Genomic DNA, 57,671 nt, shown 5'->3' on the forward strand with positions numbered 1-57,671 from the left:
GGCGGCTTCCGTGGTGGCGAGCGCCGTGAGGGCTTCGCCGGTGGCGAGCGCCGCGAAGGTGGCTTCCGTGGCGGCGAGCGCCGCGAGGGCGGCTTCCGCGGTGGCGACCGTGAGGGTGGCGGTTTCCGTGGCGGTGAGCGCCGCGAGGGCTTCCGTCGTGACGAGCGGCCCGCCGGCCCCCGTCGCGACGAGCGCGAGGGTGGCTTCCGCGGCGGTCGGGAGCGTACCGAGCGGGACGGGGAGCGCCGGGGCTACGGCCGCGACGACCGTCGCGAGGAGGGCGCGTACCGCGAGCGGCAGGACGAGCGCGCCGAGGGGCGTACGGGTGCGGCGCCGGTGCTGCCGGACGACGTGGTCGCCAGCGACCTCGACTCGGCCGTCCGGGCCGAGCTGCTCTCGCTCGCCAAGCCGGTGGCGGAGACCGTCGCCCGGCACCTGGTCGCGACCGGGCTGCTGATCGACGACAACCCGCCCGAGGCCCTGGCGCACGCCATGGCCGCCCGCCGGCTCGCCTCGCGGATCGCCGCGGTGCGGGAGGCCGTCGGGCTGGCCGCGTACCACGCGGGGGAGTGGCAGACGGCCATCGCTGAGCTGCGCACCTACCACCGGATGACCGGGCTGCAGAGCCACCTGGCGGTGCTGGCCGACTGCGAGCGGGCGCTGGGCCGCCCGGAGCGGGCCATCGACCTGTTCCGCGGGGCGGACCGGGACAAGCTCGACCAGGCCGTCGCCATCGAGCTGCTGATCGTGGCCGCCGGGGCGCGGGGCGACCTCGGGCAGAAGGACGCGGCCGTGGCCATGCTCCAGGTGCCCGAGCTGACCGCCGAGTCGACCGAGCCGTGGGCGGCGCGGCTGCGCTACGCGTACGCCGACGCGCTGCTGGCGGTGGGCCGGCGCGAGGAGGGACGGGAGTGGTTCTCCCGGGCCGCCGACGTGGACGCCGAGGGCGAGACCGACGCCGCCGAGCGGCTGCTGGAGCTGGACGGCGTCGTCATCGAAGGTGACGACGAGGAGGACGAGGAGCTGGCCGCCGGCCCCGGCGCCCCGGGCGCCGTGTCGGCCCGTCCCGACGCCGACCTGACCGGCGGCTCCGACGAGGACGACGACGAAGACGACGACCGCGACGACGAAGACGACGACGACCTCGACGAGAACGAGGACGACTACGACGACGAGGACGACGACTACGACGACGAGGACGACGACCAGGACGGCGACGCGGACCAGGGCGACGAGGGCCACGAGGACGACGACCTCGAGGGCGACGCTCGGCTGCGCGCCGACGCCGACACGGCCGACGCCATGGCCGTCGACTCCGCTGACGCGGCGCCGGCCGGCGAGGGTGCCGGGTACCGGGACCGGGACGCGGCGGACCTGGGCGACGACGAGTTGACCGACGCGGAGGCGCGCTCGCTCGCGGCCGACACCCGCGCCGCCGCTGTCGACGCCACCGGCGAGGACGCCCGGGGCGGGGACGCGACGGGCGAGGGGCCGGCGGAGTCGGAGCGCCGGTGACCGGGAGCGCCGGGGACGCGGGTTCCGGTCCGGATCGCGGGGAACGCGACCGGGCCGGAACGGGCGGCCGGCTGGTCGACGGGTACACCCTGGTCGTCTTCGACCTGGACGGGGTGATCTACCTGATCGACCGGCCGATCCCCGGCGCGGTCGAGGCGGTCGCCCGGCTGCACGCCGAGGGGCGGGCGGTCGCGTACGCGACGAACAACGCCTCGCGCCGCTCCAGCGAGGTGGCCGACCTGCTGACCGGCATGGGTGTGCCGGCCGGGCCGGAGGAGGTGCTCACCTCCGCGGCCGCCACCGCCGAGCTGTTGCGTGACCGGCTGCCCGCCGGCGCGCCGGTGCTGGTGGTCGGCGCCGAGGCGCTGCGCGCCGAGCTGCGTGCCGTGGGCCTGCGCCCGGTGTCGACGGTCGACGAGCAGCCGGCGGCCGTGGCCCAGGGGTACGGCCCGCAGGTCGGCTGGTCCGACCTGGCCGAGGCGTCCCTGGCGGTTCGGGCGGGCGCGCCCTGGTACGCCACCAACACCGACCGGACCCTGCCCAGCCCGCGGGGCCCGCTGCCGGGCAACGGCTCGCTGGTGGCGGTGCTCCGCACGGCGCTGGGGCGGGATCCCGACGTAATTGTGGGCAAGCCGGAGCCGGCGCTGTTCGCCACCGCCGCGCGCCGGGCCGGCACGGGGCGGACCCTGGCGGTCGGCGACCGGCTGGACACCGACATCGAAGGCGCGCGCCGGGCCGGCCTGGACAGCCTGCTGGTGCTCACCGGGGTCAGCGACGTGGCCGAGCTGCTGGCCGCGCCCGAGTCGCGCCGGCCCGCGTATGTCTCCTTCGACCTGGCCGGGCTCTTCGACCCGGCGGCCGTGGTGCGGGTGCCGGGCGCGGCGGACGCCGGCGGCTGGTCGGCGACGGTGACCGACCGGGGGCTCGCCCTCGACGGCGCGGGACGCCCGCTGGACGCCCTCGCGGCGCTCTGCGCGGTGGCCTGGTCGACGGCGGCCCGCCCGCGGGTGCGGCCGGTGTCGGCGGCGGCGGAGAAGGCCCTGGCCGCGCTCGGCCTGGCGGACTGACCGCCCTGGTCAGAGCAGCTTGCGCAGCTTCATCAGGTCGAACGGGTTGGCCTTGACGGACACCCGTCGGGAGCCCACCGCCGTCATGATGTCGAGCTGACCCCGCACCAGGGCGATCAGGTCGTCGCTGCTGATGCTCAGCGCGATCTTCGCCTTCGGGTCGTCGCCGTCGGCCAGGTCGACGAGCCGGCCGCCCTCGAGCCGCCCGTGGAACGCGGTGTCCAGGTCGGTGACGCGGCAGGCGAGGGTGCGGTCGAGGTCGATCCGGTCCTGCACGTCGGCGTGCCGGTCCAGCCGGGCGGCCAGGTCCTGCAACGCCTGCCGGCACTCGTCCACGCTGGCCACATCGTCTCCTCGTCACGCGCCACGCCGTTCCCGGCACCGTACCGCAATGGGGCGTCCGGGGCGCCCGGTAGCGTGGCACCTGCACACCCCGCTCCGCGGAAGGAATCAGGCATGCAGGACGCGTGGCGCGCCTACCTCGAGCTGGCCATGGGCCTGACGGAGGCGCCTCGGAAGAAGGCCCAGGACGCGGTGAAGCGCGTGGTCGGCCAGGGCGGCGCGACCGCCGCCCAGCTCCAGACGCTCGCCGAGGAGCTGGTCTCGACCGGCCTGGCGAACCGGGAGGCGCTGACCAAGCTGGTCCGCTTCGAGGTGGACCGCGCGCTGGGCGCGGTCGGGCTGGCCACGGCCGACGAGGTCGCCGAGCTGACCCGCCGGGTGCACGACCTGGAGCGGCAGTTGCGCGAGGCGAAGGTCACCGGCGCGCCGGAGGCCGCCGCCGCGCCCGCGCCGGCCGGCCCCGGCCCGGCCGCCGAGACGGCGGGAGCCGGCGAGGTGACGCCCTCCGGGGACCTGGCCGCCGAGGAGCCGCCCGCGACCACACCCGGCGCGGAGGCACCGGTCTCGGCGCCTCCCGCGCCCGCACGCACCAAGGCGGTCGCGAAGAGGCCCGTGGCGAAGAAGGCGATCGCCAAGAAGCCGGCGGCCACCGTCGCGCGCACCCCGGCCGAGGAGTCGCCGGCCGCGCCGGCCCGCCCGGCGAAGAAGGCCGCCGGCCGTAAGCCGACCGGCGGTGCCGGCTCGTGACCGCGCCCTTCCGTCCCGGTCCGCCACCCGGCCCGCGCCCCGGACCGCCGCCGGCCGGTCCCCGGCCCGGCCCGGCCCCGGGCGTGCGGCCGGCGCCGGTCGAGGAGATCGGCGAGGCGCGGCACCCGGCGGTGGACGCCGCCGTGCAAGCCATGATCAACGCCGAGCCGCTCTCCCCGACGGACCAGATCGCCCAGTACGAGGCGGCGTACGAGACGCTGCGCGAGACCCTGGCCAGCATCGACCAGGCCTGAACCGAGGCGGAGAAGAACCACCGATGGCACGTCGTATCCGGCTGGATGCCGAACTCGTCCGCCGCGGCCTGGCCCGCTCCCGGGAGCAGGCTGCCGGGCTGGTGGAGGCCGGTCGCGTCCAGCTCCGCGGGGTGCCGGCCCGCAAGGCCGCCGCGATGGTCGACCCGGCCGACCCGCTGCTGGTCACCGGCGAGGACCCGGCCGCGGAGTACGTCTCCCGGGGCGGCCACAAGCTGGCCGGGGCGCTCGCCGCGTTCACCCCCGGCGGGCTGACCGTGGCGGGCCGGCGCTGCCTGGACGCGGGCGCCTCCACCGGCGGCTTCACCGACGTGCTGCTGCGCGCCGACGCCGCCGAGGTGGTGGCGGTCGACGTCGGCTACGGGCAGCTGGCCTGGTCGCTGCGGAACGACGACCGGGTGCACGTCTTCGAGCGCACCAACGTGCGTACCCTCACGCCGGAGGCGATCGGCGGCCCGGTCGACCTGACGGTGGCCGACCTGTCGTTCATCTCGCTGCGGCTGGTGCTGCCCGCGCTGGCCGGCTGCACGCGGCCCGACGGCGACCTGGCGCTGATGGTCAAGCCGCAGTTCGAGGTCGGCAAGGAGCGGGTCGGCGCCGGCGGGGTGGTCCGTGACCCGGAGTTGCGCGCCGAGGCCGTGCTGGACGTGGCCGCCGCGGCCGCGCGGCTCGGGCTGGGCCTGGCCGGCGTGGCCGCCAGCCCGCTGCCCGGGCCGAGCGGCAACGTGGAGTTCTTCGTATGGTTACGCCGGGACGCGCCCGCCGCGGACCCCGACCGGGTACGCGCGGTGGTCGCCGCCGGCCCGCAGGGATTTCCGGCCCCCGCGCCGGAGGCCACGACTGAGGAGGTGCCCGGGTGAGCCGGACCGCTCTGCTGGTGACACACACGGGCCGTCGGCGCAGCACCGAGCACGCCCGCGCGGTGGCGGCCGACCTCATCGCCGCCGGCTTCGAGGTGCGGGTGGTCGCCGAGGAGGCCGACGACCTGGACCTGCCCGGCGTGGTGCCGGTCACCGGCCCGGAGGCCGCCGAGGGCGCGGAGATCGTCTTCGCGCTCGGCGGGGACGGCACCTTCCTGCGCGCCGCCGAGCTGGCCCGCCCGGCCAAGGCGCCGCTGCTCGGCATCAACCTCGGCAAGGTCGGCTTCCTCGCCGAGGCGGAGATCGACGACCTGGACCGCGCGGTGCGCGACGTGGTCGGGCGTAACTACACCGTGGACGAGCGGCTCACCCTCGACGTCACCGCCGAGTTCGAGGGCGGCCCGACCATCGAGTCGTGGGCGTTGAACGAGATCAGCGTGGAGAAGGGCGAGCGGGCCCAGATGCTGGAGCTGCTCGTCGACGTGGACGGCCGGCCGCTGTCCCGCTACGGCTGCGACGGCGTGGTCTGCGCGACGCCGACCGGCTCCACCGCGTACGCGTTCTCCGGCGGCGGGCCGGTGGTCTGGCCGGAGGTGGAGGCGCTGCTGCTGGTGCCGATCAGCGCGCACGCGCTGTTCAGCCGCCCGCTCGTCACCGCGCCGACCTCCACCTTCGCGATCACCGTGGACCCGTTCACCACGCTGGCGGTGCTCAGCTGCGACGGCCGGCGGGTCTACGACCTGCCCCCGGGCGCCCGGGTCACCGTGCGCCGGGGCGCGCTGCCGGTGCGCATCGTCCGGTTGCAGGAGCGGCCGTTCACCGACCGGCTGGTGGCCAAGTTCGACCTGCCCGTGCAGGGCTGGCGCGGCAGCCGTCGCTGACCGGCGACTCAGCGAAGACCCGTCGGGCCGACCTCGCGTCGGCCCGTTCGGCGTACCCGGGCCCGGCCGCGAGCGGGTTACGGTAGGAGTCTCCTCCGACGACGGCACGCCCCGCCGGGTCCCGGCATACGCCGGAACCGGGCTGGGCGAGTGGTCCCGCCACTGCGGCGGGGCGCGATCGCCGGGGCCGGCACGCCGTCCGCGGGACGGCGATCGGGGCGCCCGGGCTGCGCCGAGGTGGAGTCCGGGCGGGGCGGTGAGGCCCGTGTCCGCCCGGGCCGCGCAGTCCGGCGGTCGTGGCCCTGACCAGGGGGTGGTCGGGTCCACGACGGTCGGGGTGTCGGAGGAGTCGCGGCCGGCCGCGGCGGGCGGACGGCGAGCCGCGCCCGGCCGGGTTTCGACCCCGGTCGGGTCGGCCGGATCGGCGAGCCGCCGTCGGAGGAAACGGCGGCTCACGAACCGGGCGGCGACGCGCTCGTTCCGGCACCCCGGCCATCGGCCGCCCCGCCCGGCCGCCATCCTGCACCCCGTCCAGCGGCAACCCGCCCGACACCGGGTGGTCCGACCGCGGTCGTGCCGTGTCCACCTGGCGACATGTCGCCGGTGCGGCGTGGCGTACCTAGTGACCAACCGATGATCTCCGTCGCAGACTCCGGTCGGCCGGCCTCACCCCCCCGAGGCCGGCCACCGAGCAGAGGAGCGCATCGCATGCACCGGTCCCCACGCTGGCTGGCCGCCGGCGCGGTCGGCGCGTTGGTGGTCGGACTCGCCGCACCGGCGTCCGCCGACCCGCCCGCACGGCCCGCCGGCCCGAGCCCGGCCGCCACCCCCGCACCGGGCGTCGCGCCCGCCCGCATCACCCTGATCACCGGCGACCAGGTCGATCTGGTCCAGGCCGCGTCCGGCCGGGTCGCCGCCACGGTCCGTCCCGCCCCCGGCCGGGAGCGGGTCACCTTCCACACCGTGTCGGCCGACGGCGGGCTGCGCGTGCTGCCCAGCGACGTCGTCCCGTACCTCTCCGCCGGGTTGCTGGACCCGAACCTGTTCGACGTGGAGGAGCTGGCCGCCGAGGGCTACGGCGACGCCGCGCAGAGCGCGCTGCCGCTGATCGTGCGGTACCAGGAACCGGCCTCCGGTCGCGTCCGGCCGTTGGCCGGCGCCACCGCGGCCCGCCCGCTGGAGAGCATCAACGGGGCCGCCCTGCGGGTCGGCAAGGCCGACCTCGGCGGCCTCTGGACCACGCTGCGCGGCGCGCCGGCGGCCCGGACCGCCGGCGCCACGCCCCGGCTCGGCGCCGGTATCGCCCGGGTCTGGCTCGACGGACGGGTGCACCCGGCGCTCGAGCACAGCGTGCCGCAGATCGGCGCCCCGGCGGCCTGGGCGGCCGGCCGGGACGGCACCGGCGTGCGGGTCGCGGTGCTCGACACCGGCGTCGACGCCACCCACCCCGACCTGGCCGGACGGATCGCCGAGGCGCAGGACTTCACCGGCGGCGGCAGCACCCGCGACGGGCACGGCCACGGCACCCACGTGGCGGCCACCATCGCGGGCAGCGGCGCCGCCTCCGACGGGCTGCGCAAGGGCGTCGCGCCCGGTGCGCGGCTGCTCATCGGCAAGGTGCTCGACGACGGCGGCAGCGGCTACGACTCGGGGATCATCGCGGGCATGGAGTGGGCCGCCCACTCCGGCGCGAAGGTGGTCAGCATGAGCCTCGGCGGCCCGGCCACCGACGGCACCGACCCGATGAGCCAGTCGGTCAACGACCTCACCGCCGAGACCGGCACACTCTTCGTGATCGCCGCCGGCAACGAGGGCGCCGCGGGCACCGTCGGCACGCCGGGCGCGGCCAGCGGGGCGCTCACCGTCGGCGCGGTGGACCGCGACGACAACCTGGCGGACTTCTCCAGCCGCGGGCCCCGGGTGGGCGACAACGGCCTCAAGCCGGAGATCACCGCGCCGGGCGTCGGCATCGTCGCCGCCCGCGCCTCCGGCACGAGCATGGGTACGCCGATGGACGACGCGTACACCGCGGCGTCCGGGACGTCGATGGCCACCCCGCACGTGGCCGGCGCGGCCGCGATCATCGCTCAGGAACACCCGGACTGGACCGCCGGGCAGCTCAAGGACGCCTTGGTCAGCACGACGCGGGCCAATCCCACGCTGACCGTCTTCGAGCAGGGCGGCGGCCGCGTCGACGTGGCGCGCGCGCTGAGCCAGCGGGTGTACGGCTCGGCCACCGCCGACTTCGGCCGGGTGTCGACCGGCGGTGCGGCGGTGGAGCGGACCGTGACGTACACCAACGGCACGGCGTCCCCGCAGACCCTGCGGCTGGCCCTGGAGCTGCGCAACCTGGACAACGACGCGGCCGAGCCGGACGGGGTGTCGCTGCCTGGCACGGAGGTGACCGTGCCGGCCGGTGGCAGCGTGGCCGTCCCGCTGCGCCCGGACCCGGCGAAGCTGGACCGCGGCGTGCACGGCGGGTGGCTGGTGGCGACCGGCGCGGACGGCGTCGCCGTGCGTACCGCCGTGGGCCTGACCCTCAGCGGCCCGCTGCACTCGGTGACCCTCAAGGCGCTGGACCTGCGCGGGCAGCCGGGCGCGGCGCCGGTGGTGACCCTGTTCGGCGAGCACCGGGAGTCCGACCAACTCGGATTCCTTCTCCCCGGCATGGAGTGGCAGGTGCAGGTCGAGGAGGGCCCGTACCTCGTCGAGGCGCTCATCGAGCACGGCGCCCCGCTGGACGAGCAGCTCACCCTGGTCACTGACCCCGAGCTGACCGTCGACCGCGACCTGACCGTGGTGCTCGACCCGCGCAAGGGCACCCCGGTGCGGATCGAGACGCCGAAGCCGACCGAGCAGCGCGACACGATCAGCTTCTACGAGCACCGGGTCTTCGGCAACGGCCGGGAGGTGGACCACGGTGTGATGGCGTTCAGCACGGTCCAGCAGGTGAACGTCACGCCGACCCGGCCGGTGCGCCGGGGCGAGTTCGAGTTCTCCTCCCGCTGGCAGCTGGTCGCGCCCATGGTGGACGCCCAGGTCAGCAACGTCGCCGGTCCGCTGGACATCAACCTGCTGGGCCAGTCGCCGGCGCCGGCCGGCCGGCGGAAGCTGCCGCTGGTCTGGGCGGGTGACGGCACCGCCGCCGAGCTGGCCCGGGCCCGGGGCGCCGCGGCGCTGGTCGCCGGCAGCCCGGACCGCGCCGAGGACGAGCAGATCGCCGCGGCCGCGGCGGCCGGCGCCGCGGCGGTGCTGATCGTCCGGCCGGCGGACTTCAGCGCGTGGACGGTCTGGCGCCCCACCGGGGACCGCCTGCCGCTTCCGTCGCTGGTGGTCGCGTACGACGACGGGCAGCGGATGATCGCCGGGGCGAAGACCGGGCGCGCGACGCTGGACCTCACGCTGACCGTGGACAGCCCCTACCTCTACGACGTGTTCCAGGTGTCGAAGGGGCGGGTCCCGGACCGGATCCGGCACCGGGTGACCGCGGACAACACCGCCGAGGTGACCGCCGGCTACGCCGACACCGGCGGGTTCGACTGGGCCAGCGAGCAGCGCTTCGCCTGGCGCCCGTGGCAGGAGTACTCCTGGAACGACGACCAGCGGATGGTGCGTACCGGCACCGTGCGGCAGGAGTTCGTCAGCGCCGGTGACTCCTGGTGGCAGCAGCGGGTGATGCACCAGCTCGGCTGGTCCGACTGGGGGCCGCTGACCGGCGGGCTCACCGAGCAGCCCCGCCGGTACGCCGCCGACGACCGGGTCAGCGAGACCTGGCACGCCCCGGTGGTCCGGCCGGCCGTGCCGGCGGGCGCGACGGCGCCCACCCGTACCGGCGACACCCTGAACCTGCGGGTGGCCGAGTTCGTCGACGCGGACGGCCACTACGGCGCGGCCGGGTTCAGCGAGGAGCAGGACACCGTGCAGGCCCGGCTGAGCCGGGACGGGCAGCAGATCGTCGACCTCTCCGGCGGCTGGGCGCCCGTGCCGACCACCCCGGGTCCGGCCCGCTACCGGCTGGACGTCACCACCGAGCGCTCCTCGGCCGAGTGGCGGTTCGCCACGCGTACCGAGACGGCCTGGGAGTTCACCTCGGCCCGCCCGGACGGGGACGCCGCCCGGCCGCTGCCGCTGCTCCAGGTCGACTACCGGGTCCCGGCCGACCTGCACGGCGAGGTGGCCGCCGGCCGCCCGCACCGGCTGGAGCTGACGCTGCGCCAGCCGGCCGGACTGCCGGCGCCGACCGGCGGCGAGGTCCGGGTCGAGGTGTCGTTCGACGGCGGGAAGACCTGGCGGGCGGTGCCGGTGCACGGCTCCGGCACCGGGTTCGCCGCCGTGGTGCCCGCGGGACACGGGGCGGTGTCGCTGCGGACGCACGCCCGGGACCGCGCCGGGAACACCGTCGAGCAGACCGTGCTGGACGCGTACGGGCTGCGCTGAGCGGGGCGGGCGGGGCGGCCCGGTGCCGCCCCGCCCGGCTCAGATCCAGCCCCGCCGGGCGACCTGGAAGGCCAGCCCCGGCCGGGTGTCCACGCCGGCGAGCTCCATCAGGTCGGCCAGCCGGCGTTGCACCGTACGCCGGCTCACGCCGAGCTGCGAGGCGATCGACTTGTCCGGCACCCCGGCCACGAAGAGCGACAGCAGCCGGGCCTCGTCGGGATCCGGCCGGTAGCCGTCCCCGTCCTGCCCGACCGGTGGGGCGGACGAGCCCAGCGGCGTCGCCATCAGCCAGTGGCTCTCGAAGAGGGCGAGCAGCGCGTCCAGCAGTTGGCTGCGGCCGATCACCGCGGCGGTCGGTTCGCCGCTGCCCCGCTCCGGCACCAGCGGGCAGACCGCCGTGCGGCCGTCCACGATGGCCAGCCGGACGGGCAGCCGGTCGAGGACCCGCGCCTGCTCACCGGCGCGTACGCCCTGCTCGATGTCCGCCAGGGCGCCCGGTTCGAGGAGCATCTCGCGTTCGTAGATGGCCCGGTAGCGGACCCCGCGGGCCAGCGCGTCGAACTCCTCGACGTTCTCCTGGCCCGACATGGCCAGCGGGTTGGCCCGGCAGAACCAGAGCACCTCGACCCGGGCGCCGTTCTGCAGGTCGCGCAGGCGCTCGCGGAGCGCCCCGCCGCCGGTGACCACCTCGACCAGGTGCCCGACGTCGTGCCGGCGCATCCCGGCCCGGTACTCCTCGGTGAGCTGGGTGACCGCCGCGCGAGCCGACTCCAACGCCTCCTGGCGGCGCAGCAGCGCCTCGCCGAGCGGGACGTCGGGCGCCAGCGGCCGCAGCGGCGCGTCGGGATCCGGCCCGGTCGGCAGCACCAGTCCCTTGCCGCGCAGGGCGTCGAGCTGGGCCAGGATGTCCGCGCGCGGGCGGCCCAGCCGCTCGGCCAGCTCCCCGACCCGCGCGGTCGTGAGCTGCACCAGGCAGCGGTAGAGCTGCTCCTCGTCCGGGGTCAGGCCGATCACGTCCAGCACGGGGCAGAACTGTACGACCCCGCCGGCTGCCCCGCGCCGGCTGGTCAAGTGTCGGAGGACGCGTCTACTGTCAGGTGCTGTGCTGGAAGAGCTGCGCATCACCGGACTGGGCGTCATCGAGGACACCACGCTGCCGCTGACCGGCGGGATGAACGTCATCACCGGCGAGACCGGTGCGGGCAAGACCATGGTGGTGACCGGCCTCGGCCTGCTCTTCGGCGGCCGGGCCGACGCCGGCCGGGTCCGGGCCCAGCCGGGCCGCGCGGTGGTGGAGGGCCGGCTGCGCCTGGACGGCCGGGTGGCCGGGACGGTGCACGCCCGGATCACCGACGCGGGCGGCGAGCCCGACGAGGACGGCTCGCTGCTGCTGAGCCGCACGGTCACCGTCGAGGGCCGGTCCCGGGCGCACCTGGGTGGCCGCGCCATGCCGGTGTCGATGCTGGGCGAGGTCGGTGAGCAGGTGGTGGCCGTGCACGGCCAGTCCGACCAGCTCCGCCTGCTGCGCCCGGCCGAGCAGCGGGCCGCGCTCGACCGGTTCGCCGGTCCGGAGCACGAGAAGCTGCTCGACGCGCTGCGCGAGGCGTACACCCGGTGGCGGGCGGTGGTCGACGACCTGGCCGACCGGCGGCGCAACGCCCGCGAGCGCAACCAGGAGGCCGACCTGCTCCGGCTCGGCCTCGACGAGATCACCCGGGTCGACCCCCAGCCCGGCGAGGACGACGAGCTGAAGGCGGAGGCGCAGCGCCTGGAGCACGCCGAAGGGCTGCGCACCGCCGCCCAGATCGCCCAGCAGTGCGTGGCCGGCGGCGTCGAGGCGGCCGACGACACCCCCGACGCCACCGCGCTGCTCGGCACCGCCCGGCGCACGCTGGAGGCGCAGGCCGGCACGGATCCCGCCCTCGGCGAGCTGGCCGCCCGGCTGGAGGAGGCGGCCACCCTGGTCACCGACGTCTCCGCCGAGCTGTCGACCTACCTGGCCGCGCTGGACGCCGACCCGGCCCGCCTGCAGACCGTCTACGAGCGCCGGGCCGCGCTGCGCGGGCTCACCCGGAAATACGCCGACGACGTCGACGGCGTGATCGCCTGGGCCGAGCGGGCCCGCACCCGGCTGTCCGACCTGGACACCTCCGACGAGCTGCTGGACGAGCTGGACAAGGAGGCGTCCCGGCTCGCCGGTGAGGTGGCCGACCTGGCCGGCCGGGTCTCCACCTCCCGGCAGGAGGCCGCGGTCCGCTTCGCCGAGCAGGTCACCGTCGAGCTGGCCGGGCTGGCCATGCCGCACGCCCGGATCGAGGTGGCCGTGCTGCCCCGGCCGGCCGGGCGGGCCGAGCCGAGCCTGCCGGTCAACGGGGTCGAGGCCGGCGTCGGCCCGGACGGCGCCGACGAGGTGGAGCTGCGGCTGCTCGCCCACCCGGGCGCGCCGGCGTTGCCGTTGCAGCGGGGCGCCTCCGGCGGCGAGCTGTCCCGGGTGATGCTCGCCATCGAGGTGGTGTTCGCCGGTTCCGGCGGCCCGCCCACCCTGGTCTTCGACGAGGTCGACGCCGGCGTCGGCGGGCAGGCGGCGGTGGAGATCGGCCGCCGGTTGGCCCGGTTGGCCCGCAGCCACCAGGTGCTCGTGGTCACCCACCTGCCGCAGGTCGCCGCGTTCGCCGACCGGCACCTGGTGGTGGCGAAGGACACCGGGGGAGCGGTCACCACCAGCGGTGTGCGGGTGGTGGAGGACACCGAGCGGGCCCGGGAGCTGGCCCGGATGCTCGCGGGTTTGCCGGATTCCGATCTGGGTATCGCCCACGCCGAGGAACTCCTGGCCGTGGCGGCCAAGGAAAGGCGCCCGTGATCCCGAGATTGTGAGCGCAAGCACACCGGGGTGCGCTCCGGTGTGCTTCCCTGGGTAGGCGGCCCTGCTCAGGCATGTCGCGACAGCAATACCTGCCTCACATGCCAGGATGGTCACGATGCGTCTACCCACGTTGCGCCGGACCCGGAACGCGGAACCGGGCTCGATCCTCGGTACCGCGCGCCTCGACCGCCGGACGAAACGCCTGGTCGGCCGGCTCCGCCCCGGTGACATCGCGGTGATCGACCACGTCGACCTGGACCGGGTGGCGGCCGACTCGCTGGTCGCTGTCGGTGTCGGCGCCGTGCTCAACGCCAAGCCGTCGGTCTCCGGGCGCTACCCGAACCTCGGCCCCGAGGTGCTGATCTCGGCCGGCATCCCGCTCCTGGACGACCTCGGCGAGAGCGTCTTCGAGCAGATCCGCGAGGGCGTCGTGGTGCGCATCGAGGGCAACACGGTCTTCGTCGGCGAGGAGCCGGTGGCCCACGGAACCCTGCAGGACGCCGAGACGGTCGCCAAGTCGATGGCCGACGCCCGGGAGGGGCTGTCGGTGCAGTTGGAGGCGTTCGCCGCCAACACCATGGACTACCTCAAGCAGGAGCGCGACCTGCTGCTCGACGGTGTCGGCGTGCCGGAGATCCAGACCCAGCTCCAGGGCCGGCACTGCCTGATCGTGGTCCGCGGCTACGACTACAAGGCCGACCTGGACGTGCTGCGCCCCTACATCCGGGAGTTCAAGCCGGTGCTGATCGGCGTGGACGGCGGCGCCGACGCGCTGGTCGAGGCCGGCTACACCCCTGACATGATCATCGGTGACATGGACTCGGTCACCGACGACGTGCTGCGCTGCGGCGCCGAGGTGATCGTGCACGCCTATCCGGACGGCCGGGCGCCGGGCCTGCCCCGGGTCAACGGCCTCGGGGTGCCGGCGATCACCTTCCCGGCCGCGGCCACCAGCGAGGACCTGGCCATGCTGCTGGCCGACGAGAAGGGCGCCTCGCTGCTGGTGGCGGTCGGCACCCACGCCACGCTGGTGGAGTTCCTCGACAAGGGCCGGGGCGGCATGGCCTCGACCTTCCTGACCCGGCTGAAGGTGGGCGGCAAGCTGGTCGACGCCAAGGGCGTCAGCCGGCTCTACCGGCAGAGCATCTCCGGTTCCTCCCTGCTGCTGCTCATCCTCTCGGCGGTGGCCGCGATGGCCTCCGCGGTGGCGGTCTCCACGGTCGGCAAGGCGTATTTGGGTGTGGTGTCGGAGTGGTGGGACAATTTCGTGTTCCAGCTCGGCCAGCTCTTCTAGCTCCCCGACGATCAAGAGGCTGCAAGCGTGATCAACTTCCGCTACCACGTGGTGTCCCTGACCGCGGTCTTCCTGGCGTTGGCGATCGGCCTGGTGGTCGGCACGGCCGCGCTCAACGGGCCGGTGGCCGACTCGCTCAAGGAGCGGGTCAACGGGCTCAGCAAGGACAACTCGCTGATGCGCCAGTCGGTCAACAACCTCCAGAAGGAACTCGACATGGAGGAGGACTTCGCCGCCGAGATGGCGCAGGTCGTCCTCCCCGGCAAGCTGAGCGGCCGGCGGGTGCTGGTGCTCAGCCTGCCCAGCGGCCGCGACCACACCGAGGGCGTGGTGAAGATGCTCCAGCTCGCGGGCGCCAACGTCACCGGCCGGCTCGACGTGCAGGACAAGTTCATCAACCCGGACAGCAACAACAACCTGCTGGAGCTGGCCGTCACCGCCGCCCGCCCGAACAGCGTGCCCACCGCCGGCCTGCCGGGCAACGGGCACGGCGTGGAGACCTCCAGCGCCCTGCTGGCCAGCGTGCTGCTGGACCGGCCGCAGGGCAGCCCGGCGGTCACCGACGCGGACCGCCGCGCGGTGGTCCAGCAGTACGTCAGCTCCGGCTACCTCACCGCAGAAGACAAGATCACCGGCGCCGCCGAGGCGGTCGTGCTGGTCAGCGGCCAGCCGTACGTCGACAAGTTCTCGGCGGAGAAGGACGAGTCGGTGGTGAAGATCGCCGAGCAGTTCGACCGCACGGGCGGGATCGTGGTGGGCGGCATGGGCTCGGCCGGCGGCAACGTGGTTTCCGTGGTCCGGGGCGACCCGGTGCTCGCCCAGACCATCTCCACCGTCGACAACGCCAACACCGTGCAGGGGCAGCTGGTCACCAGCCTCGCCCTGCTGCAGCAGCTGACCGAGAAGAAGGCCGGCCAGTACGGCGTCGGTGACAACGCCGCCGCGCTGCTGCCTAAACTGCCCCAGTGACCGGTGGGCCGGCTGATGTCCGGTCCGTACCGCGTCGTGCTGGGCATCCGGATCGGAGGGGTCGCGTGAGACTGGGTCGGCTGCTGGCCGTCGGCGCGGGGGCGCTGGCCGCCCGCTACGTGCTGCGGGAGGTGTGCAGCTCGCCGGGTGCCCCGGCGCTGGAGCGCACCAACTTCCGGGGCCGCACCGTCACCCTGGCCGCCGGGCCGGCCCTCGCCCTCGGCGCGGCAACCGCCGGCGCGCTCGGCGCGGGCAGCGCCCCGGCCGGCGCCGCGGCCCTGGTCGCCGGGGTGGGGGCGGGCTCCGTCGGGCTCTACGACGACATCGTCGGCGCGCGTCCCGAGCAGAAGGCCGCCAAGGGCTTCGCCGGGCACCTCGCCGCGCTGCGCGAGGGGCGGGTCACCGCGGGGCTGGTCAAGATCGCCGGGGTGGGCGCGGCCGGGCTCGGCGCCGCGGCGCTGCTGGCCGCCGACCCGCGGGTCGCCGCGCACCCCCGCCGGCAGCGCTCCGGCGCCCTGAGCCGCGGGCTGGACGTGCTGCTCGGCGCCGGCGTGGTGGCCGGCACCGCCAACCTGGTCAACCTGCTCGACCTGCGCCCCGGCCGGGCCCTGAAGTCCGGCATGCTGCTCGGCGCCCCGCTCGCCACCGGCCCCTACGGGGGCATCGCGGCGGGCGCCGTCGGGGCGGCCGCCGGGCTGGTCCGGGAGGACCTCGACGAGCGGGTCATGCTCGGCGACAGCGGCGCCAACGCGCTCGGCGCGCTGCTCGGGGTGAGCCTGGCCGCGCGCACCGGGCCGCTGGGCCGGGCCGGCGTGCTGGCCGTGCTCGCCGCGCTCACCGCCGCCAGCGAGAAGGTGAGCTTCACCCAGGTGATCCAGCGGACCCCGGGGCTGCGCCACCTCGACGAGCTGGGTCGGCTCGCCGACTGACGTGACGAAACCGGCTCCCCTCGCCGGCGCCGGCCGCGTGGCCGGAGCGGCCGCCCTCATCGCCGTCCTCACTGTGGTCAGCCGGCTCGCCGGCTTCGGCCGCACCGCCGTCTTCACCTGGACGCTCGCCCCCACCGACCTCGGTGGCGCCTACCTGGTGGCGAACTACGTCCCGAACTTCATCTTCGAGATCGTCGCCGGCGGGGCGCTGGCCAGCCTCGTCGTACCCCTGCTGGCCGGCGCGGTCGAGGCGGGGGAGCGGCGGGCGGTGGCCGCCACCACCGGGGCGCTGCTGACCTGGACGCTCAGCCTGCTGGTGCCGCTCGCGGTGCTGGTGGCGCTGCTCGCCGACCCGCTGATGGGGCTGCTCGGCCACGGCCTGGACGGCGCCCAGCAGGAGTCCGGGGCGCGCATGCTGCGGGTCTTCGCCCCCCAGCTGCCGCTCTACGGCGTCGGCATCGTGCTCACCGGAGTGCTCCAGGCGCACCGGCGGTTCGCCTGGCCGGTGATCGCCCCGCTGCTGTCCAGCGTGACCGTCATCGTGGTCTACCTCGGCTTCACCGCCGTCGAGGGACGGCTGGCCGGCGTCGGCGAGGTCGGCCCCGGCGGTGAGCTGCTGCTCTCCGCCGGCACCACGCTCGGCGTGGTGGTGCTGTCGCTGTCCCTGCTGATCCCGCTGCGCCGGCTCGGGCTGCGGCCGCGGCCCGGCTTCCGGTTCCCCGCCGACGCCCGGGCCCGGGTCGGTGGGCTGGCCGCCGCCGGGGTGGTCACCGTGGCCGCCCAGCAGATCGCCCTGGTCGTCGCGCTCAACCAGGTCACCTACGGCCGGACCGCCGACGTCGGCGTCTACAACCTCGCCCAGACGATCTACTTCCTGCCCTGGGCGGTGCTGGCCGTGCCGCTGGCGGTGGCCGCGTACCCGACGTTGGTGGCGGCCCGGGCGGCCGGCGACGAGCCGGCCTATCGGGAGACGCTCGCCCCGGCGGTCCGGGGGGTGGTGCTGTTCAGCCTGCTCGGGGCCGCCGCGCTGGTCGGCACCGCCGTCCCGGTCGGGCACTTCTTCTTCGACCCGGCGGACGCCGGCACGGCCGCGGCGGGCATCGCCGGCTTCGCCCCCGGCCTGCTCGGCTACGGCCTGTTCGCGGTGCTCACCCGGGCCCTCTACGCGCGGGGCGAGACCCGGTCGGCCACGGTCGCCACCGCGCTCGGCTGGCTCAGCGTGCCGGCGCTGGCCGTGCTGCTCGGGCACCTGCTGCCCCTCGCCGACCGGGTGCTCGCGGTGGCCCTGGCCACCTCGGCCGGCATGCTGCTCGTCGGCGGGCTGCTGATCGCCGCCGTGGTCCGCTCCGCCGGTCCCGCCGCGCTGGCCGGCGTGGGGCGGGCCGGGGCCGCCGGCCTGCTCGCCGCCGCGGTCGCCGCGCTCGGCGGCGCGGCCACCGCCCGAGGACTCGCCGGGCTCGCCGACGGGACCCCGACGACAGCGGAGGCCCTCGCTCAGGGCATGCTGTCCGGGGTCGTGGTCGGCGCCCTGTTCCTCGCCGTCGCCTGGCTGACCGACGCCCGCGACCTCCGGCCGCTGCTCGCGGCCGTGACCCGCCGGCTCGGCCGGCGGCGCCCGGGCAACGGGGGCGGCGGCCCGCGGGCGCAGCAGCACCCCGGGGAGCGGGGCGACGGAAAGGAGACCGTTTCCTCATGACGGACGCCTCGTCGGCGCCGCGGTGGCCCGGTTCGGTGGCCCTGGTGCTCGCCTCCAGCACCGGCGGGGTGGGGCAGCACGTCCGCTCGATCGCCCGGGGCCTCACCGAGGCCGGCGCGTCCGTGCTCGTCTGCGGCCCGGCCGCCACCCAGGACCAGTTCGACTTCACCGGGGTGGGCGCCCGGTTCACGCCGGTGGAGATCCCGGCCAGCCCCACCCCGGCCGACGCGCGGGCCGTCGCCGCGCTGCGCCGGACGCTGGCCGACCCGCCGGTCGACGTGGTGCACGCGCACGGGCTGCGCGCCGGCCTGGTCGCCGTGCTGGCCCGCCCGGCCGCTCCGCTCGTGGTCACCTGGCACAACGCCGTGCTGGCCGGCGGGCTGCGCGGCGGGCTGTCCCGGCTGGCCGAGCGGATCGTCGCCCGCAACGTCCGGGTCGCGCTGGGCGCCTCCGCCGACCTGGTCGAGCGGGCCGCGGCGCTTGGTGCCGCCGACGCCCGCCTCGCCCCGGTCGCCGCGCCGGCGCTGCCCGCGCCGCGCCGCCGCCGCGCCGCCGTCCGCGCCGAGTTCGGGGTCGCGGCCGACCGCCCGCTGATCCTCTCCGTGGGCCGGCTGCACCCGCAGAAGCGGTACGACATCCTGGTCGACGCGGCCGCCCGGTGGCGGGCCCGGAAGCCCGCGCCGCTGGTGGTGATCGCCGGGAGCGGGCCCGCCTACCTGCCGCTGGCCGCGCGGATCTCCACGACCCGGGCGCCGGTGACCCTGCTCGGGCACCGCACCGACGTGGCCGACCTGCTCGCCGCCGCCGACCTCGCCGTGGTGACCAGCGACTGGGAGGCCCGCCAGCTCTTCGCCCAGGAGGCGCTGGGGGCCGGCGTGGCGCTGGTGGCGACCGCCGTGGGCGGCCTGCCGGACCTGGTCGGCGACGCCGCGGTGCTGGTCCCCGCCGGCGACGTGGACGCCGTCGACGCGGCGGTGCGCGACCTGCTGGACGACGAGCCGCGCCGGGCCGACCTGGCCCGCCGGGGCGCCGCCCGGGCCGCGACCTGGCCGACCGAGGCGGACACCACGGGCGCCCTGCTCGACCTCTACGCCGAGCTGACGCCCGAGCACTCGACGGGGAACCGGTGATGCTGCGCAGACTGACCCCGGTGCTGCTGACCCTGGTCGTGGTGGCGCTCGGCATCACCGCGCTGGCCGCCCGCCCGGACCAGGGCGCGCCGGAGCGCAGCGCCGACTTCGTGGTGGTGGCCGGGGCGGCCGGGCTGCGCTGGGAGGACGTCGACCCGCAGACCACCCCCACGCTGTGGCGGATGGCCGAGCAGGGCTCGATCGGCTCGCTCTCGGTCCGCTCCGCGCACCGGCCCACCTGCCCGGTCGACGGCTGGCTCACCCTGGGCGCCGGCAACTTCGCCGCCTGGAACGGCAGCCGGCCGGGCGGCGGATGCCCGGCCGGCGGGGTGACCATCGAGCAGCCGGACGGGATCGGCGCGAACCTGCCGGACCAGGAGGGCGTGGTCGCGTACAACCAGGACCGGCTCTCCTGGGGGACCACCCCGGGCGCGCTGTCCGAGTCGGTGCGCTGCTCCGTGGCGGTCGGGCCGGGCGCCGCGGTGGCCGCCGCCCGCCCGTTCGGCCGGGTCGACCGGTACGCGCCGGTGCTCCCCGCCGACCCGGCGAAGCTGCTCGGCTCCTGTGTGCTGAGCATCGTCGACCTGGGCACCGTCGACGGCGAGGACCCGACCAGCCGGGCCGCCCAGGCCCGGCAGGTGGACGCCCAGCTCGCCCGGGTGCTCGCGGCCCGGCCGCCGCACTCGCTCGTGATGGTGGCGGGGGTCTCGGACACCGACACGCCGTCCCGGCTGCACGTCGCGGTGGCCGACGGCCCGGGGTGGAACAAGGGCTGGCTGACGTCGCCGAGCACCGCCCGCGAGGGCTACCTGCAACTGGTCGACCTGGCTCCCACGGCGCTGGCCGCCCTGGGCCGGCCGATGCCCGAGCGGCTCTTCCTCGGCCGGCCCGCCGTGTCGGTCGACGACCGCCCCGGCGACCTGCGCGCCGCGATCGACGCGCCGGCCGACGCGGACCGGGAGGCCGCCGCCCAGCGCCGGGTCGCCGGCTGGTTCTTCACCCTGCTCGCCGCCGCGCAGGTGGCCCTCGCCGTGGCGGTGCTGCCGCTGCTGCGCCGGGCCCGCCGGCACGCCGGTCCGCACGGACCCGAGCCGGTGTCCCGGCGGGTGGTGGCGGTGGTGGAGCTGCTGCTCATCGCGGCCGCGCTCGCCGTGCCGGCCGCCCTGCTCGCCGACGCCGTGCCGTGGTGGCGGGGCGAGCACGCCGGCTGGTGGTTCGCCGCGGTGACCGCCCTGTTGACCGTCGGCGGCACCGCCGCGGTCCGGTTCAGTCCCGGCCACGAGCGCACCCTCGGGCCGCTCGGCGCGGTGGCCGGCCTGGCCACCCTGGTGGTCGGGGTGGACGTGCTCACCGGCTCCCGGTTGCAGCTCAACGGCGTGGTCGGCTACTCCGCGCTGGAGGGCGGCCGGTACGCCGGGCTGGGCACCGTCGGGCTGGGCGTGTTCATCGCGGGCTCGCTGCTCTGCGGCGGGTGGCTGGCCCAGCGGGTCCGCCGGGCCTGGCGGCCGATGGTGATGGTGGCGGTCGGCGGGGCGGCCGTGGTGATCGTGGGCAGCCCCTACCTGGGGGCCGACTCGATCGGCGCGATCGCGCTCACCGCCGGGGTGAGTGTCGCCGCCGCGATCTGCTCCGGCGGCTGGCTGACCGTGAGCCGGCTGGCCTGGGCCACCATGGCCGGGCTGGCGGTCACCATCGGCTTCGCGGTGGTCGACGTGGGCCGGCCGGAGGCCGAGCGGGGCAGCCTGGGCCGGTTCCTCGCCGCGCTGGGCGACGGCACCGGCGGGCTCACCGTGCACCGGTCGAGCAGCGCCAACTTCCAGACCCTGGTGAACAGCCCGCTCACCGTGCTGGCCCTGGCCGGCGCGGCGCTGGTGTGGTTCGCCCTGCTCCAGCCCTGGGGCGGCCTGCTGCGGCTGTTCGGCATCTACCCGGCGATCCGGGCCGCGATGGCCGGCACCGGGGTGGCCGCCGGTCTCGGCGGCGTGCTGGGCGGCTCGGCGCTGGACGTGGCCGGTGCGGCGGGGGCCCTGGTGGTGCCGATGGCGGCCCTGGCGGCCCTGCGGGTGCTCGACCACTCCACCGACCGCACTCAGCCCGGCAGCGGCCGTCCGGGCGACGAGGGCGGGTCGGCCCCGCCCGGCGGTCCCACCGGCGACCGTCCCAGCGGCGGGCGCGCGGCGGAGGCCACCGGCACCGGCGGCGCCGCGCTGCCCGACCCCGACCCGGCCGCCGCCGGGGAGGGTGTGCCTGCGGAGCGCGACCGGGCCACGCCGGCGCCGGACGCCGCCGCCGACCGGGCGCCCCGGGTGCCGGTCCAGCCGGGCCCGGCATCGACCGAGGTGCCCACCGGCTGAGGCGAACCCGCCTTCACGTGCGTCGACGGCGGGTGCGACGCCGCCGCGGGGCCGGGGAGGTGTTACCGTGGAATCCCGTGGATCGCGTGATCACTTGGCTGATCGGCACGGCGGTTCGCACGACCGCTACGGACGACACGGGAGCAGGCCTTGGCCCCTTCAGCACGGACGACCAGGCATATTTTCGTCACCGGGGGCGTCGCCTCCTCGCTGGGTAAGGGCCTCACCGCCTCCAGCCTCGGCAACCTGCTCAGCGCGCGCGGGCTGCGCGTGGTGATGCAGAAGCTCGACCCGTACCTCAACGTCGACCCCGGGACGATGAACCCGTTCCAGCACGGTGAGGTCTTCGTCACCGAGGACGGCGCCGAGACCGACCTCGACGTCGGCCACTACGAGCGGTTCCTCGACCGCGATCTGTCCGGCAAGGCGAACGTCACCACCGGGCAGATCTACTCGGCGGTGATCGCCAAGGAGCGGCGCGGCGAATACCTGGGCGACACCGTCCAGGTCATCCCGCACATCACCAACGAGATCAAGGCGCGGATCCTCGGCATGGCCGACCCGGACGCCGACGGCCAGGTCCCCGACGTGGTGATCACCGAGGTGGGCGGCACGGTCGGCGACATCGAGTCGCTGCCGTTCCTGGAGGCGATCCGTCAGGTCCGGCACGACCTGGGCCGGGACAACTGCTTCTACCTGCACGTGTCGCTGGTGCCCTACCTGGCGCCGTCGGGCGAGCTGAAGACCAAGCCGACCCAGCACTCGGTGGCGCAGCTGCGCAGCATCGGCATCCAGCCGGACGCCCTGGTGCTGCGCTGCGACCGGGAGATCCCGGACAAGGTCAAGGAGAAGCTCTCGCTCTACTGCGACGTCGACCGAGAGGCGGTCACCGCCGCCCCGGACGCGCCGAGCATCTACGACATCCCGAAGGTGCTGCACCGTGAGGGCCTCGACGCGTACGTGGTGCGCCGGCTCGGCCTCTCCTTCCGCGACGTGGACTGGGCCAGCTGGGACGACCTGCTCGACCGGGTGCACCAGCCCCGCCACACGGTGACCGTGGCGCTGGTCGGCAAGTACGTCGACCTGCCCGACGCCTACCTGTCGGTGAGCGAGGCGATCCGGGCCGCCGGCTTCGGCCACCGGGCCCGGGTGCAGCTGCGCTGGGTGCCCAGCGACGACTGCGTCACCCCGGCCGGCGCGGCGGCGGCCCTGGCCGGCGTCGACGGCATCGTGATCCCCGGCGGCTTCGGCGTCCGCGGCATCGAGGGCAAGATCGGCACCGCCCGGTACGCCCGGGAGAACGGGATCCCGCTGCTCGGCCTCTGCCTCGGTCTGCAGTGCATGACCATCGAGGTGGCCCGCCACCTGGCCGGCCTCGACGGGGCGAACTCGCTGGAGTTCGACGAGCAGGCCGGCCACCCGGTCATCGCCACCATGGCCGACCAGGAGGACATCGTCGCCGGCAAGGGCGACCTGGGCGGCACCATGCGGCTCGGCGCGTACCCGGCGAAGCTGGCCGAGGGCTCGCTGGTCGCCGAGGCGTACGGCAGCACCGAGGTCAGCGAGCGGCACCGGCACCGGTACGAGGTGAACAACGCCTACCGCGACCAGCTCACCAAGGCCGGCCTGACCATCTCCGGCACCTCGCCGGACGGCCGGCTGGTCGAGTTCGTCGAGCTGGACCGGAACCTGCACCCGTTCTTCGTGGCCACCCAGGCGCACCCGGAGCTGAAGAGCCGGCCGACCCGGCCGCACCCGCTCTTCGCCGCGTTCGTGAAGGCCGCCGTGGCGTACTCCGAGGCCGACCAGCTCCCGGTCGACCTGGACGCCCCGGCGGAGGCCGCGGCGGCGAAGAAGGCGGGCCGCAACGGCGGCGCGGCGGCGAAGGCGGCGGCCGCGTCGTGAGCGAGCGGAGCGAGCGAACCATTCGGCTCAGCAGTGCGGCGCCTCGCGCCGCCGTCGAGCGAAGCGAGGCGGTGGCGTGAGTGCCGTGGAGCACCGGTACGAGGTGACCGGGCACCGGGAGATCTGGTCCGGCCGGATCTTCTCGGTGGTCAGCGACGACGTCACCATGCCCGGCGGGGGCGCCGCCACCCGCGACTACGTGCGGCACGTCGGCGCGGTGGCCGTGGTGGCCCTCGACGACGCCGGCCAGGTGGTGCTGATCCGCCAGTACCGGCACCCGGTGGGCCGGCACCTGTGGGAGCTGCCGGCCGGGCTGATGGACGTGCGGGGCGAGGACCTGGCCGCGGCGGCGGCCCGGGAGCTGGCCGAGGAGGCCGATCTCACCGCGGGCACCATCGACGTCCTGGTCGACCTGCACAGCTCGCCCGGGTTCAGCAACGAGGTGGTCCGGGTCTTCCTGGCCCGCGACCTGGGCGACGTGCCCGCCGAGCAGCGCCACGACCGGCGCGACGAGGAGGCCGACCTCCAGGTGGTCCGGGTCGACCTGGACGAGGCGGTCCGGATGGTCCTCGCCGGCGAGATCACCAACGCCTCCTGCGTGGCCGGGCTGCTCGCCGCGGCCCGCGCCCGGGAGACCGGCTTCGCCGAGCTGCGCCGCCCGGAGGCGCCGCTGCCCGGCTGAGCCGGACCGGACGACGAAGGGGCCGCGCGGTGCGTACACCGCGCGGCCCCTTTCCGCTATGTGGGCGCTCAGTCGCGCAGCGGGCGGCCCTGTCCGTCGACGCCACCGTTGACGAGGATCAGGATGCCGTCGATGGTGCCCCACAGGGCGCCGAAGCCGCAGGTCACGACGCTCACCACGAGCTGGAGCACGCCGGTCTTGGTGTCACCCATGTAGAAGCGCCCGGCGCCGAAGAAGCCGAGCAGGATGCCGAGGATGCCCGCGACGACCTTGCTCTTGTCCGAGACGCCCTGCGGGTACTGCTGATAAGGAGGAGTGGTCATGAGCGGACACCCTAGTGATCCACTGGCGTCCTGTCCGCACCGCCGCCCCGACGGTGGGAGGATGTTTACCGAACATTGTCCTGACGGCTGAGGCGGTCTCCACCGCTCAGCCCGGTCGATGCCTGACACACCGTCAGCACGACCGGGCACCAGATGTCACAGTGTTGGCCTCCGTGGGGTTCCCACGCGCCTAGACTGCCGCCGGGCGGGACCGGTGGACCGTGTCGGCAAAGGGGCCGTCGCGGCGCCGAGCAGTCGGGGGTGAGCTTCCCCGGAGGAAGGTGTCTGCATCGTGAAGGTCGGAATCCCACGCGAGGTCAAGAACCACGAGTACCGCGTGGCGATCACGCCCGCGGGCGTCAACGAGTTCACCCGCCACGGCCATGAGGTCTTCGTCGAGTCCGGCGCGGGCGTCGGCTCCAGCATCACCGACGACGAGTTCGCCGCCGCCGGTGCCAAGATCCTCGCCACCGCCGACGAGGTCTGGGACACCGCCGAGCTGGTGCTCAAGGTCAAGGAGCCGATCGCCGAGGAGTACCACCGGATGCGCGAGGGGCAGGTGCTCTTCACCTACCTGCACCTGGCCGCCTCCAAGGAGTGCACCGACGCGCTGCTGGACCGGAAGGTCACCGGCATCGCGTACGAGACCGTCGAGCTGCCCGACCGCTCGCTGCCGCTGCTCGCCCCGATGTCCGAGGTGGCCGGCCGGCTCGCCCCGCAGGTGGGCGCGTTCTACATGATGCGCACCGGTGGCGGCCGGGGCGTGCTGCCCGGCGGCGTCTCCGGCGTGTACGCGGCCAAGACCGTGGTCATCGGTGCCGGCGTCTCCGGCCTGAACGCGGCCGCCATCGCGCTGGGCCTGCAGTCCGAGGTGCTGCTGCTGGACAAGAACGTCGCCCGGCTGCGCCAGGCCGACGCCATCTACCGCGGCCACCTGCAGACCGTCGCCTCCAACGCGTACGAGATCGAGCGGGCCGTGGTCGACGCCGACCTGGTCATCGGCGCGGTGCTGGTGCCCGGTGCGAAGGCCCCGAAGCTCATCTCCAACGAGCTGGTCTCCCGGATGAAGCCGGGCAGCGTGCTCGTCGACATCGCCATCGACCAGGGCGGCTGCTTCGAGGACTCGCGCCCGACCACGCACGCCGACCCGGTCTACAAGGTGCACGACTCGATCTTCTACTGCGTGGCGAACATGCCCGGCGCGGTGCCGAACACCAGCACCTACGCGCTGACCAACGTCACCCTGCCGTACGCCCTCGAGCTGGCCAACCAGGGCTGGCGCGGGGCGCTGCGCAACGACCCGGCGCTCGCCCTCGGCCTGAACACCCACGCCGGCCAGGTCGTCTACGGCCCGGTCGCCGAGGCGCACGGCATGGCGGCGCTGCCGCTGGCCGAGGTGCTTGCCTGAGGGACGACGGCCTGAGGGAGGACAGTCTGACCGCCACTGCGGCCAGGGTCGGTGCGGGCGTCGAGCCCGCGCCGGCCCTGCGCCGTGCCGTCCGGGGCTACCTGGACCACCTCACCGTCGAGCGGGGACTGTCCGCGAACACCCTCGCCTCCTACCGCCGGGACCTGGACCGCTACCTGTCCACCCTGGCCGCCGCCGGGGTGACCGACCTGGCCGCGGTGGGTGCGGCCGAGGTCGAGGCGCACCTGGCCCGGCTGCGCGCCGGCGACGCCGACCACCCGCCGCTCGCGGTCTCCTCGGCCGCCCGTGCGGCCAGCGCCGTGCGTGGCCTGCACCGCTTCGCGTTGCGTGAGGGGATGGCCGGCGCCGATCCCAGCCGTGACGTCCGCCCGCCCGCCCCGCCGCGTCGGCTGCCCCGGGCGCTGCCGGTCGACGCCGTGGTCCGGCTGCTGGAGACCGCCGGCCCGGTCACCGCCACCGGCGACGAGGCGCCCCGCGCGCTGCGCGACCGGGCGCTGCTGGAGTTCCTGTACGGCACCGGGGCGCGCATCTCCGAGGCGGTCGGCGCCGTTGTGGACGACCTCGACCTCGACGCCGGGACCGTGCTGCTGCACGGCAAGGGCGGGAAGACCCGGCTCGTGCCGGTCGGCGGGTACGCGGCCGAGGCGCTGCGCGCCTGGCTGGTCCGGGGCCGCCCGGCGCTGCTGGCCGCCGGCCGGGGCACCCCGGCGGTCTTCGTCAACGCCCGCGGCGGCCCGCTGACCCGGCAGGGCGCCTGGACCGTGCTGCGCGCCGCCGCCGAACGGGCCGGCCTGCCGGTCGACGGGCCCGACGCGGTCTCCCCGCACACCCTGCGCCACTCGTACGCCACCCACCTGCTCGACGGCGGCGCCGATGTGCGGGTCGTGCAGGAACTGCTCGGCCACGCCTCGGTGACCACCACCCAGGTGTACACGTTGGTCACCGTGGAACGGCTGCGGGAGGTCTACGCGACCGCCCACCCGCGCGCCCACGGGTGAGCGCGAGGAGTGAGCCGGGGTTGCGAGCCCCGCAGTCGCGAACGAAACAGCCTCCCGGCTGACCACCGGCTCCGACACGCCGACCCGCTACCGAACGCGCTGCTGGCCCGTGGCGTACAGTCGGCTTCGGCGCGGGCCTCCAGGGGTGACGGACCGGGGGTGCGCAGCGGCGCCGCGAGGGACGTCGGACGGCTCCGACGCCGGGTGGTCGTCGGGAGGGGGCAACGAGGACATGGCAGGAAACGGTGACCGTGCCGAGACCTGGACGTCGGAGCTCCGCGAGCAGCAGGCGACGCTCGGCGCCGACCTCGGCCCCGCCGACCCGGCCGCCTACACCATGCGCAAGCCGATCCCCGAGCCGATGCCGACCGACCGGCACGGCCCGGCGCGGATCATCGCGATGGCCAACCAGAAGGGTGGCGTCGGCAAGACCACGACCACCATCAACCTGGGCGCCGCACTCGCCGAGTACGGCCGCAAGGTCCTGCTGGTCGACTTCGACCCGCAGGGCGCCCTCTCCGTCGGCCTCGGCGTCAACCCGCACAACCTCGACCTGTCGGTCTACAACCTGCTCATGCAGGACGACGTCACCGCCGAGGACGTCCTGATCAAGACCGACGTGGCCGGGCTGCACCTGCTGCCGGCCAACATCGACCTCTCCGCCGCCGAGATCCAGCTGGTCAACGAGGTCGCCCGGGAGATGGCCCTGGCTCGGGTGCTCCGCACGGTCCGCAAGGAGTACGACTTCATCCTGATCGACTGCCAGCCCTCGCTGGGCCTGCTGGCGATCAACGCGCTGACCGTGGCGCACGGCGTGCTCATCCCGCTGGAGTGCGAGTTCTTCAGCCTGCGCGGTGTCGCGCTGCTCCTGGACACCATCGACAAGGTGCGCGAGCGGCTCAACTTCGACCTGGAGCTCGAGGGCATCCTCGCCACCATGTACGACAGCCGCACCACCCACTGCCGCCAGGTGCTCCAGCGGGTGGTGGAGGCGTTCGGCGACAAGGTCTACCAGACGGTGATCACCAAGACCGTGAAGTTCCCCGAGTCGACGGTGGCCGGTGCCCCGATCACCACCCTCGACCCCGCCTCCTCAGGCGCGCGCAACTACCGCCAGCTCGCCCGCGAGGTGATCGCCGCCCAGTCGGAGCGGTAGGCCGTCCGCCGGGTGTCCAGGTCGTGGACTACGGTTTGCCGGTGACCGCACCGCCCCTCGACCCGCCGACCGGCGCCGCCGACCCGGTGGCCGCCGCCGGGCTGGCCGCCGAGATCGACGGCGTGCTGCCGGCGGACCCGGCCACCGTCGAGAAGACCACCGGCTTCACCGTCCGGCTGGACAACTTCACCGGCCCGTTCGACCTGCTGCTCCAGCTCATCAGCAAGCACAAGCTGGACGTCACCGAGGTCGCCCTGCACAAGGTCACCGACGAGTTCATCGCCTATCTCCGGGCCATGGGCGACCAGTGGGACCTGGACGAGACCAGCGAGTTCCTGCTCGTCGCCGCCACGCTGCTGGACCTGAAGGCGGCCCGGCTGCTGCCCGCCGCCGAGGTGGAGGACGAGGAGGACCTGGCCCTGCTGGAGGCCCGGGACCTGCTCTTCGCCCGGCTGTTGCAGTACAAGGCGTACAAGGAGGCGGCGGCGCACATCGCCGAGCTGGAGTCGGTCGGCGGGCGGCGCTACCCGCGGGCGGTCACCCTGGAACCCCGCTACGCCGAGGCGCTGCCCGACCTGGTGCTCGGCATCGGCCCGGAGCGGCTGCTCAAGCTGGCGCTCAAGGCGATGACCCCGAAGCCGGTGCCCGAGGTGTCCATCGCGCACGTGCACATGGTCCGGGTCAGCGTCCGGGAGCACGCCGAGATCATCTCCGAGCGGCTGCGCCGCGCCGGCACCGCCAGCTTCTCGCTGCTCTGCGCCGACTGCGAGATCACCCTGGAGGTGGTGGCCCGCTTCCTGGCGCTGCTGGAGCTCTACCGGCAAGGGCTGGTCGCCTTCGTCCAGGAGCAGGCGCTGGAGGAGCTGACCGTGCGTTGGACCGGCTCCGCCGACGGCGGCACCGAGCTGACCATCGACGAGTACGCCGGCTCCCCGGAGCCGACCACCCCACCCGCGGACGACCTTTCCGCCGCGGCGGACGACGCCGCGCCGACATCTTCCGCCCCGGCGGCGGATGACGCCGAGCCGACGCCTCTCGCCGTGGCGGCGGACGATGCCGTGCCGACATCTTCCGCCGTGGCGGACGACGCCGCGCCGACGCAGGAGTGACCCGATGAGCGACGAGGAACGCCGCGACTCGCTGGCCGACCAGGCCGCCGCCTGGATCCCCCCGTGGGAGCGCCCCACCCCGCCGAAGCCCGAGGGCACCGCCGAGCAGCTCACTGCCCCGGCGGCGGAACCCCCCACCGACTCGCCGCCGGAACCCCCCGTCGACTCGGCACCGACGCCCACCGCCGCCGAGGCGCCCCCCGCAGAGGGTGTGCGCCCGGCGATCTTGGACAGTTCCGGTTCGCCTGGAACGGAAACTGTCCAAGATCCGCTGGGGGAGGGCACCGCCGCGCCGGGGGAGCTGGCGGAGGCGCCGGTGGTCGAGCCGGCCGCGGCCGGCGAAGCGGGGGAGTCGGCCGAGCTCATCTCCGCCGCCGAGGAGCCGGCCGGCCGCGACGCCCTCGTCGGCGAGCGGCGGGCGGGCGAGAGCGGCCCGACTGGCGTATCCGGGAAGCGGGGGCGGCGGGCGACGCCCGCTCCGGAGCCCGCGCCGGTGCTGGACGACGCCGAGCTGCGTGGCACGCTGGAGGCCATTCTGCTGGTGGTGGACCAGCCGGTCAGCGAGCTGACCCTGGCCCAGGTGCTGGAGCAGTCTCCGGAGCGGATCGGCCCGATGCTCGACGAGATCGCGGCCGGCTACACCGCCGCCGGGCACGGATTCGAGCTGCGCCGGGCCGCGGGTGGCTGGCGTCTCTACACCCGCCCGGAATACGCGACCTACGTCGAGCGGTTCGTGCTGGAGGGCCAGTCGGTGCGGCTGACCCAGGCCGCGCTGGAGACCCTCGCGGTGATCGCCTACAAGCAGCCGGTGACCCGTTCGCGGATCTCCGCCATCCGGGGTGTCAACTGCGACGGCGTGATCCGTACGCTGGTGTCCCGGGGCCTGATCGAGGAGTGCGGCACCGAAGCGGACAGCGGGGCCTTCCTCTACCGCACCACCACGATGTTCCTGGAGAAGCTGGGGCTGAACTCGGTGGACGACCTGCCGCCCCTGGCTCCTTTCCTCCCCGACGACGTAGAAGAGCTTGCCGATGCGACGCGATGACCGTGCCCCGAAACCCGACGCCCCCGTGTACGAGGGCGCCGAGCGCCTGCAGAAGGTGCTCGCCGCCGCGGGGGTGGGGTCGCGGCGCGCCTGCGAGGACTTGATCTTTCGGCGCCGGGTCACCGTCAACGGCCGCGTGGCCCAGCTCGGTGACAAGGCCGACCCGGCGCGCGACGTGATCCACGTCGACGGCGAGCGGCTCCAGGCCGACGTCCGCCTGGTCTACGTGGCCATGAACAAGCCGCGCGGGGTGGTCACCACCATGGCCGACGAGAAGGGCCGCACCGAGCTCGCCGACTTCATCGGCGCGCGGCTGGAGCAGCGGGTCTACCACGTCGGGCGGCTCGACGCCGACAGCGAAGGTCTGCTCCTGCTCACCAACGACGGCACTCTCGCCCACAAGCTCATGCACCCGTCGTACGAGGTGCTCAAGACCTACCTCGCCGAGGTGGCCGGGCCGATCCCGCGCAACCTGGGCAAGCGGCTGACGGCCGGCGTCGAGCTGGAGGACGGGCCGGTGAAGGTCGACTCCTTCAAGGTGGTGGGCACCCTGGGCAAGACCGCCCAGGTGGAGCTGACCCTGCACGAGGGGCGCAAGCACATCGTCCGGCGCCTGATGGCCGAGGTGGGACACCCGGTGTCCCGGCTGATCCGTACCTCGATCGGTCCGATCAGGCTCGGCGACCTGCGCACCGGGCGGCTGCGGCGGCTGACCAACGCGGAGGTCGCCGCCTTGTTCAAGGCGGTGGGTGACTGACCCCGTCGTTCGGGGTACGGCTCCCGGTAGGCTTCGACGCGGCCCGCGGGCCGGCGGGTGGCGTGGGTCGCCCCCGGCGGCGTACCGCGCGGCCGAACCCGCGCGGCGCGGGATGATTGACGATGAGGAACAACCGCTCAACGGCGCCGGAGGAACCGGTGACCCGCGAGGTACGGGCTGAGGAGGACAACGGTGGAGGAAAACGTACCGGCCGGGCGATGCGTGGTCGCTGTGGACGGGCCGTCCGGTTCGGGTAAGTCCACCGTGTCGCGGCGGCTCGCGGTCAGCCTCGGGGCCCGCTACCTCGACACCGGCGCCATGTACCGGGCGCTGACCTGGGCGGTCCTGCGCTCCGGGGTCGACCTGACCGACACCGAGTCGGTGGCCAAGGTCGCCGGCGAGGTCGACCTGCGCCTCGGCACCGACCCCCGGGGGTACGGCGTGACCGCCGACGGCGTCGACGTGGCCAAGGCGATCCGCGGTCCCGAGGTGACCGGCGCGGTCTCCGCGGTGGCCGCCGTGGGCGCCGTACGCGAGCTGCTGGTCGCCCGGCAGCGGCAGATGATCGCCGACGCCGGCCGGATCGTGGTCGAGGGCCGCGACATCGGCTCGGTGGTGGCACCCGACGCCGACCTGAAGGTCTACCTGACCGCCTCCGAGGCGGCCCGCGCCCAGCGGCGCAGCGCCGAGGACGCTGCCGACGTCGCGGCGACCGCCGCCGACCTGGCCCGCCGGGACAAGCTCGACTCGACCCGCAAGGTCAACCCGCTCCAGCAGGCCACCGACGCGGTCGTCCTGGACACCACCGAGCTGGGCATCGACGAGGTCGTCGCCCGGCTGCGCGCGCTGCTCACCGAGCGGGGTGTGGCATGAGCGAGGACTTCGGGGGCTGGGTGGAGCTGCGCGAGCCGGAGCTCGAGGCCGGCGAGCCGACCGGCCCGCAGCCGGTGGTGGCCGTGGTCGGCCGCCCCAACGTGGGCAAGTCGACGCTGGTCAACCGGATCATCGGCCGCCGGCAGGCGGTCGTCGAGGACATCCCCGGGGTGACCCGGGACCGGGTGCCGTACGACGCCCAGTGGAACGGCCGGGCGTTCACCGTGGTGGACACCGGCGGCTGGGAGCCGGACGCCAAGGACCGGGCCGCAGCCATCGCCGCCCAGGCCGAGACGGCCGTCGCCACCGCCGACGTGGTGCTCTTCGTGGTCGACGCCATGGTCGGCTCGACCGACGTGGACGAGGCCGCGGTGAAGATGCTGCGGCGCAGCGCCAAGCCGGTGATCCTGATCGCCAACAAGGCCGACAACACCGCCATCGAGATGGAGTCGACCGCGCTCTGGTCGCTCGGCCTCGGTGAGCCGTTCCCGGTCTCCGCACTGCACGGCCGCGGCTCCGGCGACCTGCTCGACGCCATCATGGCGGCACTGCCCGAGGCGCCGAAGATCGTCGAGAACCGCCCGCGCGGCCCGCGCCGCGTGGCCCTGGTCGGTCGCCCCAACGTCGGCAAGTCCAGCCTGCTCAACCGCTTCTCCGGCGAGGAGCGGGCGGTGGTCGACGCGGTCGCCGGCACCACCGTCGACCCGGTGGACAGCCTGGTGGAGATCGGCGGGGAGACCTGGCAGCTGATCGACACCGCGGGCCTGCGCAAGCGGGTCGGCAAGGCCAGCGGCACCGAGTACTACGCCAGCCTGCGCACCGCCTCGGCGATCGAGGCGGCCGAGGTGGCCGTGGTGCTGCTCGACGCCAGCGAGGTGATCAGCGAGCAGGACCAGCGCATCCTCACCATGGTGGTGGAGGCCGGCCGGGCGCTGGTCATCGCGTTCAACAAATGGGACCTGGTCGACGGCGACCGCCGCTACTACCTGGACAAGGAGATCGACCGGGAGCTGCGCCGCATCCCCTGGGCGATCCGGCTGAACCTGTCGGCGAAGACCGGCCGCGCGGTCGACAAGCTCGCCCCGGCGCTGCACAAGGCGCTGGCGAGCTGGGAGACCCGCATCCCGACCGCGCAGCTCAACCAGTGGCTCACCGCCCTGGTGCAGGCAACCCCGCACCCGGTGCGTGGCGGCCGGGCCCCGCGCATCCTCTTCGCCACCCAGGCCGGCGTGGCCCCGCCGCGCTTCGTGCTCTTCACCACCGGCCCGCTCGACGCCGGCTACCAGCGGTTCGTCGAGCGCAAGCTGCGCGAGGAGTTCGGCTACGAGGGCACCCCGATCGACATCTCGGTGCGCCCCCGCAAGAAGCTCGGCCCGGGCGGCCGCGGCAAGGCCCACGGCTGACCCACCCTTCGAGAAGCCGCCGGGGTTCCATCCCCGGCGGCTTCTTTCCTAGGACGCCCTAGGGGGAGTGGCTCGCGGCACCGGTGGGGCCTGTGCGCGGGGTAGGAGGATCTTGCGCTAAGCTGTACCGGCTGCCGCGGGGAACACCGCGCGGGGGCATCGGGACGTGGCGCAGTTTGGTAGCGCACTTGACTGGGGGTCAAGGGGTCGTCGGTTCGAATCCGGCCGTCCCGACGCAGGTCAGAGGCCATTCGGAATATTCCGGGTGGCCTTTTCTGATCCTGTACAGCAGCGAAGTACTGCAACGGCTCATTGATCGAGGCTCTCGCCGAGCTTCCGCAGGGCCTCCCGGGTGGCCTTGGACGAGGCCTGGCTGTAGATCTCCATCGTGATCGAGAAGTCGGCGTGTCTGAGGATCGCCATGGCGACCCGGGGATGCACGTCCAGGTCGACGAGCAGGGAACCGCACCAAGTTGGCGGCAGCGGGGCCGGAACCGGTTGGATGAGACGGGTTTGGGGGCGTGGGGGCGGAGCTGGTCAAGATCAGGAGACTGACCGACCAGGAGGGTCAGCAGTTACAACGGATCGTGCGCCGGGGCAGCACCAACACAGTGCGCTATCGACGGGCGATGATGCTGCTGGCCTCGGCCGGCGGCAGCCGAGTTCCAGTGATCGCCCAGTTGGTGCAGGCCGACGAGGACACGGTGCGGGACGTGATCCACCGGTTCAACCAGATCGGCCCGGCCTGCCTGGACCCTCGGTGGGAGGGAGGCCGTCCCCGCCTGCTCAGCCCTGACGACGAGGACTTCGTCGTCCAGACGGCCACCACCCGCCCGACCAAGCTCAGCCAGCCCTTCACCCGCTGGTCCATCCGCAAACTGCTCGCCTACCTGTGCAAGGTGCACGGCCGAGTGATCCGCATCGGCGGCGAGGCCCTGCGCTAACCCCGGGCCCAGTGGCGCCCGCAGGAGCGCGCGCACAACCGACAGATGCGTCACAAGTGCGCGTTTTACGCGTTCGGGTCCCAGTCTGCGAGCTGCTCCATCGGCTCGGTGTCGCCGGTGGTCTCCAGGCCGTCGAGCGGGACGCGGTCGTAGAAGTAGAGGACCAGTTCGCTCGCTGCGCCTCGCATCGCCATGTCGCCCGGCTCCGCGTCGGCGGCGAGGTCGTCGCAGCGGACGCCGTCGGCGTTGAGGGTCAGGCGCCAGGAGCGGCCCTCGGTCGTGTGCAGGTCGATGGTCGCCGGTTTGAACGGCCAGGGGACGGTCGTCGCCGAGACGGTCGTCAGGAACTCGTCGACGCCCTCGACCGCGACGTCCGTCGGCAGCGGCTGTGCGGCCCCCTGGGTGAGCTGGGCGTCGTAGGTGTGGACGGCGATCTCCTGGATCTGGTGCCGGGCCACGGCTCCGCTGGTCTCCGGGGCCTGCGAGCGGCCCCACCAGGTCCAGCAGCCGCGGTCCGGGCCCGCCTCGCGCATCGCGTCAAGCATGAGCTCGGTCGACTCGGCGAGCCAGGCGTCCAGGGCTTCGCGGTCGCGGGGCGCGGTCGGGGCGCCCTTCGGGTCCGTCCTCGCCGGGGGCTCAGCGCCCGGGCCCGCCGCGATGATGGCGGCCTGGCGGCGGCGGCCGTCGCCGAGGTGCTGCGCCAGTTCGCGCAGCGTCCAGTCCGGGCAGGTCGGGACCTGGACGTCAAGGTCGGGGGCGGACGCGATCGCGGCGCGGAACGCGGCCGAGCGGTCTTCGATCAGCCGCAGGACCTCGGGGAACTCCAAAATGTTTTGCACCTCGGTTGTGTATCACTGCGCTCCGGCCGCCGGGTAGCGAATTTGTCGGACGAACGCGTCGACAGCCGGGCGGAGCGCCGGCGCCGAAGCCGTCCTGAAACTCCGCGCACTGCTCGCCAACGGCGACTTCGACCGCTACTGGACCTACCATCTGGGCCAAGAGCACCAGCGCAACCACCAGGCCCGCTACCAACTCGCTGCTTGACCTACGAAGTCACTCCCAGCAATCCGCACCCCTGGCCGATGTCAGCGGCCTGAGTAGTGTGCGGCCCGGCGGCGCCAGCGCCAGCTGTACCTCCGTGTGCGGGCCGGGTGCTGAAATTCCGAGGATGCGGGCCAGGGGCGACCCCACCCGATCCAATAGAAGACCACCAATGTATGGGCTGTCGGTGAACGATGGGGGAGGGGGCGACCGGCTCGCCAGCGTCGAGGAAGCGATTGCGTTGTGCGCCGCCACTGCCGGCCGGACGGCAGCCGCGGGCCCTGGCACGACAGTCTCGGTCTCATCGAGCTGCAGGTAAAGCCGGTCATGTTGCGCAACGTTGCTTTGTTCACCGCCGCGCAATCGATGATGCGCGAATGAGAACTGCCGGCCATCTCCAAAGACCCCTGGTCGAGCACTATGGCAGCCCCGCGGTGAAAGCCCACGCAGCAGAGGTTGTGTTGGAACGTCTTGATAGCCTGTCAGTTCATGCCGACAGAGTGTTCCCAGGCGAGCGGCGTTGGTCGCGGCTGGCGGCCTGGTCCTCGGAACGGTTGCCTTGGCGGATGGAGCCGGCGCAGTGGCCGCACCATCCGGGGCTCTCACCAAGGTGGCGAACGAACAGGAAATCCGAGCGCTCCTCGCGCGGATCGATGCGGCGTGGAACGCGGCAGACGCGGTCGCGTTCGGGGCGAACTGGACGGAGGACGGCACCAACGTCAACCCGTTCGGCGTGCTTTTCGAAGGCCGCGCGAGCATTCAGGCCGACATCGCCGACAGCCTGGCCGGGCCGCTGAAGGGCAGCCAACACCGGCTCGAGGTTGGTGCCGTCTACTGGCCCCAACCTGGTACGGCGGTGGTCGACGGCGACGCCGAGATCAGCAACATGACCGGCCCGGACGGCGAGGCGTGGCCGCCGCTGCGGGCGAAGTTCACCGGGGTGTGCGTCAAGCACGGTCGGGAATGGTCGGTCGCCCACCTGCGGGCCTACGTCTTCCTCTCCGAGAACGGATGATGGCACTCCGGTAGGCCGGCGGCATCGGTGTCCCGGCTGGACGCCGGCGGTCACCGGCACACTCGTACGGGTGCCGGCGGAGCTCCTGATCCGCACGCTCTTGTAGCCGCTGGTGGCGGGTGGCGCCGGCGACGCGACAGGGCGCCCGCCGACCGCGGCCGGCGACTTGAGGAGGCACCGCGGTCGCCAGGCCGCGCCGGTCCGCCCCCGGGCGGACCGGCCACCTTGAGGGCGGTGGTTCGGCCCCCGGGCGCTCACACCCGCGCGTATCCCTGACCCGCATGACACCCACCGACCGTCCCCGGCTCGCCGTAAGACTCGGCGTAGCAGCTCGAACGCCAGTTCCGGTTCCCCCTTCCGATCCTCGTCCGCCGTCGATCAGCCCGCAGTATCCGATGACGTCACGAGCGACCTTCCGCTCGACCGCCAGCATGCGGGGGCGGTAAGCCGTATGCCGCCGGACAGCCGCGCGCCCAAGCCGCAGCCGTGCCAGCCACGTGCCAGTAGCCGGTGTCCCGGGCGGTCAGCCGCGGTCATGATCGGGCACCGCGGCGCTGCCTCTGAGTTCCGGACAGATCAGGTCAGCCGGAAACGATCTTCCAACTGGCGGTGTGCGGATTCTTCTTGTCCTGGCTGTTCCGGCGCGCCACTGTCGCAGTATGGGCAAGAGCAGGAGACAGAAGCGCCTGGCGGAAGCTGAGCGGCGCACACAGAAAGAGCGCGACCAAGAAAGACTGGGTGTCGCTGGCCTGGTCCGAGGACCAGGCCGCCGTAGTGGCTCAGGCGTGGAGTCGCTTGGCTGATCTTGGCGTTGATCTACCGCCGCGGCCGACTCGCCGAGATCTCTGGGCCGCCGGCATCGCAGACACGGACATCAGGATCGATCACTTCTACCTTGGTCCAGAGCGAGGCATCTGCACGATCCAGCTCAGTGTGCGTAGGGCGGCGCTGGATTCCGCGCGGCGTAGACCGTGATCGAGCACTCGGGTCGGTCGCAGTCGGGGCTGTCGACGGAGGCGGTGCAGAGTACGTGCAATGATCTCGGGCGACCGCGCAGGTGATCGGGCCATTCGGCCAGGTCAGGGCCGTAGGAGCCGTCCCGCCTCAGTCGCCTTCCTAAACCGTGCGTGGTTCTGGGGAACCACGCAGGGACCACACGTAGCGCCCGATGGTGGACGATACGCGGTCAGGTGCACGGCTTGATCATGGGCACAACGTGTGTGACGTGCGGGAACGCTTACCAAAAAGGACCAGGCAGGCGATGGCATCATCGAACGCGGCGTCGGGGAACGGCAGAGGATCGCCGCCCAGACCGCCCTGATGCAGGGCCGTGTCATCGCCGAGCCGCTGCCGGGTCAAGTCCAGCATCTTGGCGCTGGGCTCGATGCCAGTCACGATGGCGCCGCGATCGCGCAGTGCCGCGAGCAGGGGGCCGGCTCCGCAGCCGACGTCAAGGATCCGCCGCCCGGCCACGTCTCCGGCCAGGTCCAGGATCGCGGGCCGGGTGTAGTAGCCGTTGATGAGGTTGGACTCGGTCTCGGCCGCGTACGCCTCCGCGAAGCTGTCGTAGTCGTTGGCCACAGACTGGCCGGCAGGCCCGGAGGAGTGTTCAAGGTCAGCAGACATGCGGCCAATCCTGGCAGGCCTGTCGCTTCGCGGTGCGCACAGGGGCGACGTTGCCCACGCGGCATTCAGGCATCTGCCTCCACTGAGGAGCCGGGCAAAGATGGCGGGGGAGTGCGTTTGCATCGGGTTGTAGCAGCTAGTGCGGCTGCATCAGTAAGCACCGAAGCACAGCCAGGGTCATTGGGCCTCTGGTCGCTGCGCGACGGCCCTGCGCCGCCCTTGAGGGGCTTGGAGCACTCCTGGCGTCTTGACAGGCAGCCATCCGGCTGCCTAAGTTGAAAGGCAGCCGAAAGGCTGCATATGGACGGGCGGCAGCCCTGGGGTACGAGGGTGGGCATGGACGAGGTGTTCAAGGCGCTGGCCGATCCGAGCCGGCGCGCGCTCCTTGACTCGCTCAACGCCCGCAACGGGCAGACGCTGCGCGAGCTGTGCGCCGGGCTCGACATGGCCAGGCAGTCCGTCAGCAAGCACCTCGCGGTGTTGGAGGAGGCCGGGCTCGTCACCGCCGTACGACGGGGCCGGGAGAAGCTGCATTACCTCAACGCCGCGCCCGTGCACGAGATCGCCCACCGGTGGATCAGCCGCTACGACCGGGCCAGGGTCCAAGCCCTGGCGGACCTGAAACTCGCGCTGGAGGAGACCCCGATGGACGCGCCGACCTTCGTCTACACCACCTACATCCGCACCACCCCGCAGAAGCTCTGGCAGGCGCTGACCGATCCCGCCTTCACCCGCCGCTACTGGGCCACGGAGTTCACCACGGACTGGTCCGTCGGCTCGCCGATGACCTGGGACAACCACGGCGTGCTGATCAGCGACGCAGAGCAGGTGGTGCTGGAGGCCGAACCCTACAGTCGGCTCTCCTACACCTGGCACGCCATCACCCCGGAGCTGGCCAAGCGCTTTGGCTGGGACGACGAGATGCTCGCCCGGCTGTCCGCCGAGGCCCGCTCGAAGGTCACCTTCACGATCGAGGAGGCCGCGCAGGTCGTGAAGCTCACCGTCGTGCACGACGGCTTCGAGCCCGGATCGAGCCTGGCCGAGATGGTCAGCCACGGCTGGCCGAACGTGGTGGCGAGCCTGAAATCGCTGCTGGAGACTGGTGAACCGCTGCCGGCCGATGCGTGACCGCCCGATCAGGGCTCGTCGACGTCGCGGCGCGAGAGGAGTACCGGGCGCCCGGAGGGGATGCATCCCCGGTACTCAGACGATGCCTCGTCTGATCGGCGGAACCGATGTCCCGCCTCTGCCTCCCCGGCGTCCATGACCCGAAGTCCGCTCAGTTGCAGCGATGCGGCACCGCGTTGGTCATCTCATCCGGCTGCGTCGGTAGGCCACGATCGTGAGGGCGGCTGCGGCGCCGGCGGCCGCGAGGACCGGCACCACGGGTCTGGCGCGTACGGCGGTGCCGACCTTCGCCGTCAGGGCACGGGCGGAGGTTACCTCGGTGGACTCGGTCTTGCCGGTGGTCTGGGTGCTGGCTGAGGCCGAGCCGCGTGCCTTGGTCATGGCCTCACGGGTCTTCTGTTTGGCGGTCGTGGCGCGCTGGGAGGCCTTCTGGCTCCCTGTGCGGAACATCTGCGTTGCCGAGGTCTTCGCCGATTGGCTGGCCGTGGTCAAGCGCTGCCGGAGTCCACCGGCCGCTGAGGTGGCCTTGCCGCCGAGGCGGGTCTTGACGTCGGTCTTGGCTGCCAGGGCGGCGACGGTTTCCCCCAGCTCTGCCCGCGTGTGCTGGATGTCCTGCCGTACCTTGTCCGGATCGCTGCCTGGGCTTACCGTGCTCATGGCCGCCTCCGACCTGCCGCGCCGCGTATCGTCTCGATGTCTGCTTGCACGCTGTCCCTGGTCGCTGTCGGCGTGGCTGGCATGGCTTTGGTGACCTGCTTCTTTCCTCGTCGCGCCGCTATCGCAGCGGCGATGAACAGGATGACGGCGACGATGAGGGCGGCCAGCGCGTCCGGCATGAACGCGCCCAGGAGGAGCACCACGGCGGCGACGACGGCACCGACGCCGTAGAAACCGAGCATGGCGCCGCCGCCGAGCAGCCCAGCGCCCATGCCTGCCCGCTTGCCCTTGGCGGTCATTTCCGCACGGGCCATCGTCAGCTCGTCCCGGACCAGCCGAGTGATCTGTTCGGTGGCGCGCTGCACCAGTTCAGCGACCGGCGTGTCAGCAGAGGCAGCGCCAGAGCTGCCGCTGGAATCTTCTGGCATACGTGCCCTCACTAGTTCTCGCGTACCTGAGTGCCGCAGACGCCAACGACGGTGATGTGGTTGGCCGAGTCCGACTGATGCTGCACCGGGTCAGACTCGCTGCACCGCCGGCGTTTTCACTGGGACCGGCGAGGGTTCGTCGGGTCGCCCGCCCGGCGGCGGCAAGGCGGTGTCTCCCAGATGGCCGGCGACATCACCCGTCGGCATCTCACCCACCTGCTTGCGACGTCGCAGTGTCAGCGCGCCCGCCGCCCCGGTCAGCGCCCCCACCCCGAACGCAAGGATCAACGTTCGCCGAATGCTTGAGTGGCTCCTGCGCGACATGATCGCTCCCTGAACCCAACGTGTCCGCATGGCCTTGATTGTCCGACTCGACCCCCAAGGTCATGCACCTAATCGACAGACTTATATGGCAGCCACGGGCCACCACAATCATGGCCGCCATATGAGCCGCCGTTTGAGCCCTATGAGGGGCGGCCATGAGTGAGACTGGAGTTGCGGCCTGGCGGTGGCCGCCAAGGGGACTCGGGACCGCAGAGCGATCACGGTCACGTCGTTCCACCGCCGGTGGGATGACGAGGGCGGCGTCGTGTGGATATTTCGGACGGTTCAGTAACCGAGCGCAGAGTGCGGCAGAGTCACAGCCTGCGGTGGAGTTCGCTGGCTCGGGACCCAGCGTCGATGGCCGTGGGCCGGCCGCGGACGGTGGGCCCGCCTGGTGGGACCCGTGCCTGGCGGTTGCGGTCGAAATCGCCGCACCGGACACGTCGATCGTGGCTTTCAGGAGTAACAGGTGAGCGACACAAGTCTTGACGCCCGCAGTGAGCGGGGCAGTGAGTACGCTGACCTGTCTCGCCTGGTGCGGGGTGCTGGGCTCCTCCACCGGCGGCCCGGCTACTACGCGTGGCGCATGGGGTTGGTGCTCGGTTGTCTCGGCGTCACGGGCGTGGTGTCGGTCCGGCTCGGCCAGTCGTGGTGGCAGACCGTGGTCGCGGTGTTCCTTGCGGTGATCTTTGCTCAGGCGGGGTTCATCGGCCACGACGCCGGGCATCGGCAGATCTTCCGCTCCCGCCGCGCCAACGACGTGGTTGGCCTGTTGTTCGGTAACCTGCTGATCGGTCTCAGTTACGGGGGGTGGGTGGACAAGCACAACCGGCATCACGCCCATCCCAACACTGAGGGCCAGGATCCGGACATCGCGGTGGCGGCCTTGTCGTTCACTTCCGGGCAGGCCGAAGCGCGGCGCGGTCTTGGCGCGGTGTTCGTCCGGCACCAGGCCACGCTGTTCTTCCCGCTGCTGCTGCTGGAGGGTCTGCACCTACACGCCAGCGGCGTCAAGGCGGTGTTCCGCCGAGGCCGGGTCAAGCACCGCCGGGTCGAGGCCAGCCTGCTCGCCCTGCACATCGGCGGCTATCTCACGGCCGTGTTCCTGCTCCTGGACACCTCACAGGCGATCGTGTTCGTTTTGGTCAACCAGGGCCTGTTCGGCTTGTACCTGGGTTGCTCGTTCGCACCCAACCACAAGGGCATGCCCATCCTTGACCGAGCCGACAGCCTCGACTATCTGCGGCGGCAGGTGCTGACCTCTCGCAACGTACGCGGTGGATGGCTCGTCGACGGCCTGCTGGGCGGGCTCAACTACCAGATCGAGCACCACCTCTTCCCCAGCATGCCCCGACCGAACCTGCGCCGCGCCCAGCCCCTGATCCGCCAGTTCTGCCTTGAGCGTGGCGTCTCCTACCACGAGACCACGCTGCTCCAGTCGTGGGCGCAGGCGCTGCGGCACCTGCGGACAGTCGGCAGGCGACAGACCCGACCGTCAACCGGCAGAAGCTGAACCTGGACCACTACTGTCGCCGCTCGAACGGCCCCTGCCAGGCCCTCCAACATCGTCCAGCCCGTCGCCATGGCACATCCGGATCCGGTGGCTATCCGGCCTGCCCACGTCACGAAGTTCCGCGACCACATGGGGGCGTGCCTGGATCCACGCCAGCAGAATCTCCCGCGCCCCATCCAGGTTCCCCCCGAGTGCGGTGGCATCCGCTAAGCCCGCACACATGAGATCCCGGCCGCCATCCCGAGGGATCGGCACTCGATCGCGCCAGGACCCGAAGTGAGTTAACGATTTCTCGTCGCCGCCGGCTCCTCCTGGCCGTGCCGACACCCGCCCTCATCAGGCGTTACGCCAGCATGCCGGCGTGCGTGCTCCGACCCGGTAGGGGAGGACGCCGACTGATCGGTCTTGATTCGGAAATCGATTGCTGGAACAGTGGCGCCATGAAGGTTGCGGCCGTCCTGGGCGTCGACATCGGCACATCGAGCAGCAAGGGTGTCCTCGTCGACGCCGACGGCCGGGTTCTCCGCTCCGCGACCCGCGCACACGAGGTGAGCCGCCCCCGACCGGGCTGGGTGGAGATGGACGCGGACGTCTGGTGGCAGGAGTTCGTCGCACTCAGCCGTGAGCTCCTCGCACCCGGCGACGCCGACGTCGTCGCCGTCGGGGTGAGCGGCATGGGTCCGTGCGTGCTGCTCACGGACGCCGCGAACGCCCCGTTGCGCCCGGCCATCCTCTACGGCGTCGACACCCGCTCGACCCGGCAGATCGCGCGCCTCACCGAGCGGTTCGGCGCGGAGGAGATCCTCCGGCGGTGCGGCTCGGCACTGTCCAGCCAGGCGGCGGGCGCCAAGGTGGCCTGGGTGGCCGACAACGAACCGGAGCTCTTCGCCCGGGCCCGGCGGCTCTTCATGCCCAGCTCGTGGCTCGCGTGGAAACTCACGGACCACTACGTGCTCGATCAGCACTCCGCCAGCCAGTGCACACCGCTCTACGACACCGAGAGCCAGGACTGGTACGCGCCGTGGGCCAACGAGATCGCACCCGATCTGGTCCTGCCGCCGCTGCGCTGGCCCGGCGAGGTGGCCGGCACGGTGACGCCGAGCGCGGCGGCAGAGGCCGGCCTGCCGGCGGGCGTCCCGGTCGTCACGGGAACCATCGACGCCTGGTCGGAGGCGATCAGCGTGGGCGCCCAGGGCGTCGGCGACCTGATGCTGATGTACGGCACCACGATGTTCCTCGTCCACACGGTGACCGCCCGCCTCACGAATCCGTCGCTGTGGGGCACGGTCGGCGCCCTGCCCGGGACGCGGAACCTCGCCGGCGGCCTGGCCACCTCGGGCGCGATCACAGCCTGGCTGCGCGAGCTGTTCGGCTCGACCGGCTATCCCGAGCTGCTCCGGCTGGCCGAGGCCTCCGGCCCGGGCGCGAAGGGGCTGCTCATGCTCCCGTACTTCGCGGGCGAGCGCACCCCCATCCTGGATCCGCGGGCCCGGGGCATCGTCGCCGGCCTCACCGTCTCGCACACCCGCGGTGACCTGTACCGGGCCGCGCTCGAGGCGACCGCTCTCGGCGTACGCCACAACATCGAGACGATCGAGGCGAGCGGTGGTGACATCCGGCGGGTCGTGGCGGTCGGCGGCGGCACCCAGGGCGGGTTGTGGACCCAGATCGTCTCGGACGTCACCGGACGTCCCCAGGTCATCCCGTCGCAGACCATCGGCGCGAGCTACGGAGCGGCGTTCCTCGCCGCGCAGATCGGATGGCCCGTCTCGATCGAGGCGTGGAACCCCGTCAAGGAGATCCGGCAGCCCCGGGCGGAGCTGACCGCCGACTACGACGAGCTCTACGGGCTCTACCGGGAGCTCTACACGAGTTCCAAGCGGGTCGCGCACGCGCTCGCTGCACGTCAGGACCGTCTCATGGCCGCCGGCCCGCCGGCGGCCAGCGCCACCCCACGCACCGAAGGAGTCGCCCCATGACCAGTTACCCGCTGCCCGTGCTGGCCGAGCCGCCCGCCGCGGCGCCCGGCACCGTCTACACGGTGGCCAGTGGCGATCTCCGGCCCCGCGCGAACGTCACGTGCTGGCCCACCCAGCAGCAACTGGAGGCCGACCTCACGGCGGCGGTCAACGCGCTCGGCTGGAAGGTCGAGCGTGGCCACGCGTTCGATCCGGACAAGGGCCACGGTTTCATCGACAGCCAGCGAGCGGGCATCGAGGTCTTCAAGCGCATCCCGGTCGACGCGCCGCTCATCGTGGTCGAGGCGGTCTGGCAGTACAGCCACCACGTCCTGGCCGGCCTGCGCAGCCACCGGGGACCGATCCTCATCGTGGCCAACTGGAGCGGTGAGTTCCCGGGCCTGGTCGGCCTGCTCAACCTCACCGCGAGCCTCACCAAGGCGGACGTGCGGCACTCCGCGCTGTGGAGCCGGGACTTCACCGACGACTGGGCGGTCAACGGGCTGCGCACCTGGCTGGAGACCGGCGAGCTGCGCCACGACACCAGTCACGTCCGCGAGCTGCCGGCCCTGCCGGACGACCGGGAGGTCGAGCTCGGTCGCGCCCTGGCCGCGCAGCTGGCCCGGGAGAAGGCCATCATCGGCGTCTTCGACGAGGGTTGCATGGGGATGTACAACGCGATCTTCGACGACGAGCTGATCAACCCACTGGGCATCTACAAGGAGCGGCTGTCGCAGAGCGCGCTGGTCGCCGAGATGGCACGGGTCTCCGACGAGGAGGCCCACGCGGTCCGCCGCTGGCTGGACGAGGCCGGGATGACCTTCCACACCGGCACCGACGAGGCGACCGAGCTCACCGACGCCCAGCTGACGAGCCAGTTCAAGATGTACGTCGCCGCCCTGCGCATCGCGGACGACTTCGGCCTGGACGCGGTCGGCATCCAGTACCAGCAGGGGCTGAAGGACACCGTCCCGGCCAGCGACCTCGCCGAGGGGCTGCTCAACAACGTCCAGCGGCCACCGGTGCGCAGCCGCGACGGCAGCCGGGAGCTCTACGCGGGCGCGCCGCTGCCGCACTTCAACGAGGTCGACGAGGGGGTGGCCGTCGACTCGCTGGTCACCAACCGCATCTGGACCGCCATGGGCCTCGACCCGGCCACGACCCTGCACGACATCCGGTGGGGGGAGACCTACGGCGACGACTTCGTCTGGGTGTTCGAGATCTCCGGCTCGGTGCCGGCGTCCCACAACGGCGGGTACGACAAGTCGTACAGCATGCGGCAGCCGCCGATGTTCTTCCCGCTCGGCGGCGGCACGCTGAGCGGGGTCTCCAAGCCGGGCGAGATCGTCTGGTCGCGGGTGTTCATCATGGACGGCGGGCTGCACGTCGACCTCGGTCGCGCGACCGTCGTCGAGCTTCCGGAGGAGGAGACCCGGCGCCGGCTGGAGGCCACGAACCCGCAGTGGCCGATCATGCATGCCGTGCTGCACGGGGTCGGCCGCGACCAGCTGATGGCCCGCCACAAGGCCAACCACGTGAACGTCGCCTACGCCCCGGACGCGGAGACCGCCGACCGGGCGCTGCGGGTGAAGGCCGCGATGTTCGCCGAGCTCGGCGTCCAGGTGCACCTCTGCGGCGACGTCAACCTCTGAGTACCCGCCCGACGACCCGGCCGGTGGTGGGGCCCGGCCGGGTCGCCGGGCCCGAGCGCGGCCGCCTCCGGCCGAGGCGCTGGGGTGGTGATGAGGGCTCCGGGGAGCCTGAGGTTCCCGGTCTCCCCGCGTCCGCGTGCCGGCGAACGGTCAGCTCGGGCGGGTGGAGCTGTCGCGCACCTGGAGCCCGGTGCTGAGCGTCACGGTCGACGGCGGCCGCGACGGGTTGGCGATCCGCTCGGTCAGCAGCCCGGCGGCGGCGCGTCCGAGATCGTACGTCGGCTGCGAGACGGTGCTCAGCGACGGCCGGACCAGGTGGGCCCACGGGATGTCGTCGAATCCGACCACCCCGACCTCGTCCGGCACCCGGATACCGCGGTCGACGAGGCATTCGACGGCGCCCACGGTCATCAGGTTGTTCGTCGCGAAGACGCTGTCGGGCGGGTTGTCGCCGTCGAGCAGCGAGGCCATCGCCCGGTAGCCGCCCTCCTCGCGGAAGTCCGCGTACCGCACGAGGGCGTCGGTCGCCTCCCGCCCGCGCGCCCGCAGCGCGCGCTGGTAGCCCCGGAGCCGCTCGGCGGCCGTGGAGATCCGGCGGGGGCCGGTGATGCAGGCGACCCGCTGGTAGCCGTTGTCGAGCAGGTGCGTGGTCGCCAGCTCCGCCCCGTGCACGTTGTCGACGAGCACCGTGTCGATGGTGACGCCGCGCAGCTGACGGTCGATCGCCACGACCGGGATGCGGGCCTCGACGAGCCGGTTGATCACCGTCGAACGGCCCGACGTGGAGATGATGACGCCGGCCATCCGTTCGGCGAGGACCGCCGCGATGTACCGGGACTCCTTCTCCGGGTCCTCGTCGGTGTTGCACAGGACCACGGAGTAGCCGGCGCTCTGCGCGACGTCCTCGACCCCGCGCACCATCGAGGTGAAGAAGGGGTTGCCGATGTCGGAGATGATGACCGCCCAGAGGCTGGTCTGGCTCAGGCGCAGGTTGCGGGCGACCGCGTTGGGACGGTAGTCGAGGTCCTGCATCGCCTGGTGTACGCGAGCGGCCATGACTGGATCGACGGTGGTACGCCCATTCAGCACCCGCGAGACCGTCGCGGGCGAGACCTGAGCCTGCCGCGCCACGTCGTAGATCGTCGCCATTCGCCTCCATCCGGTGGATTCCTACGCTGACAAGCCCCAGAACGAGTGCCCGCTCCCCGCACCGTCGCCGGTGCGGGGACTGGGCATCTTACGGGCGGAAAATGACGGAATAGTCACGGGCTTTCCGCACCGGCGCTCGACACACGCCGTGCCGAGCGCCGCCACGTTCAGCCGTCGAGCATCACCTGGAGGGCGTCGCCCCGACCGACCACGACCTCGGCGTCCAAGGTAACGAGAATGCGCCCGTCCCGGCACGACCAGTCATGCGGCAGCGTGCGATTGCCCAGACGTACGGTCACGTGTGCCGGGGAACGCGTCACCGCGAGAGCGACGCTGGACACCCGGAGGCGGCCGTAGCGGACCTCGACCGTACCGGTGAGGTGCCCGCCGTGGCGCTCCTGCCGGAACAGGCCCCACCCCTCCGCCGTCGTGAACGCGGCGGCGAACCTGTCGGGGCTGATCCGGGGCGCGAACCCGATGTGGCCGCGGGGGCCGTGGTGTTCGAATCCGCAGGCCGCCAGGTAGACACCGTGGCTGGCCATGGCCCGGGCGTAGTGGTCGCCGCACTCGATCTCGTTGTACGGGTTGCGCTTGCCGGCGGCGTACCGCTCGTGCACCGCCCGGGTGAGGGTGAGCCCCTCCTCGACCAGGCCCTCCTGGAGCATGTGCGCCGCGACCTGGTACTCCTGGCCGGTCCACACCTCGTTGAAGTACATGGCGGCCCAACTCGCCGGGGTCCCGGCCGCGGTGTCGGCGCCACCGTGCGGCCAGGTGGTCATCAGCATGCCGTACTCGTGGTCCATCGCGAACCAGCGGCCGCCCGGGATGACGCTGCCCTCCCGGTAGGCGGCGTGGTCGGGTGTGAAGTTGTATCGGTAGAGGCTCTTCAGGGCGCTGACGGCCTGCTCGGCGGGCACGACACGGGGGAGCCCGAGCTGACCGGCGAGGCTCTGCCCGAAGAGCTGGTCGATGTGGCATCCCCGATTGCTGTTGATCACGTCGGCGTGGGCCGGGTCGACCTCCTGGATGAAGTACTCGCCGCTGAAGAGTTCCGCGGACAGGTGCCGGCTGCCGGAATCGGCGAGGGCCCGGCACCGGTCGGCGAACTCGGCCTGGCCCATCTCGTCGGCCATCGCCGCGCCCGCTCGCAGGGCCGCGACGTACATGCCGGTGATCCAGGCGATCTGGCCGTACCAGGTGGTGTCGAGCGTGTTCGGCTGCGGGCCGTCGAGCGTGCCGTCCGGGCCCGCGTCGTGTTCCATGATCCATTCCAGCGCGCGCCGTAGCCGGGACCAGTTCAGGCGCAGGTAGGTGTCGTCCGGCGCGGTCAGGTGCTCCCGGTAGCAGCGCAGGATCGTGCCGCACTGCCCGTCGGTGGCCCAGCCCATGTCGGCCTCGGCGCGGTTGCCGATCTGGCCCGTGTCCGGGTGGAAGCCGATGCCGAGATCCACCCTGCTGCGGGTGTCGCGTTCCAGCTGGGGGAAGAGCCGGGCGATGGACTGGGCGTAGTTCCACACGTGCTCACAGGTGCCCGGGCAGCAGTACACGCCCTCCCAGCCGTAGAACCGTCCGTCGTCGAAGAGGTAGCAGGTGTTGGTGGCGAGCGTCGACGCGGGAGCCAGGGTGCGCTCCAGGAACCAGTGCGGCAGGGTGGCGTCGGTGTACCAGGTCTTCACCCAGGTGCGGGTGTCGCCCTCCAGCCGGTCGAGGTCGTGGGCGACGTGTTCCACTACCGCCCGGGCGTCGGCGAACCGGGTCGCGTAGTGCCGGCGCAGGCTGTCCGAGCCGCGCAGGAAGCCGAGCGAGACGCGGTCCGGCACGGGGAAGTGCCAGCCGAGCACGAATCGCACGGTGCGGCTCTGGCCGGGCGCGAGGCGGACCGCCACGCTCACTGATCCGGCCTGCCCGGCCAGCGAGCCGTCCACCTCCGTCGGGCCGGCCTCCGCCGCGAACACCTCGTCGAGGGTGTCCCACGCGGCGAGCGACGGGCGGGTCACCGCCCGACTGTCGAGCGCGGCGAGGACGAGCGTGCCGTTGTCGGGCACCTGGTCCAGCGGCCGGGTGTCCGTCGGCACGTCGCTGAACACGATGCGGTCGACGTTGACGTGCCCCCACCCGCCGGTGTCCGCGTCCACGATCTCGATGACCGCTGTGCGGCCCTGGTACGCGGACAGGTTCATCGTCGCCACGCTGACCGGCTCCGCGTCGCGGCCGGCCACGCTGGCCACCAGCGCGCCGTCCACCAGCAGGTTGACGCACGTGCTGTCGCGGTGGCTCCCGCCGCCCACGGCCAGGTTGACGTAGCGGCGCTCGACGGTGAACGGCCGGCTGGTCAGCTTTCCGGTGGCGGCGTCGGCCCGGCCCGAGTCGCCGCCGGAGCCGCGGAAGTCGTGCGACGTCACGAACCGCTGCCCCGACGCGCCGAGATCGCCGAAGCGCTTCATGTAGTCCGGCACCGCGGAGACCAGCACCGGACCGGCGCCGAACGCGGTGCCGTCGACGGTCCAGCCCTCGTACGTGTCCCGCTCCCAGTCCTCGAACACGATGTCGGGCCGCGGCGCGACGTCGGTGAAGACGATCCGGTCGCAATTGACGTGGCCCCACGCTCCGCCGTGGTCGTCGACGATCTCGATGACGGCGGACCGCCCCTCGTACGCGGCCACGTCCAGGAAGACGGTCCGCATCACCTCGGTGTCCTGCCCGGTGGCCGTGGCGACGACCGCCCCGTCGACCACCACGTTGGCGCAGGTCTGTCCCGGGTGGTTGCCGCCACCGAGGGACAACCGGATGGTTTTGCGTGTGATGGTGAACGGGTCGCTGACGAGTCTGCCGGTGCGGGCGTCAGCCCGGCCGATGTCGCCGGCGGCGCCCCGGAAGTCGTGTGACGTCACGAGTCGTTGCCCGGTGGCGTTGAGTGGGCCCCCGCGCTTCATGTAGTCCGGGATCTCGGAGACCAGCACCGGGCCGGCGCCGAACGCGTCGCCCTCGACGGACCAGCCGTCGTAGGTGTCCCGCTCCCAGTCCTCGAAGACGACGTCGGGGCGGTCGGCCGTCTCGGTCTGCTCGGCGGCCGAGAACCGGACTCCGCGCAGCGACCGGTCGCCGAACGCCGTCGACCGCAGGGTGATCCCGCGCTGCGTCCTGGTGTCCAGACAGGCGGGATTCTCGACGTAGCCGAGCAGGGTGGCGTCCACCGTTCGGTGCGACGTGTTGCGCAGCGTGTACGCCAGCACGGTCGCCGGCAGCGTCGAGTCCGCGACCGACAGCGGCACGAACGGTGAGAACGCCTCCAGGGTCACCTCGACCGGGGCGTCGGCGGCCCGGTACCGGACCGTGCCGATGGGGTACTGCCCGGTGAAACGCACCTGATCGAAGCCGGTGGCGTCGAGCGCGCGGGTCTCGACCCGTCCGCCCGACCGGGTCCGCAGCGCGAAGCCGTGCCGGAGGGGCGAGGCGGGCTGGCGAGGGCTCGCGTACCCGACGTCGGTGGTGCCGGCCGCCGGTCGGTTGAAGATGTCCCAGTTCCACAGCCGCCCGTCGCCGCCGAGGTACAGCTGGCCGGTGGCGCCACCGCCGACCGGCATGCCGAGCCAGCGGAGGTCGGTGCCCTCGTAGCTGGTCGGCTCGCCCCGGCCGTACAGCGCCGTGGACCAGTCGGGTGGCAGCGCCTTGTCGACCGGTACGGCGATCAGTCGATCCTCGGGTACGCCGAGGGCGGCGGCGGCTTCGGCCCGGGAGCCGGCGAGCACGGTGCCGGCGGTGAGGCCGAGGGAGAGGGTGAGGAACTGTCGGCGGTTCGGGCTGCAGGCGTTGCCGGGACAGCACTGGTCGTACGAGTGGTCTGCCATGGGTGCTCCTGACGGTCAGGCCGGTGTGGCCGGGAGACGGTGCACGGGGCGGGGGTAGGACGGCGCGAAGGCGTTGGCCGGGCCGGGCCGGGCGGCGGCGCCGGCCGCGAGGTCGGCGTCGTAGGCGGCGGCCCGTACCAGTGATTCGAGGTCCGCCGGTGGGCAGGTGGCGCGGACGTTGACCAGCACGGTGGCGCGGGCCACCGGCGTTTCGTCACGCCTGGCGGGCTCCTGCCGCGGGGGGTCCCCGGCGGCCACGACGCTCATGCGGATCAGTCCGGCGGGCGACTGGACGGCGAGTTTGGCGTGACCGATGACGTCTCCCCGCCGGGCGCAGGCGGCGGAGAGCGATTCGAGGGCGACGTGTGCCCAGCGTCGCGCGGAGAACCCGCCGTCGGCCGAGACGTGCCACACCTGGTTGAGCCAGCTCAGCCGCGCCTCCGCCGCGGCGTACCGGTCGTAGTCGACGTCCAGGTCCACGTCCCGGCCGCGCGGTGGCTCGCCGGTCCACCGCGCGACGAGCTCATCGACGTGCTCGCCGCGGCTTGCGCTGTAGCCGAGGACGTCGGCGTCGGGGTAGCCGCGCCGGATCTGGTCGAGACGCGCGGCGAACTCGGCGCGGGGCAGGGCGTCGGACTTGTTGACCGCGATGAGGTTCGCCTCGGCGAGCTGGCGGTCGAACAGGTAGCCGAGGTCGCCGTCGAGCGCGCCGATGCGCGCCGGATCGACGATCGTGGTGAGGGGAGCCAGCGTGAGGCGGTCGCCGTAGCGGGCCCGCAGGGGGCGGACGACCGTCGCCTGCAGGTCGGTGCAGCTGCCGACGGCCTCGGTCAGGATGGTGTCGGCCCGCCCGGTGTCGAGCAGGTCCGTAACCAGGTCGGCGAGGTCCTCGAAGCGGCAGCAGAAGCAGCCGCCGGTCACCTCGCCGACGTCGGGCACGGCGTCCCGGGCCAGTTGGGTGTCGACCAGGTCGCTGCCCTGGTCGTTGGTGATGACCGCGACCCGGCCGCCGCGTGCGGTGAGCAGCCGTCCGGCGGCCAGCATGGTGGTGGTCTTGCCCGCGCCGAGGAATCCGGTGAGGACGACGAGTCGGGGCACGGCTGCCCCCTCCCAGCGCGCCACGGGGTCGCGGTGCGCTTTCGTGAGCGAGAAATCGTTTGCTCGGTTCTGATCGAGGACCATAGGAGCGACGGGTGGGGCTGTCAACGTCGAAGCGCCGCCGACCTCGCCGTCAGCACTGGAGGATTGACCGCCGCGCGACGGCTGCCTAACCTGATCGCAACTGCAGCGAGAAATCGATTCCTTGTCTGCCGCACCTCACGGCCCGCCCCACCCACCGATGTGGAAGGCGACTCATGACACCCACCACCCGCGCACCACGTACCTCGCCCAGGCGGCTGCTCGGCGCCGCCGCCGCGGCGACGCTCATCGCCGGCTCGGCCGTCGTCGGTCTCACCGCGCCGGCGTCGGCCTCCACCGGCCCGACCACGAACGGCCCCGTCGGCTGGGACGTCTACCGCCGACTCGACCGGCTCCCGGAACTCACCGACGGATCCCGGGCCTACCAGTTCTCCAGCTTCGACCGCAGCGGCGGCAACGACGACGGCTTCTCCGGCCGGTACTCGTGCCTGCGCACCAGCGCCGACGGCTGCGTCATCGCCGAGGCGACCGGCGCCGGCGAAATCGACTCCATCTGGTTCACCCGCGACGAGGGCAACGTCTCCGCGACGGGCACCATCAAGGTCGTCCTGGACGGAAAGACCGTGCTCGACGCCAAGCTCCAGGATGTCGTGGACGGCAAGCTCGGGGCCCCCTTCGTCTACCCGATGGTCGCCAACGCGGCGCAGAGCTCCGGCGGCGTCTACATCAAGGCGCCCATGACCTACCGCAGCTCGATGCGGGTCACCACCGAGAAGAACCCGATCTTCCACCACGTCTCCTACCGGAAGTTCACCACCCCGGACGGCGTTAGCACCTTCGACCCCAGCGACCGGGCCGAGGACGTCATCGCGCAGCTCAAGGCCGCCGGCACCCGCGACCCCAAGCCCGCCCAGCCGGGCGCCACGGCGGCCGAGCGCGCCTTCGCCGTCCCCGCGGGCGGCCGGGCGACCCTCGCCAGTGGCGTGGGCCCCGGCGCGATCACCGCACTCCAGCTGAAGATCCCGCAGCTCGTCGGCGCGCCCCAGCCGATCGCCGACGACGGCCGCGCCTTCGGCGCCGGCGGCGGCAGCGAGTTCACCGTCGCGATTGACCCGGCCAACACCGGCGTACGGCTCACCCGCCGGCTCGACCCGCATATCGGGCACCAGCGGGCGCGGATCCTGGTCGACGGAGTACCGGTCGCCGAGTGGCCCGCCAACGACCCGGTACCGTTCGGCACCTGGCTGGACCAGACCGTCGAGCTGCCGGCGAGCGCCACGGCCGGCAAGACGAAGCTGACCATCCGCAACGAGTTCGTCTCGTCCGACCTCGACGTCAACGAGTTCACGTACTGGGTGGACAGCCTCGTCTCCGGCGTCGCGAAGCGCACCGACACCGTCGACCTGGGCCCCGCGCACACCGACGTCGAGGCGGCGCACGCCTACCGGATCACGGCGCAGACCTGGCAGGGCAGCAACACCTCCTCCTACCCGGCCGACGACGAGCGCAAGGCGGCCGTCGCCGCGTCCGACGCGGTGCTGCGTGGCACCCGGCTGCGCATCTCGTTCGACGGGAAGACCACCGTGGACGCCCCGCTCGGCGAGTTCTTCGGCACCGGCCTCGGGCTGCACTCCGTCCGGTCCCTGATGTTCGGCGTCGACCCGGCGACCGCGACGCTATCGGCCTGGTGGCCGATGCCGTACCGGTCGCGCTGGTCGATCGAGCTGCGCAACGGGTCCGACGTGGCGATCAAACCGTCGGTGGCCACCGTGACCACCGCGGCGTCCGCCCGCTGGGCCGCGGCCCTGCGACCGACCGGCGACACCGGCTACTTCCGGGCGACCGCGACCAGCGCCGACACCACGCCGGGAGCGGACCACCTCTTCCTCGACGTCGCGGGGCGGGGGAAGTTCGTGGGTGTCACCCACACCATGGAGGGGCACATCCCCGCCGGCAACCAGCGGAACTACCTGGAGGGTGACGAGCGCGTCTACGTGGACGGCGCACAGAGCCCGAGCATCCACGGCACCGGCACCGAGGACTTCTACGAGAGCGGCTGGTACTTCAACCACGGCACGTTCTCGGCGCCGATGAACGGCAACCCGGCCCACGAGGTCGCCAACTACGGCTGCCAGTACGACTGCACCGGCGCGTACCGGCTCACGCTCGCGGAGTCGGTGGCGTTCTCGACCGGACTGCGGTTCGGCATCGAGCACGGCCCGGGCGACCAGGACCCGGCCCGGTACGGCTCCACCGCCTACTGGTATGGCCAGGACACCGTCGGGCAGCGCTGGACGGACACGGTCGATGTGGGCGACACCGCCAGCGAGGTGGCCCACCAGTACGCCTCCGGCGGTGACCGGACGGTGCTCACGGCGACCTTCGAGGGCGACGACGGCGCGCCCCGACCGGTGACCGACGACGTCCGTGCCTCCACCGACCCGATCCGGTTCCGGGTGGCCCTCGACGAGGACAACGCGGGCGCGGTCCTGCGCCGCGTCGGCGACCAATCGGCCGGGTACCAGTCGGTGGCCGTCCAGGTCGACGGGCGCGACGCCGGCACCTGGTCGCAGCCGCTGGCCAACACGTCGCACCGATGGCTGGAGGACGAGTACCGGCTCCCGGCCGCGCTCACCCGGGGCAGGGACGCGGTGACCGTCACCCTGACGCCGACCGCCGGCGCTCCGGCCTGGTCCGCCGCCCGGTACGCGGTGCTCAGCCTGGTCACCCCGTTCACCGACCACCAGCCGCCGGGCGCGGTCAGCGGGCTCACCGCCACCAGCGGCACGACCAACGCCGTGACGGTGGCCTGGCAGCCGGCCCCCGACGACGTCTACGCCCCCCGGTACGAGGTGTTCGCCTCCCGCCAGGCGGACTTCACGCCGGGGCCGGACAACCGCGTCGGCACCACGACCCGCCCCAGCTTCGAGCACGCGGGTCTGGGGCTGCGCGAGACCTGGTACTACCGGGTGCGCGCGGTGGACGCGGCCGGCAACGCGGGGCCGTACTCGCCGACCGCCTCGGCCACCACCGGCGACACACTGCGGATCGAGGGCGAATCGCTCCTGCCCGCGGTCAGCGCCGACGCGCCGGCGGACCCGCAGGGCGACTGCTGCGGCATCCACTGGTCGCAGAGCGCGCAGCTGTGGTTCCACGCGAACGGGCCGAACCAGAGCGTCACCGTCAACTTCACCGTGCCCACCACCGGGACCTACGACCTGCGCCTCGTGCAGACGCTGGCCCGGGACTACGGCACCAACACGGTGGCCATCGACGGCGCCCGGATCGGGCCGGCCTTCGACGCGTACCACTCGCCGGAGGTCGTCGTGAGCGACCCGCTCGACTACGGACGGCGGGAGCTGACGGCGGGCCGGCACACACTCACGCTCACCGTGACCGGCAAGGCCGCCGCCTCGGTCGGCTACCTCGCCGGGCTCGACTACGTCGAGGCGCGGCTCGTCCCGTGACCGACCGGAGCCGCCGGGTCCACCCGGGCCCGGCGGCTCCGGCCCGACCCGCAGCTGACCCGCAACGACCCACGAGGTGCCGCATGACAGAAAGCCCGCTGGTCCGGATGACCGGCATCGGCAAGCGGTTCGGCGGTGTGCACGCCTGCCGCGACATCGACCTCACCGTCCGCGCGGGTGAGGTGCACGCGCTGCTCGGCGAGAACGGCGCCGGCAAGTCGACACTGATCAACATCCTCTCCGGCGTGATCACCGAGTACGACGGCACCATCGAGGTCGAGGGGCAGCCGGTGAGCTTCGGCGGCCCGGCCGGCGCCCAACGCGCCGGCATCGCCACGATCCACCAAGAGCTCGACCTGGTGGCCGGGCTCTCCATCGCGGAGAACATGTTCCTCGGGCGCGAGCCGCGCACCCGGGTGGGCACCGTCGACCTCCGGCGGATGCGCCGGCAGGCCACGGACCACCTGCGTACGCTCGGCGCCGACCTCGACCCGCGGCGGCTCGTCGGGTCGTTGCGCGTCGGCGAGCAGCAACTGGTCGAGATCGGCCGGGCGCTGTCGCTGGACGCGCGGGTGCTGATCATGGACGAGCCGACCGCCGCGCTGGCGGACGCCGAGGTCGAACGCCTCTTCGCGACGATCGCGGAGCTGCGCCGGGCCGGCGTCGGCATCGTCTACATCTCGCACCGGATGGCGGAGATTGAGGTCGTCGCGGACCGGGTCACCGTGCTGCGCAACGGCAGCGTCGCGGGCAGCGTCGACCCGAAGACCGCCTCCCGCGACGACATCATCCAGCTGATGGTCGGCCGGTCGGTCGACGCGCTTTACGGAGAGGGGCGCAACGAACCCGGGGACGTGCTGCTCGACGTACGCGGACTCGCCGTGACGCCACGCCGGCCGACACCCGGGCGGACCGAGCCGGCCGGGGTGGACCTCACGGTGCGCTCCGGCGAGATCGTCGGACTCGCCGGTCTGATGGGCGCCGGCCGTACCGAACTGCTCGAGACGCTCTTCGGTGCCGGGGCCTCCGGCCCCCGGGACGGCCAGGTGACGATCGACGGCCGCCGGTACCGCCCGCACGGCCCACGGTCGGCCCTGGCGCGCGGGGTGGCGTTCGTCCCCGAGGACCGGCGTGGCGCCGGACTGATGCTGGAGCACTCGGTGACCGACAACGTCGTGCTCTCCGCGCTGTCGTCGCTGACGACGCTCGGCCTCGTACGCCGGCAAGCGGTGAAGCAGACGGTGGCCGGGCAGCTCAGGGCCCTGGCGGTGAAGGCGGCCTCGCCCGCGGTCGCCGCCGCCACGCTCTCCGGCGGCAACCAGCAGAAGGTCGTGTTCGCCAAGCAACTGCTGACGCGACCGCGGCTGCTGCTGCTCGACGAGCCGACCAGAGGCGTCGACATCGGGGCCAAGGCCGAGATCTACCGGTTGCTGCACCAACTCGCCGACACCGGCATGGCGATCCTGCTCGCCTCCTCCGAACTGCCGGAGTTGCTCAGCCTCTGTGACCGGGTGGTCGTCCTGCACCGCGGTCGCACCGTGGCCGCGCTGCCCCGCGCGTCCGCCACACAACAAGCGATCCTCGCCGCGGCCAACGGGGACGATGCCAAGGAGGCCCGATGAACCCGCCCAGCCCCACCGCCGTCGCCGAAGCGCCGCCCGAGACACCGCCCCGCCGCCGGCCGATCCGGCTGCCGCGGGACCGGCACGCGATCGTCGACAGCTTCTTCCGGTTCCAGAGCCTGTTCGGCCTGGTCGCCGTCTTCGTCATCGCGATCGCCGTGTCGCCCGTCCGCAACGGCGAGAACGTCTTCCTCAGTTCCGGGAACCTGGCCAACATCGTCCGGGCGGTCTCGGAGATCGGCATCATCGCGGTCGGGATGACGTTCGTGATCCTGATCGGCGGGATCGACCTCTCCGTCGGGGCGGTGCTCGGGCTCGCCGCGGTCGGGTCGGCCACCCTGATGGTCGACAGCGGCATGGGCATCCTGCCGACGGTCCTGATCGTGCTGTTCATCGGCGCCGCGTTCGGCGCGACCCAGGGCGCGATCGTCGCCCGGCTCGGCATCCAGTCGTTCATCGTCACCCTCGCCGGCCTGCAGGCGGCCCGGGGTATCGCCCGGATGTGGTCCGGCGGGCTGGGCATCCCCATCGCCTACGGCGACGGGCCGCAGGAGGCCCCGGAGGCGTTCTCGATGCTGAGCGGGTCGATCAACGGAATCCTCCCGGTGCCGGCGCTGCTGTTCCTCGCCATCGGCGTCGGCGCGCTGCTGGTGCTGCGCAGCACGGCCTTCGCCCGGCACGTGTACGCCATCGGCGGCAACGAGAAGGCCGCCCGGCTCTCCGGCGTGCCGGTGCGCCGCATCCGCATAACCGTCTTCGCGATCTCCGGCCTGCTCGCCGCGCTGGCCGGGATCATCCACGCCGGGCAGCTCAACCAGGGCAGCCCGAACGACGGCGCCGGCTACGAGTTGGACGCGATCGCGGCCGTGGTCATCGGCGGGACGAGCCTCGCCGGTGGCAGTGGATCGATGGGCGGCACCATCGCCGGCGCGCTGCTGCTCGGGATCCTCAACAACATCCTCGCCCTCAACAACATCGACGCGAACGTGCAGCTGGTCGTCAAGGGCCTGGTCATCGTGGCTGCCGCCGCGCTGCAGAAGCTACGTCCCCGCATCGCCTGACCCACCACCCAACGGAGGAAACCATGCGTTACACCCGAAGAGCCGCCACGGTCCTGGCACTG

The 57,671-nt window shown here is 73.3% G+C and carries 44 protein-coding genes, 1 tRNA gene and 1 pseudogene (1 of these 46 running past the window's edge); 35 read left to right on the plus strand and 11 right to left on the minus strand.

What is annotated here, in order from left to right:
- The first annotated feature begins 492 nt into the window (after positions 1-492).
- A complete protein-coding gene (locus tag AB0F68_RS20795; protein WP_357341169.1) occupies positions 493-1,515 on the plus strand; it encodes a Replicase polyprotein 1ab in 1,023 nt (340 codons plus the stop codon).
- Positions 1,516-1,586: 71 nt separating this feature from the next.
- Positions 1,587-2,582, plus strand: coding sequence for an HAD-IIA family hydrolase (locus AB0F68_RS20800; protein WP_357341171.1), 996 nt, complete (start codon positions 1,587-1,589; stop codon positions 2,580-2,582).
- A gap of 9 nt (positions 2,583-2,591) precedes the next feature.
- On the opposite strand, the gene AB0F68_RS20805 is transcribed toward AB0F68_RS20800, so the two are convergent.
- The gene (locus tag AB0F68_RS20805; protein ID WP_357340739.1) at positions 2,592-2,927 is read right to left on the minus strand and encodes an SCP2 sterol-binding domain-containing protein; all 336 of its coding nucleotides are present in this window, start codon (positions 2,925-2,927) and stop codon (positions 2,592-2,594) included.
- A 111-nt stretch (positions 2,928-3,038) separates the two neighbouring features.
- Between AB0F68_RS20805 and AB0F68_RS20810 the strand changes: the two genes are divergently transcribed.
- From AB0F68_RS20810 to AB0F68_RS20830, 5 genes are all read left to right on the plus strand, one after another.
- On the plus strand, positions 3,039-3,671 hold the full coding sequence (locus AB0F68_RS20810) for a hypothetical protein (protein ID WP_357340744.1): 633 nt from the start codon (positions 3,039-3,041) through the stop codon (positions 3,669-3,671).
- Positions 3,668-3,925 (plus strand): hypothetical protein, encoded by a 258-nt coding sequence (locus AB0F68_RS20815; protein ID WP_357340748.1) that lies wholly within the window; start codon positions 3,668-3,670, stop codon positions 3,923-3,925. Before AB0F68_RS20810 ends, AB0F68_RS20815 begins: the two co-directional genes overlap by 4 nt.
- A 23-nt stretch (positions 3,926-3,948) precedes the next feature.
- Entirely contained in the window at positions 3,949-4,803 is an 855-nt protein-coding gene (locus AB0F68_RS20820; RefSeq protein WP_357340753.1) for a TlyA family RNA methyltransferase, read from the plus strand.
- Complete coding sequence (locus AB0F68_RS20825) at positions 4,800-5,684, plus strand: NAD kinase (RefSeq protein ID WP_355666292.1); 885 nt, start codon at positions 4,800-4,802, stop codon at positions 5,682-5,684. The genes AB0F68_RS20820 and AB0F68_RS20825 overlap by 4 nt, the downstream gene beginning before the upstream one ends.
- Before the next feature lie 708 nt (positions 5,685-6,392).
- Positions 6,393-10,121 (plus strand): S8 family serine peptidase, encoded by a 3,729-nt coding sequence (locus AB0F68_RS20830; protein WP_357340756.1) that lies wholly within the window; start codon positions 6,393-6,395, stop codon positions 10,119-10,121.
- A 39-nt stretch (positions 10,122-10,160) separates the two neighbouring features.
- Here the strand turns inward: AB0F68_RS20830 and AB0F68_RS20835 are convergent, their stop codons facing one another.
- Positions 10,161-11,144 (minus strand): helix-turn-helix domain-containing protein, encoded by a 984-nt coding sequence (locus AB0F68_RS20835; protein WP_357340758.1) that lies wholly within the window; start codon positions 11,142-11,144, stop codon positions 10,161-10,163.
- A gap of 79 nt (positions 11,145-11,223) precedes the next feature.
- Here AB0F68_RS20835 and recN point away from each other — a divergent pair, with 79 nt between their 5' ends.
- The 9 genes from recN to AB0F68_RS20880 all read left to right on the plus strand — a co-directional run bounded on the left by recN (position 11,224) and on the right by AB0F68_RS20880 (position 23,943).
- Entirely contained in the window at positions 11,224-12,981 is a 1,758-nt protein-coding gene (gene recN / locus AB0F68_RS20840) for a DNA repair protein RecN (protein ID WP_357340763.1), read from the plus strand.
- A 118-nt stretch (positions 12,982-13,099) separates the two neighbouring features.
- The gene (gene steA, locus AB0F68_RS20845) at positions 13,100-14,278 is read left to right on the plus strand and encodes a putative cytokinetic ring protein SteA (protein ID WP_357340766.1); all 1,179 of its coding nucleotides are present in this window, start codon (positions 13,100-13,102) and stop codon (positions 14,276-14,278) included.
- 27 nt (positions 14,279-14,305) lie between these two features.
- The gene (locus AB0F68_RS20850) at positions 14,306-15,247 is read left to right on the plus strand and encodes a copper transporter (RefSeq protein ID WP_357340768.1); all 942 of its coding nucleotides are present in this window, start codon (positions 14,306-14,308) and stop codon (positions 15,245-15,247) included.
- A 65-nt stretch (positions 15,248-15,312) separates the two neighbouring features.
- Positions 15,313-16,176, plus strand: a complete 864-nt coding sequence (locus AB0F68_RS20855) for a hypothetical protein (protein WP_357340770.1) — start codon at positions 15,313-15,315, stop codon at positions 16,174-16,176.
- Between the two features lies 1 nt (position 16,177).
- Positions 16,178-17,872, plus strand: a complete 1,695-nt coding sequence (locus tag AB0F68_RS20860) for a lipid II flippase MurJ (RefSeq protein ID WP_357340772.1) — start codon at positions 16,178-16,180, stop codon at positions 17,870-17,872.
- Entirely contained in the window at positions 17,869-19,002 is a 1,134-nt protein-coding gene (locus tag AB0F68_RS20865) for a glycosyltransferase family 4 protein (protein ID WP_357340775.1), read from the plus strand. Before AB0F68_RS20860 ends, AB0F68_RS20865 begins: the two co-directional genes overlap by 4 nt.
- The gene (locus AB0F68_RS20870) at positions 19,002-21,356 is read left to right on the plus strand and encodes a hypothetical protein (protein WP_357340777.1); all 2,355 of its coding nucleotides are present in this window, start codon (positions 19,002-19,004) and stop codon (positions 21,354-21,356) included. Before AB0F68_RS20865 ends, AB0F68_RS20870 begins: the two co-directional genes overlap by 1 nt.
- Before the next feature lie 150 nt (positions 21,357-21,506).
- On the plus strand, positions 21,507-23,261 hold the full coding sequence (locus AB0F68_RS20875) for a CTP synthase (protein ID WP_357340781.1): 1,755 nt from the start codon (positions 21,507-21,509) through the stop codon (positions 23,259-23,261).
- Between the two features lie 76 nt (positions 23,262-23,337).
- Complete coding sequence (locus AB0F68_RS20880) at positions 23,338-23,943, plus strand: NUDIX hydrolase (protein ID WP_357340783.1); 606 nt, start codon at positions 23,338-23,340, stop codon at positions 23,941-23,943.
- Between the two features lie 68 nt (positions 23,944-24,011).
- On the opposite strand, the gene AB0F68_RS20885 is transcribed toward AB0F68_RS20880, so the two are convergent.
- Complete coding sequence (locus AB0F68_RS20885) at positions 24,012-24,329, minus strand: TM2 domain-containing protein (protein ID WP_357341173.1); 318 nt, start codon at positions 24,327-24,329, stop codon at positions 24,012-24,014.
- Between the two features lie 229 nt (positions 24,330-24,558).
- Between AB0F68_RS20885 and ald the strand changes: the two genes are divergently transcribed.
- From ald to AB0F68_RS20930, 9 genes are all read left to right on the plus strand, one after another.
- Positions 24,559-25,674, plus strand: coding sequence for an alanine dehydrogenase (ald, locus tag AB0F68_RS20890; protein WP_357340785.1), 1,116 nt, complete (start codon positions 24,559-24,561; stop codon positions 25,672-25,674).
- Between the two features lie 26 nt (positions 25,675-25,700).
- On the plus strand, positions 25,701-26,693 hold the full coding sequence (locus AB0F68_RS20895; protein WP_357341176.1) for a site-specific tyrosine recombinase XerD: 993 nt from the start codon (positions 25,701-25,703) through the stop codon (positions 26,691-26,693).
- Between the two features lie 232 nt (positions 26,694-26,925).
- On the plus strand, positions 26,926-27,849 hold the full coding sequence (locus AB0F68_RS20900) for an AAA family ATPase (protein ID WP_107078593.1): 924 nt from the start codon (positions 26,926-26,928) through the stop codon (positions 27,847-27,849).
- A gap of 41 nt (positions 27,850-27,890) precedes the next feature.
- Complete coding sequence (locus tag AB0F68_RS20905; protein WP_357340791.1) at positions 27,891-28,958, plus strand: ScpA family protein; 1,068 nt, start codon at positions 27,891-27,893, stop codon at positions 28,956-28,958.
- A gap of 4 nt (positions 28,959-28,962) precedes the next feature.
- Positions 28,963-30,003 (plus strand): SMC-Scp complex subunit ScpB, encoded by a 1,041-nt coding sequence (gene scpB, locus AB0F68_RS20910; RefSeq protein ID WP_357340795.1) that lies wholly within the window; start codon positions 28,963-28,965, stop codon positions 30,001-30,003.
- Complete coding sequence (locus AB0F68_RS20915; RefSeq protein ID WP_357340798.1) at positions 29,990-30,760, plus strand: pseudouridine synthase; 771 nt, start codon at positions 29,990-29,992, stop codon at positions 30,758-30,760. Before scpB ends, AB0F68_RS20915 begins: the two co-directional genes overlap by 14 nt.
- Positions 30,761-30,952: 192 nt before the next feature.
- A complete protein-coding gene (gene cmk / locus AB0F68_RS20920) occupies positions 30,953-31,633 on the plus strand; it encodes a (d)CMP kinase (protein WP_357340801.1) in 681 nt (226 codons plus the stop codon).
- Positions 31,630-33,036: a ribosome biogenesis GTPase Der gene (gene der / locus AB0F68_RS20925; protein ID WP_357340805.1), complete on the plus strand. Its 1,407-nt coding sequence runs from the start codon at positions 31,630-31,632 to the stop codon at positions 33,034-33,036. Before cmk ends, der begins: the two co-directional genes overlap by 4 nt.
- A gap of 160 nt (positions 33,037-33,196) precedes the next feature.
- Positions 33,197-33,270: transfer RNA gene (locus AB0F68_RS20930), tRNA-Pro, on the plus strand.
- A gap of 75 nt (positions 33,271-33,345) precedes the next feature.
- Here the strand turns inward: AB0F68_RS20930 and AB0F68_RS20935 are convergent.
- Positions 33,346-33,504: pseudogene (locus tag AB0F68_RS20935) on the minus strand (site-specific integrase); the annotation flags it as partial.
- A 53-nt stretch (positions 33,505-33,557) separates the two neighbouring features.
- Here AB0F68_RS20935 and AB0F68_RS20940 point away from each other — a divergent pair.
- A complete protein-coding gene (locus AB0F68_RS20940) occupies positions 33,558-33,980 on the plus strand; it encodes a helix-turn-helix domain-containing protein (RefSeq protein ID WP_357340807.1) in 423 nt (140 codons plus the stop codon).
- Positions 33,981-34,045: 65 nt separating this feature from the next.
- Here AB0F68_RS20940 and AB0F68_RS20945 read toward each other — a convergent pair whose 3' ends face one another.
- Positions 34,046-34,819, minus strand: a complete 774-nt coding sequence (locus AB0F68_RS20945; RefSeq protein ID WP_357340810.1) for a maleylpyruvate isomerase N-terminal domain-containing protein — start codon at positions 34,817-34,819, stop codon at positions 34,046-34,048.
- Positions 34,820-35,601: 782 nt separating this feature from the next.
- On the opposite strand from AB0F68_RS20945, the gene AB0F68_RS20950 reads away from it, so the two are divergent.
- A complete protein-coding gene (locus AB0F68_RS20950; protein WP_357340813.1) occupies positions 35,602-36,036 on the plus strand; it encodes an SgcJ/EcaC family oxidoreductase in 435 nt (144 codons plus the stop codon).
- A gap of 1,203 nt (positions 36,037-37,239) precedes the next feature.
- Here AB0F68_RS20950 and AB0F68_RS20955 read toward each other — a convergent pair.
- On the minus strand, positions 37,240-37,662 hold the full coding sequence (locus AB0F68_RS20955) for a class I SAM-dependent methyltransferase (protein ID WP_357340818.1): 423 nt from the start codon (positions 37,660-37,662) through the stop codon (positions 37,240-37,242).
- 336 nt (positions 37,663-37,998) lie between these two features.
- Between AB0F68_RS20955 and AB0F68_RS20960 the strand changes: the two genes are divergently transcribed.
- The gene (locus AB0F68_RS20960) at positions 37,999-38,790 is read left to right on the plus strand and encodes a metalloregulator ArsR/SmtB family transcription factor (protein ID WP_357340820.1); all 792 of its coding nucleotides are present in this window, start codon (positions 37,999-38,001) and stop codon (positions 38,788-38,790) included.
- Positions 38,791-38,970: 180 nt separating this feature from the next.
- Here AB0F68_RS20960 and AB0F68_RS20965 read toward each other — a convergent pair whose 3' ends face one another.
- Entirely contained in the window at positions 38,971-39,447 is a 477-nt protein-coding gene (locus AB0F68_RS20965; protein WP_357340823.1) for a DUF3618 domain-containing protein, read from the minus strand.
- Positions 39,444-39,875: a phage holin family protein gene (locus AB0F68_RS20970; protein ID WP_357340825.1), complete on the minus strand. Its 432-nt coding sequence runs from the start codon at positions 39,873-39,875 to the stop codon at positions 39,444-39,446. The genes AB0F68_RS20965 and AB0F68_RS20970 overlap by 4 nt, the downstream gene beginning before the upstream one ends.
- A gap of 793 nt (positions 39,876-40,668) precedes the next feature.
- Between AB0F68_RS20970 and AB0F68_RS20975 the strand changes: the two genes are divergently transcribed.
- The 3 genes from AB0F68_RS20975 (at position 40,669) to AB0F68_RS20985 (ending at position 45,322) form a co-directional block, all read left to right on the plus strand.
- On the plus strand, positions 40,669-41,712 hold the full coding sequence (locus AB0F68_RS20975) for an acyl-CoA desaturase (RefSeq protein ID WP_357340827.1): 1,044 nt from the start codon (positions 40,669-40,671) through the stop codon (positions 41,710-41,712).
- A gap of 440 nt (positions 41,713-42,152) precedes the next feature.
- Positions 42,153-43,691, plus strand: a complete 1,539-nt coding sequence (locus tag AB0F68_RS20980; RefSeq protein ID WP_357340829.1) for an FGGY-family carbohydrate kinase — start codon at positions 42,153-42,155, stop codon at positions 43,689-43,691.
- Complete coding sequence (locus AB0F68_RS20985; RefSeq protein ID WP_357340831.1) at positions 43,688-45,322, plus strand: fucose isomerase; 1,635 nt, start codon at positions 43,688-43,690, stop codon at positions 45,320-45,322. The genes AB0F68_RS20980 and AB0F68_RS20985 overlap by 4 nt, the downstream gene beginning before the upstream one ends.
- Positions 45,323-45,472: 150 nt before the next feature.
- On the opposite strand, the gene AB0F68_RS20990 is transcribed toward AB0F68_RS20985, so the two are convergent.
- The 3 genes from AB0F68_RS20990 to AB0F68_RS21000 all read right to left on the minus strand — a co-directional run bounded on the left by AB0F68_RS20990 (position 45,473) and on the right by AB0F68_RS21000 (position 51,417).
- Positions 45,473-46,471: a LacI family DNA-binding transcriptional regulator gene (locus tag AB0F68_RS20990; protein WP_357340838.1), complete on the minus strand. Its 999-nt coding sequence runs from the start codon at positions 46,469-46,471 to the stop codon at positions 45,473-45,475.
- Between the two features lie 167 nt (positions 46,472-46,638).
- Positions 46,639-50,319: a GH116 family glycosyl hydrolase gene (locus tag AB0F68_RS20995; RefSeq protein WP_357340840.1), complete on the minus strand. Its 3,681-nt coding sequence runs from the start codon at positions 50,317-50,319 to the stop codon at positions 46,639-46,641.
- 15 nt (positions 50,320-50,334) lie between these two features.
- On the minus strand, positions 50,335-51,417 hold the full coding sequence (locus AB0F68_RS21000; RefSeq protein ID WP_357340842.1) for a GTP-binding protein: 1,083 nt from the start codon (positions 51,415-51,417) through the stop codon (positions 50,335-50,337).
- 257 nt (positions 51,418-51,674) lie between these two features.
- Here AB0F68_RS21000 and AB0F68_RS21005 point away from each other — a divergent pair, with 257 nt between their 5' ends.
- From AB0F68_RS21005 to AB0F68_RS21020, 4 genes are all read left to right on the plus strand, one after another.
- Positions 51,675-54,926: a DUF2961 domain-containing protein gene (locus AB0F68_RS21005; RefSeq protein WP_357340845.1), complete on the plus strand. Its 3,252-nt coding sequence runs from the start codon at positions 51,675-51,677 to the stop codon at positions 54,924-54,926.
- Between the two features lie 83 nt (positions 54,927-55,009).
- A complete protein-coding gene (locus AB0F68_RS21010; RefSeq protein ID WP_357340847.1) occupies positions 55,010-56,548 on the plus strand; it encodes a sugar ABC transporter ATP-binding protein in 1,539 nt (512 codons plus the stop codon).
- Entirely contained in the window at positions 56,545-57,609 is a 1,065-nt protein-coding gene (locus tag AB0F68_RS21015; RefSeq protein WP_357340850.1) for an ABC transporter permease, read from the plus strand. The genes AB0F68_RS21010 and AB0F68_RS21015 overlap by 4 nt, the downstream gene beginning before the upstream one ends.
- A 23-nt stretch (positions 57,610-57,632) precedes the next feature.
- Positions 57,633-57,671, plus strand: the 5' portion of a protein-coding gene (locus AB0F68_RS21020; protein WP_357340852.1) for a substrate-binding domain-containing protein. 963 nt of this gene lie beyond the right edge of the window; the window shows 39 of its 1,002 coding nt (coding positions 1-39); its start codon is at positions 57,633-57,635; its stop codon lies beyond the right edge, outside the window.

Source organism: Micromonospora sp. NPDC023966 (genome assembly GCF_040639095.1).
GTDB lineage: Bacteria > Actinomycetota > Actinomycetes > Mycobacteriales > Micromonosporaceae > Micromonospora.

Coding starts and splice junctions, on each gene's coding strand:
- AB0F68_RS20960 (WP_357340820.1), top strand. CDS start 37,999: ATGGACGAGGTGTTCAAGGCGCTGGCCGATCCGAGCCGGCGCGCGCTC.
- AB0F68_RS20965 (WP_357340823.1), bottom strand. CDS start 39,447: ATGAGCACGGTAAGCCCAGGCAGCGATCCGGACAAGGTACGGCAGGAC.
- AB0F68_RS20870 (WP_357340777.1), top strand. CDS start 19,002: ATGCTGCGCAGACTGACCCCGGTGCTGCTGACCCTGGTCGTGGTGGCG.
- der (WP_357340805.1), top strand. CDS start 31,630: ATGAGCGAGGACTTCGGGGGCTGGGTGGAGCTGCGCGAGCCGGAGCTC.
- AB0F68_RS20970 (WP_357340825.1), bottom strand. CDS start 39,875: ATGCCAGAAGATTCCAGCGGCAGCTCTGGCGCTGCCTCTGCTGACACG.
- scpB (WP_357340795.1), top strand. CDS start 28,963: ATGAGCGACGAGGAACGCCGCGACTCGCTGGCCGACCAGGCCGCCGCC.
- AB0F68_RS21015 (WP_357340850.1), top strand. CDS start 56,545: ATGAACCCGCCCAGCCCCACCGCCGTCGCCGAAGCGCCGCCCGAGACA.
- AB0F68_RS20795 (WP_357341169.1), top strand. CDS start 493: ATGGCCGCCCGCCGGCTCGCCTCGCGGATCGCCGCGGTGCGGGAGGCC.
- AB0F68_RS20830 (WP_357340756.1), top strand. CDS start 6,393: ATGCACCGGTCCCCACGCTGGCTGGCCGCCGGCGCGGTCGGCGCGTTG.
- AB0F68_RS20995 (WP_357340840.1), bottom strand. CDS start 50,319: ATGGCAGACCACTCGTACGACCAGTGCTGTCCCGGCAACGCCTGCAGC.
- AB0F68_RS20915 (WP_357340798.1), top strand. CDS start 29,990: ATGCGACGCGATGACCGTGCCCCGAAACCCGACGCCCCCGTGTACGAG.
- AB0F68_RS20820 (WP_357340753.1), top strand. CDS start 3,949: ATGGCACGTCGTATCCGGCTGGATGCCGAACTCGTCCGCCGCGGCCTG.
- AB0F68_RS20990 (WP_357340838.1), bottom strand. CDS start 46,471: ATGGCGACGATCTACGACGTGGCGCGGCAGGCTCAGGTCTCGCCCGCG.
- steA (WP_357340766.1), top strand. CDS start 13,100: ATGCGTCTACCCACGTTGCGCCGGACCCGGAACGCGGAACCGGGCTCG.
- AB0F68_RS21005 (WP_357340845.1), top strand. CDS start 51,675: ATGACACCCACCACCCGCGCACCACGTACCTCGCCCAGGCGGCTGCTC.
- AB0F68_RS20900 (WP_107078593.1), top strand. CDS start 26,926: ATGGCAGGAAACGGTGACCGTGCCGAGACCTGGACGTCGGAGCTCCGC.
- AB0F68_RS20810 (WP_357340744.1), top strand. CDS start 3,039: ATGCAGGACGCGTGGCGCGCCTACCTCGAGCTGGCCATGGGCCTGACG.
- AB0F68_RS20985 (WP_357340831.1), top strand. CDS start 43,688: ATGACCAGTTACCCGCTGCCCGTGCTGGCCGAGCCGCCCGCCGCGGCG.
- AB0F68_RS21010 (WP_357340847.1), top strand. CDS start 55,010: ATGACAGAAAGCCCGCTGGTCCGGATGACCGGCATCGGCAAGCGGTTC.
- AB0F68_RS20980 (WP_357340829.1), top strand. CDS start 42,153: ATGAAGGTTGCGGCCGTCCTGGGCGTCGACATCGGCACATCGAGCAGC.
- AB0F68_RS20955 (WP_357340818.1), bottom strand. CDS start 37,662: ATGTCTGCTGACCTTGAACACTCCTCCGGGCCTGCCGGCCAGTCTGTG.
- AB0F68_RS20865 (WP_357340775.1), top strand. CDS start 17,869: ATGACGGACGCCTCGTCGGCGCCGCGGTGGCCCGGTTCGGTGGCCCTG.